We start from the raw sequence: 42275 nt of genomic DNA, 5'->3' as shown, positions 1-42275 counted from the left end.
TCTGTTGGTCGGAAAAACGCTTCTTCATGGGGATGTCCTCATGTGGCTTATGAAGACATTACTAACATCGGGGTGTACTAATCAACTGGGAGCAGGTCAGCCGCCATTGCCGCGCTAGGCAGAGAGGAATTAAGCCCATTCTTACAGCCAACACGGCTCAGGGGATGAGATAGTCTCGCCCGCCTGCTTTCTAACGGCTTGGACACGCGAGACTGGTTAGACGGTGAGCGCGTGTGAGTGTCTGTTACGGAGTGAAGGGCAAGCAGAGTGGGGGACATTGTCGCTATGTGGTCGGAGGAGTATAATGCCCTCCGTTTTTAATACAATACACAATAATACTTTTGGGAGGACAACAAAATGGGCCAGCGTAAGCACCTGACGCAGAGCGAAGTAGAAAGTTTACTGGAAATGGCGCTACAGGGCCGTCACCCTGAACGGGATTACTGTTTGGTATATATGAGTTTCATTCATGGCTTTCGGGTCAGTGAGGTGCGTTATCTGCAGTTGTCAGATATGGATTTGAAAGAAGGAATGTTGCATGTAAGGCGGATGAAGAGCGGATTCAGTACTAACCACCCCCTGTTACGAAATGAGATTAAGGCAATAAAAAAATGGTTAAAGATACGAGCCAGCTTTCCGGGTGCGGAAAGTGACTGGTTGTTTTTGTCGAATAACGGAACACCGCTGACCCGGCAGCGTATCTACCAAATTATTAGCCGATTGGGAGTAAAAGCCAATATTTCTGTAGTTTCGCATCCGCACATGTTGCGCCATGCGTGTGGATTTGCTCTTGCTGACCGTGGGGTTGATACCCGGTTGATACAGGACTACCTGGGACACCGCAATATCCGTCACACGGTGCGGTATACAGCGAGTAATGCAGAGCGATTTAAGGATGTCTGGCGGTCAAAAAATAAACGCAAAGTGTTACATTTAGGACCAAACTGTCAACAAGTGTAAGCCATGCTGGAATTTTTGCCACATTAGCTTGTCAAAAATACGCACAAACTTGTATCTAACTGTAAATAAAGTAAATAAACCCCAGCTAGAAATAATAAAAATCCTTTTACTTCAGTTGTTTGATAGTTACTTTATGTAATTATTATCTTTTTCAAATCATGCCCTCACCACCTCTTTTGTTTCCGAAAGCATATTTCTCTGCCAAAATTAACATTGTTGGTGCTCTTATCTTTTAATATGTATTAAAAAGCATAAACACCCAGCATGTAACAAACATTGTCAAAATGGTCCTAAATGACAACCTGAACGATGGTCGTTACCTGTGTTTTGGACGCGATGTTGCGCAGTGGAATTTAGGGTTTTCTATGGCAAAACTTGAGAGAAACTCAATGAATAAAAATATGCGTATTTTACTGCTCGCCACCGCTCTGAGCGGAGCAGCATCCGGCATGGCCTTTGCCGATGATACAAATGGACTGTCCGGGACCATGAAGTTCGATGCAATGCTGACGGGAGGAAGTTGTGTGTTGTCCGGCAATAACATTAATCATGATTTTGGTACGCTGTCAAAAGCGCAGCCGACTGTTACTACTACCTCTAGCGGTAACTTCAAAGCGTACAAAGTCTACACTGATACAATTAGTGTGACTGATTGCCCGCCAGAGATAACTGAGGTCTCAATGACTCCGCATTTTTATACGACTGGTAATGCAGCTAATATTGTTAGAAACACCTCGGGCAGTGCAACTAAAACTAACGCGTTGATGTTGATTGGCGGCGCAGATGGAATTACTAATCTGTACTCTACAGATGTAGAACAGAAGTTTCCGATTTCAGGAGAGACTGCCGGTACAGACATTAAACTTGTCTCACAAATAGCACAGGATATGAAGCTGCAAGCAACACCTGGGGATGGTGAATATAATGTCACCCTCACTTTCAACTATGATTAATTTTTGATTGAGAGATTTATATGATGAATTTTAATAAAGCAATTGCTGTTTCAGTACTGATGGTAGGAATTATAAATGTGCCTGTTTATGCAGCGGTCGATAATACGTCGGGCAGTTTACATGTGACGGGGTCCTTTGTAGATTCCAGCTGCCTGATTACACAGGATCAATTGACAAAAACGATACAATTCGCCGACATTTCCAAGACTACACTAACTGCTGTTGCTCAGGATGCGGTTGTGATTAGCCAGCCACTGACATTTAATATCACCAATTGTCCGGCAGACACAAATAGTGTTGGGATCAAGTTTGATTTTGATAAGGTGGATTTTGGGCAAAATTACATCAAAAATACAGGTATGGGAAAGGGGGCGGCATTTGGTGTTTCCTCTGATTTAAATACAAATCCGATTGCACCAGGTGGTAAAGTAGATACAACAGCTTTCAATGAACAGGCTGCAACGATAAATGCACAGGTTAATATTTACCGTACGGCAGAGAATTATACGGAAGGTGGTTTGGAGTCTACGGCAAATGTAACGCTGGTTTATAACTAATAAATATGCTCCCTCTGATGGTTTCAGGGGGGGTGTTTTTTACTGGGGATTTGAAATGTCTGGAAAGAAATACATTTATTTTGTTTTTTGCTTTTTCTTTTTTGTTACGCAAAACACTGCCCGTGCCGAAGGGGGGTTTAGTTTGGGCGCGAGTCGGGTGATATATCCTGGGGATAAAAAGGAGGTGTTAATCAGCGTGTACAATACGGCCGATAATTTCCCTTTTTTGGCCCAGTCTTGGGTGAGCCTAAGTTCGGCAACCGCAGGGAATAATGACAAGACGCCTTTTATTGTCACGCCGCCACTGTATTTGCAAGAAAAGGGCAGTAATGTTCTGCATATTATTCGCAAGGATCCTATTGCTATTTCGGACCGCGAATCAATTTATTGGCTGAACGTGAAAGCTATTCCGTCGTCAAGTAAAAAGTCGTCTGAAACAGGCGGGAGTCTGCAGTTTTCCTATTTAATGAAGCTAAAGCTTTTCTATCGCCCTGTTGGGTTGATGGGGGCTGCCGCAACGGCCTATACCCAGTTGGGCTTCTCCCAAAAGGGTAATGTCTTGACGGTTAATAACCCCACGCCGTATTACATGACATTCAGCAAGCTATTCGTTGGGGGGAGAGAAATAAAGAAACACACTGAGATGATTCCACCATTTAACAGCCAAAATTACACCCTCCCTGCGGGAGTGAAGGGTAATGTTGAATACTCGGTGTTGAATGATGTGGGTGGTGCAACACCGAAAAAGTCCGTTGCACTCTGAAAATAATGACTATTCCTGATGCAAGGGCGAAATATGAAGGCTTGCAATAAATTTAAAAATAAAAAATTTAGCAAGGCTCTTTTATATAAAGTGCTCATAGGCAGCATTTTTACTCAGAATGTAATGGCAAGCGAACCTCAGGCTGAATATTACTTTAACCCTCGCTTATTATCGCTTGGCGGTGGGGCCGCGGATGTCGGGAATGTCGATCTCTCCCGGTTTGAAAATGGCAGCCAGCTACCGGGAACTTACCGGGTAGACATTTACCTCAATGGTCAGTTCATGACCTCGCGGGATGTTAGTTTTGTGGCCAGCCAGGGGAAGACACTGGAGCCATCATTAACCCTGAAAGAGTACCGCAGTCTGGGACTGAATGATAAAGCCATCCCAGGGCTGAAAGACACGGCACCACACACTGCGCTGGTGCCTTTAAGTCAGTACGCGGCGTCTGCCAGCACCCAGTTCGACTTTTCACAGCAGCGACTTAATATCACCATTCCGCAGGCCATGATGCAGAGCCGAGCGCGGGGCTATGTTGATCCGGACAGCTGGGATGAGGGCGTACCGGCCGCCATCCTGGATTATAACATTACCGGCAACCACACCAGTTACCGAGGGGACAATACCTCGGCGGGAAACAGCGACGGACAATATGTAAACCTGCGCAGCGGCCTGAACCTCTTGGGCTGGCGGCTGCGAAATTATTCATCCTGGACTCGTAACAGCAACGGGCAGGACACGCAGTCACATTTCAACAGCATCAACAGTTATATTGCCCACGACGTAAAATCCTTGCAGGGGGAGTTTCTGGCGGGGGAGTACGCAACGCCGGGTGATGTTTTTGATAGCGTGCCGTTCCGCGGCGTACAACTGGTCTCTGACCAGAGCATGTTACCCGATAGCATGCGTGGATTTGCCCCGATCATTCGTGGGGTGGCAAATTCGAATGCGCAGGTCACTATTCGTCAGAACGGCAACGTGATTTACCAGACGTATGTCCCGCCGGGTCCATTTGAAATCAAGGACCTGTACCCTGCATCTGACAGTGGTGACCTGGTGGTGGCAGTGAAGGAGAAAGATGGCAGTGAACGCCGCTTCACCCAGGCGTATTCATCGGTAGCTATTATGCAGCGTGAAGGCCAGATGATGTATGCGATGACTGCGGGTGAACTGCGGGACAGTGGAGGGAATAACCTGCGAGAATCGAAGTTTGCCCAGGCCACGCTGATTTACGGGATGCCGTATAACGTGACCCCTTATGTCGGCTTGCTGGCGGCGCAAAAATACTGGGCCGCGACGGGCGGTGTCGGGGTCGGTCTGGGGGAGTGGGGCGCGATGTCCGTGGATGCGACGCAGTCTCATGCCACCTTGACCACCGGCGAAAGCTCACAGGGGCAGTCTTACCGGGTGCGTTACTCCAAGAGCATGCTGGACACCGGTACCACGGTGACTCTGGCCGCCTACCGTTATTCTACGCAAGGTTATTACGGTTTCCAGGATGCCAATACCTATCGGCAGCGTACAGACGACAATAACGATAACTTTAATTGGTCATCCTACCGTCCGCGCAGTGAGTTCCAGGTGTCGCTGAACCAGTCGCTGGATAATTTTGGCTCGGTGTATCTCTCGGGAACCCAGCGTGATTACTGGGGACGTAACGGCACCCAGCGCACCTACACCGCTGGCTACAACACCACGCTTTACGGGGTGAGTTATGGCGTGAACGTCAGCCAGAGTAAAAACAGCGACAGCAATAACAACGATAAAACGGACAAGAGGTTGAACTTCAACGTTTCCGTGCCGTTGAGTCGTTTCCTGTCCGGTAAGGACGGCTATGGCAGTTCTAACATGAGCATGAACTATGCCCTCAACACCGACCAGGACCACAATACCAGTCAGCAAGTGGGGGTCAGCGGCTCGGCCATGTCGGATAATCAATTGAACTATAACCTGAGTCAGAGTACCGGCAATCATGGTCAGGGGTATGGCGGCAGCCTGTCTGGCAGCTATAACGGCAGTGTCGGGTCCGTGACCGGGGGGTACAACTACAGCAAAGATCAGGCACAACTTACTTATGGCCTGAGTGGCGGGGTGGTGGCGCACCAGCACGGTATTACGCTGGGCCAGGAGCCGGGAGAGACCATTGCCATTGTCCGTGCCCCGGGTGCCTCGGGTGTCAAAGTCAGTAATCAGAGTGGGGTAAAAACGGACTGGCGTGGCTACGCGATAGTGCCGTATTTGACACCATACCGTAGTACCGAGGTGACGCTGGATCCCGTTGATATGGGGAGTGATGTCGCGATGGAGCTGACGTCAGCTCGGGTGGTGCCAACGCGCGGTGCAGTGGTGATGGCGAATTATCGAACGCAGGTGGGGCGCCAAGCAATGTTGATGCTCACACATAACGGTAAGCCAGTGCCATTTGGTGCGATAGCTGCGCTGGATTCGACAAATCTGGAGGAGGGGCAGCAGGCAGCGAGTGGCATTGTCGGCGGCGATGGTCAGCTGTTCATGACGGGGCTGCCGGATGAGGGACGCATTAACCTGAAGTGGGGAGAGGGGGAAGGCGCCCGTTGTAGCGTTCCGTTCAGGTTGCCGACAGAACGTAAAGATGGTGTACCGGTTAGTGTCACTGCTGTATGTCAATAAAAGGGCAAACATGAAGAGCATTCGATGGTCTGGCGCAGTCGCGGGGATAGTTATCGTTACGGCGGGACTGGCAAGTTTTATGGCGATGGCACTCCCCCTGGAGAATAACCCCGGAGGAGTAGGGACGGAGCGAACGCGATACATTTACAACGAAGGCGTTCGTCAAGTAGGGGTGTCCCTGAGCAACAAAACGCGTGAAACCTATTTGGTGCAAGCCTGGGTGAGGGGAATTGATCCAAAAACCGGCGAGGTGAAAAATGAGGAAGGGCCATTTTTCCTGAAACAACCCCTGGTGAAAGCTTTGCCGGACGGGCGTTATGGCTACCAGGTGATACAAACAAGGCCGGTGATGGTCAACGATCGTGAAAGTTTGTACCTATTGTCTTTCAAGCTGATTCCGTCTGAAGAGAAGGGCGGCGAGGCTTCGTATAACCGGGCAAATGTTGTGCTGACCTATAACGTCAAGCTGTTTTATCGCCCGACGGCATTGAAAAATGGGAAAGTGGTTGAAGCGGCTAAATCCATGACATTTAGCCGGCAAGATAACGAGGTTCAGATAAATAATCCGACACCGTACTGGATAACGTTTTATTCCCTGAATATCGGGGGAATGGCATTGCCGGAAGTTACGCTGCGGCAGATGGTACCGCCTTTTTCTATGGCAACGTATGCTCTCCCGGCGGCAATTAACGCCAGCACGCTAAAATGGCAGATCATTGACGAAAACGGTGATATTACAAAAGAAGTAACGTCACCGTTATAAAATAGAAACGTCGGGTTATTACTAATATTTCTGGTTTAGCCGGCAACGCAATAATACTGAACAGTGGAGTTGGAGTGAAATATGCATTCATTCTTATGTTTACCTGCTAGAGAAGCCCTGATGTGTAAAATGCGGTTAAATTGTTGTCTTCGGAGCATCAGCTTGGGTATGGCGGGGATCGTTGCCTGTGTTGCATTTCCGGTTCAGGCAGACAGCGTATCCGTTCCTACTCCTCAACCAGGACAGACTTCCAGTGCGTCAGTGAACTGGGTATTATCCGGCCCAAGTGGGAATAACGATCTTACTGATAGCAAGAGCATTCAATTGGTGGCAAGGTATCTGGGAGCCGGGGTGAATCATGTAAGTCCGGACGGAACACGTTTTCGCGCCCCTTTCCCGACGTCGAACAGTACCCTGAGTATGGGTTTTTATGCGGGAAATTCTGTAGGCTCAGGCATCGGCAACGTTTTAATTACATTGCCAGCTTTAGATTGTAATATTTCAAATGCTCTGTTTAAACGTCGGATACCCACCGAGTTGCTTGAGCCCGATCTGATGGCCTTGACTAGCCGAATGTATATAACCCAAGATTCGCTCGGACCGTATGACTGGTCATCAATTGGCCTAAGCGGTTTAGAGGTGAGAAGTGGAATCCAATCAGTACATGATCTTGAACTTCCCGCGAATCTTACAACGGTGACAACTTCTTTGATTGGGAACGGGCAGTCGACTGTTAAGGTAGGGGCCGGCGCAAAGCCTGGCAAATACAGCATAACTTTACCTGTGCAGTGTGAGTCCTACCATGCGGCTACTTCGGGTGGCGCTATGCAATCTTTGTATTTAGTGAACGGCACTGCAGCCGTTTCAGTGGAAGTGACTCCCCGCCCACATTCTTGTTTTGTGCAGCCGCCACCACCGGTGACCTTTTCTCCCGGGCTAGTCACCAAGTCTAAAGTTCAGCTGGATATGAGAGGAATTGATATTAAGTCGAGTTGTGATGTTAGTCTCGGCTCACCGGATATAAATAAAGGCATGTATTTGACCTTTGCTGCCGGAAGCTATGATCTTTATAATAATGATGTTAAAAAACTGGGCACCTCACTCGGGGGATATTATATCACGGGAGGAACAGAGGGGCCGGGTGGGATAAATCCTGTTGCGACTTGCTCGAACTCTAACATGCAATTTGATGGTGTGCCACACCCTGAATTTAGATTAAAAACGCTTGAGGCGGATGATCCACTGCCTGTGGTAAATACACACCTGTATTTCTCACTGTGTCGTGATACATCAAAACCACTGGTGACAGGTGAATTGCATTCTGATGCGAAAGTGAATGTGGTTGTGCAATAAATTAACGTAGCTAAAAATGTCATGATTGTTTTTCCGGTGCTATCTAGTGCTACAGATAGCGCAAACCTGCTCCTTGATTTTATAAATTGACCCGTTCTTATTTGTTGTCTAGTGGGTTTATAGGTTTTTTAATATATTCCCATTGATTCTGATAATTGAGTATTTGTTTTTAATTCGCCGCCAGGGCGTCGTTTTTTATTTTCATTTTTACTCATTGGCGTCGGCAAAGTCCTGCCGATAATAACGTGGAGAAATAGCTATGAATTTAAAATATGAGCAAACAAGCCGTGGCGACGATAACACGCCATCCACACAGCATACGGACAGAACATCGGCCAATGCCAGGCTTGCACCGATGCAGGGCATCATACAGGGGCGACAATCTAACCACGGTGACTATTGTCTGCCCTCCTCAGTATCGCAGCTTAATGCAATACCTCTGTACCTGGCGGTGGCGCATTGGGCGTGTTTATTAGGTACGCCGGTCGGACGCGAAGATATCAGCCGGGCTTTTCGTATTTCCGAGCGCCGTGCTGCTGATGTTATGTCCTACATCATGCATGCGCGTACGGATCTGGTGTCCTGTATTCGCCACCTCCACCGTAGCACAGGTGGTGTACGTACTCTACGAATGGAAGTGACAGCGGTGACGGATACGGCCCCGGTCATACGTACGTCTCAACCTAAACCTAAAAAACGACGAGCGAATGCGGAAAAATCCAAAACGGTTCAGACGATGAAAACCTGGTTTTTGACCGGGGTGAATCGATCGCTGTCGGAGGTCTGACAACCCGTAGTGCAATGTGTTGTTCCGTGGCTCGATACCGGAGGAGGACAAATGATGAAACCGTTCACGCTATGTCTGTCGTTGCATCTGGTAACCGGTACGGGAAGGGAGCGCCGGCGTGTGTTCTGATTTTTACAGGTAAAAATAGCAAGAGGTATACCCCGAACCCCACAAAAAGGATGAAAGATGTCAACGATATACGCCATCCCGTGGTTGGTTCAAACCCTGGATACGATACATGAGACCCGAGTGTGGCTGCCATCGGCTGGCGTGGGACTGCTCATAGTCTGGGGCGGGGTACTGCTCAACGTGGTTGTCAATCGTCAACCCTGGCCGATGCGACTATGCCGCTGGGTGCAGGAGTGGACGCTCCCGGTGGTGTTTATCGTGAGTGGCACGCTATTGCTGGTTTCCGGCGGGGAGTGGTGGATACCGGCTGTGGATACGGCCGATATCCTTTTCCGACGGTGGATATTCGACCTTCAGGAGAATGCGCTTACGTGGGGGAACCTTGGGCCCGTGGAGGAGGTTGCACGACCGGTGTATGTCGTGGGCGATATGTGCACGCAATCCGGCCTGGTGGTTCGCGGATGCCCGCCGTAATCGCCCCGATATTTGGATTATTGGTTCTTTCGGTTTGCGCAGTCTTCGGGCTTGCAGGTGTTCTCTATCTGGTCGTGCAGGGCTCCCCGGGGCAGCGTCATCGCGTGTTATTTGGTCGCCGGCCGGGGGGGCTACGCCGGTATCTGGGCGGCGAAATGTCGGTCAGCCAAACGTTGTGGGTCGGGGGGCCTCTGGCTCTGTTTCTGGCTTGGTGGGGGTACGCCATGGGATATGTCCCCCCGCGCTGCTGGGTACAAGGGGCAGTCGTGCTCTGGAGTGGAGGGGAGGCGTTGGCTCTGGTGAATGCAGCGCGGAAGTCCCAATTAACCACCGGCCTATGTTTTATGGTCTGCCTCATTGCCGCGGGACTTTTGTTGGCTATGGGGGCTGTCCTGCTGCGGGTAAGCGGATCCAGGTTGGATTTTTGGCTTTGACCCAGCGGCTGTAATGCGGGTGCGCGTGGACCCCCTAGCGGTGACGTGCGCGCCAAGAAAAATGAAAGGCAGTATGCCCGGTGGTACTGACCGGTTTGAACCACGCCCCACCCTATGTTGATGGGGTGTATACATCAAAAATACCTGTTACGAGGCGATGAAAGTAATGATGAAAAAACTGATGGCTGAAGCGGTAGGCACATTTTGGCTGGTGCTGGGCGGATGCGGGAGTGCGGTGCTGGCTGCCGGTTTTCCGGAGTTGGGGATCGGCTTCGCGGGGGTCGCACTGGCCTTTGGCCTGACGGTGGTGACCATGGCGTATGCCCTTGGGCACATCTCCGGCGGCCACTTCAACCCTGCGGTGACCTTGGGGCTGTGGGCGGGTGGGCGTATTGGTGCCAACCTGGTCATGCCCTACATCATTGCACAGGTCGTTGGGGGGATGTTGGGGGCCGGCGTACTGTATTTCATTGCGACTGGCGCTCCTGGCTTTGATGTCCATGCCGGTTTCGCCAGTAACGGCTATGGCGCCCTGTCTCCGGCGGGCTTCAGCCTGCGGGCTGTGTTTATCTCCGAAGTCATTTTGACGTGTGGTTTTGTGCTGGTGATTATGGGAGTAACAGACGTGCGTGCGCCGGCAGGGTTCGCGCCGTTGGCCATTGGTTTGTGCCTGACACTGATACACCTGCTCAGCATACCGGTGGATAACACGTCGGTGAATCCGGCACGCAGTACCGCGGTTGCGGTGTTTGCCGGGGGGGAGTGGATGGTTCAGTTGTGGGTGTTCTGGGTAGCGCCGTTGGTCGGCGGGGGGCTAGGTGGCGTGTTGTACCGCGTCTTGCTGTCCGATAATGCGCCGAAAACGGTATCGTGATGGCGACGCGTGTTGCCGGGCGGCCTAAGTCTGTGGTGAACCCCTCACGTTCCATCATCCTGACGCGCAGTGCCCCTGCGTCCAATGGCTATGGCCTGGGGGGCAGTGAAACGATGGCGGACAGCGCGGAGTGCCTAACCTCGCGGCAGCCCTCAGGTCATGGACCCTATTCCTGCGTCATTAATGGATGCGCCTATGCGCGAAGGGCATTGGTGACGCTGGCAGAGCAGCAACTGGGGGGGGAGATTGTTTCCTTGGGCTCGCCGTGGGAGCAACTTAGGTGGCCACGCGAGGCGATAATGGTGCCAGTGCGGATGTTGGTGTATCGCCTGCCTGAGGCATTGGGTGTGGCGCTCGATGGCATGATGTTCCTGAGACATTTCTTGCGATGTCACACGGGGCGATATGGGCCACGCTCCCAAATTCTGTTGATAACCGACCTGCCTGCATTTTGGCTGTTTGCCACCTTGCGCAACCTGCTAGGGGAGGAGATTGACCTGAACACCATCACCGTCTTGCCAGCCCGTAGTTCGCCGGTCCATGTCGCGACCGCCTTTGCCAGTGGGGGGGCGGGAATGCAGTTGGCAATGCTGGCTGCCCGCACGCCGGCATCACAGCGTTGCAGCCTGACTGCCCGGGAGGCGGAAGTCTTGCATGACTTATTGTATCACGGTCGTTCGATTGCCATGCAGGCAAAACTCAAGTGCACCGTAACAAAAACCTTATATAACCAACAGCGCTCAGCGATGAAAAAACTGGGTGTACGGACCCTGTGTGGCGTGATGCGGTGGCGAGGAGATGTTCGATGAAAAATCACAGCGGTCAGGGCGTGATACACGTGGATGGCGCAGGGCATGCCCTGTCCTCTCCAGAGGATGCCCATTCGATGTATCAGCTCCTTGCATGCACTGCGGCGGCGCTGGAGCGGAGTGGCGATTACGGTCAGGCGGCGGAAGCATGGGGCATTTGCCTGACGTTGGCACCGGACGTGCGCAACCGCTTCTGGTGCGAGGTACGACAGGCCCGCTGTCAGAAACAAGTGATTGTGCCTGCTTCGTGGCGTAGTCGAAAGGCTGGCGGGTGATGATGTCATGGATAGCCTGATGCAATGGGGAATGGCGGGAATGGATGGGGTGAGGGAGGTGCTGTATGCCTACCCCAACCTGACGGTACTGGGTTTGTCCGCCCTCGTATTGTGGGTGCTCTCCCGGACCCATTGACGGGGCGTTGTCCCTGGGTGGGGCATCCCCAGATATGGCGTGACGTGCACCAATACGCCATGACTGCTTTGTGGGCAAGGTCAAAATGCAGCGTATTGCGGTGATGAGTCGCTCATTGAGGTAAGCCTGTCTACCGATAACAGACCAACCTTGTCCCGCAGTGAGTGTCGGTGGCGAGCGATTGTTGTACTGGTGCTCATTCCCGCGTTTTGTGTCGGGATCTGAGCCCTGGCCGTACTGAAGCCCTGAGGCGGAGGGGCGCAGTGCCGAATCGTGCCGTCCAGGCATAAGCAATCATCCCCTTATGAGGTGGGTATGGGACAAACGCAAAAAAACCGCTTCGTTGAGGGAGGGAATGACCGCGTGCGGTGTGCACGTTGCCTATGTGGGGATGTACCTCCAGGGCTCCGGCGCGGGTCGGTCGGTGTGAAGGTGATGTTGCGCTGCTGGCAGTGGGTCATAGCGGTTTTCTGGCTCATCTTACTGAGTCTGGTGTTTTGCGCGTACGGACATGCGTTGTGCCTGGGGGGCAATAAACCTGTGGACCTGGTCACGCCTTACCATTTTTCCGCGCCGGTTGTCCGGGTCGCGATGGGGCTACCGCTGGGCACGGTGATTGCCACTGCGGTCATCCCGGAGGGTAGCGTGATTGCTCGTTGCGGTGGGGATGTTCAGGAAGGAATTTGGGGAGTCAGGGGGGCGCTTCAGCGTTTTGTTACGGTGCGCACAAACTTGCCAGGGGTGGGCGTCAGGGTGGTATCGGAGAAGCAGGCCCAGGCGGGTATCCCCGAGGTCGTTCCAGCGTGGCGATGGAATAGTCGCGCGCGTCAACACCCGATCACCCAGGGTGGCGTTCGTATTGAGTTGATTAAGACGGGGTCCATTCAGCCCGGCGTACTGACATCGGTGTCGGGAGAGGTTCAGTACCGCATGTATGACAGAACAGCTTCCCCGCGGCGTTTAGTGATGCGTGAACGTCTGCGTTATGTGGGGCAGTTGAGGATTGAGGTGTCAGAGGCCGGTCCGTTACAGGGTTACCAGCGTTTGTCGTGAATGTACTCGGTGATGTATTCACCAGCCGGAAAGGCGTGTGCAAACCGTATTAACAGGAGGCAACATGAAGTCACAATCTTTTTCACGCGCCAGCCGTATTGGCGCTGCTTTGACGGGCGCGGCGCTGCTGTCGGTCAGTCTGGTGCCGGTGGTACAGGCCTGTACTCGAGTCCTGTGGAATGACGATCCGTCAGGTTCCGCGGGGGTGCTGGTAGGACGCACCATGGACTGGCCGACCAGCACCAGCCCGGTTCTGACCTTTTTCCCGCGCGGTAGTGCGCACAATGGAGGCCAATTGGGGGCGCTCACGGTGGTCAGGCACAACCCACTCGAATGGCGGGCGAAGTATGCCAGTCTGGTGACCACTATCTATGGCGTTGGGGCGGCGGACGGGGTGAACGAAAAAGGGCTGGCAGCCCATCTGCTGTACCTGAATGAAACGGACCTGGGACCGCGGGATCCGTCTCGCCCTGGGCTGCAGGTCGGGTTGTGGGCCCAGTACGTGCTGGATAATGCCGCGACGGTGGAGGAGGCTCTGGCGACGCTGGACAAGGTGCAAGTGGTGATGGCCACGGTCACCGGCCCAAATGGGCGACAAATCAAGGGGGCTGTGCACCTGGTTATGGAGGATGCGACAGGTGACTCGGCACTGATTGAATATATCGGCGGTAAGAAAATTGTGCATCACGGCCGGGATGTCCGGGTCGTCACCAATGATCCGCCGTACGACCAGCAGATGGCCACGCTGAAAACGACGATCAGTAGCATGGAGGCACGGGGGGAGAGTGTTGCACACCCAAACAGTTCTACCGCACTGCCGGGGAACGTGTCCCCTCTGGACCGCCTGGTCCGTGCCAGTTATTTCCTGCACCTGTTGCCTCCGCCGAAAACTGAACGGGAAGGGATTGCGGATATGTTGGCCATTACGCGCAATGTGTCGGTGCCGTTTGGGGCCCCGTACAAGCCGGCAGCCGGCATGGCGGTATACAACACCGAATATCGCACCGCCATCAGTCTCAAGTCGGGCGCACCGAGATATTTCTTTGAGTTGACCACCCAGCCGAACCTGGTGTGGGCCGAATTGAGCAGGATTACTGTACCGGCGTTGGGGCAAGTCATGCAGTTTGACCCGTACCGTGCGGGCAACAGTGATGCTGCTGGGGATATCTCTGCGCACTTCCTCCCAGGGAAAGCGCCGTACTGAATGCCACATCCCGGGTCTGTTATCCCGGGATGACTGCCATCTGGCACACCGGCAGGGCGGAACAGACAGTGCCTTGTCGCCATTTACCCTTGATACATGGAAAGAAAGACTATGCAACATAGACTCACTCGCGGCCGCTTGTTGAGCGTGGTCAGCCTGCTGACGCTGGCTCAGGTACCGGCTCAGGCCGCCGAGGTGGTTGCCGGCAAGACAGCGGTGGCCACTGCGGCATCTCTCCCGATGGACGACACAGATTGGCACGTCACGCTCAGCCCGTATCTGTGGATGCCATCCCTGCGGGGTAATGGCGCCGTGGACGGTCATACTGGCCGCTTCAAGGCCCCTTTCCATAAACTGGTGCGAGACTTGGACTTTGTCACCATGGGAAATATCGCGGTCAACAAGGGTCGTTATGGGATGTTTTTTGACGGACAGTATTTTGACTTGTCCAAACACCTCTCGTTCCGTGCGCCGGGTGTTTCGGCCGATACCTCGATACGCGCCACCCAGTTGAGTCTGGGGAGCTTCTATGAAGTCTACCGGCGTGATCTCGGGGGAAGTACGGTATTCGGGGCGCCCCGTGAACGGACGCTGGCACCGACGATGGGGGTGCACTGGACGCGGATGCAGGCGCGGGCATGGGGCGAGGGGATGTCGTTGGAACAGACTCACACCTGGGCGGTGCCGTTTGTCGGGGTACGCGGTAGCTACGACCTGAGTGAGCGCTGGAATCTGTCATCACAGTGGGATGTGGGGGCCTGGGGGAGGCAATACAATCTGCAGGGGCAGACCTACCTGGGTTACCGGTTGGGGATTTTGGGCAAGGAAAGCATGCTGCGCGTGGGGGCTCACATCCTGCATCAGGACTATCAGGATGGCGGTTTCCACTGGAACGTTAGTCAATACGGACCAGTGGCCGGGTTGTCGATGAAGTTCTGAGCATGATGAGTGACGAGTCCCGTATCTGCTTTTAGCGTTTGATGGGCAGGGCAGATATCTGTTCGTGAGCGCGTCTACGGGGATGGCGCGCTCATTTCTAGATTGAAGGCGAGGACGTGAATATGCGGCATTTGAACCTTTTATCAAAGCGAGATGTGTGGCGTAGTATGTTTTTGTTTTGCATCGGTTTTTGGAGTGGCGTATTTTACCTTGTGTTTTGCGTATGATGCCACTTGCGGGTGACGTCGTGAAGGGGCGGGTCGTAGCAAAGACATTGGGATTCGGGTTGGTGCTTTGTTCACCGGCCGGAGGCTGACGGAAAGTGAAGGATTTTTATCGGGGCGTAACAGCATGAAGAAAACAGATAATAATGACATGAAGAACAATAAGGTGGCGATTACCCGTCGGTTAATGCAGTGTGCTGGGGTGCTGGCGGGGATGGTGTGCCTGGCAGGCTGCACACTGCCCATTAAGAAAAATGTCAGCGATGTGAAGAATACTGCGACGTCATCGGCATCCGTGACGGTACCGGTCAGGCCGGTGATGTCGGCCCCGGTGTCTGCGGACCCCCGTGGTGGGGCGTTGATGACCTTACCTGCCGGAATGCAGCGGCAGTTGGAAACCTGCCTGTTTGAGGCTAAGCAGCTTGCTCAGCTAGGGGGGGGAGCCTATCGGCAACAAGTGGCGGAATTGTATCGTCACCTGCAGGCAGCCAAATATTACGCTTCCATAGCAGGAGAATTGGCAGGCAGCACCACCGATACCATTACGCCTTTGTACCAGTACAAGGTCAATGATGCCTGTAATGGCATATCGCAATCGCTGTTGGTTGAGTTGAAAAAAGGCATCATGCCAGGACGGAGCATTAATCCATGAGGAGGGCCTTCAGGCTGCGACCACTGGCGTTATGGGGGTTGTCGCTATATTGCAGTGCGGCCCTGGCTGCTCCCTTGCAGTCCGGTCAGCGAGAGGGGGATTTTTTATCGGCTGTTCAGGGGGTTCAGGTACCCACATTGCCCCCGGTACGACAAGGGGGGGCAGTGTCAGCGTCGCTGAGGGATGCGGCAAAACTGAAAACGCTGACGACAGACAAGGAGCATCTGCAACAGCAGGTTGCACAATTGCAGTCCCGGTTGCAGGTTCATAAGCGCCAGAACGATTCGCCGGGTCCGGCTGAGGCGACAGATACAGCGCTTCGCACATTGCGCCAGGAAAAGGCCGAACTGACCCGAAAATTGGCACAGGCCAATGCCTCCCTGCAAGTTTCAGAGCAGCGTGCGACGCAGGGGACGTCTTCCAGGCAATCCTCCGCTGAGCGTACGCACATGGCGACGCTACAAAAAGAGAATGTAGCGCTCACTACCCAGTTACGCGCGTTACGCGAGCAGCTCAGCGCGGTGCAATCACAGGCACAAATGCAGCCTCCGCATCGTGACAGTCAGGATAAAAGCGAGAGCATGGAGGTGCTGACACGGGCGACGAACCAGCTAAAAACGCAATTGGTGCAGGTGACGGCGGACCGGAAAGCGCAACAAGAGGCACGGAGCGTGCTGGTGACAGAGCTTGCCCGTTTGCAGGCGCAATCACAAACGCAGACTGTCACTCAGGACGGAGAGCGTCGGGTATTGCAGCGTGCAATCACCGCCCTGCAAGCACGACTGGACATGGTATTGAAACAATCGGTCACCGACAGGGCGCAGCAGATCACCTCTGAGGGGGCTGTTCGTGTGTTGACAGAGAAACTCACTGCCACGCAGGCGTCGCTGACGAAGCAAATTGCCCGTAACGGCGAACTGATAAGTCAGGTCACGGCTCTGCAAAACGACGTAAAGAAAAATGTGGAGCAGGGGACGCAGGCTGAAGTAATGCTGGCTCGTCTCACCGCAAGCACAAAAAACAACGCTGACCTGAAAACCCAATTGGCGACTGTACAGGCTGGCAAGACACAGGCCGATAAAGCGCAGGCGGACCGCATGGCTGCGTTGCAGGCACAACTGGCGGAGACAGTGAAAACCGCTGCCGACCTGAAAACGCAGCTTGTCGCCATGCAGGCAGACAAGGTGCAGGGCGCTAAAGTGCAGTCTGGGGCTGTGGCAGCATTGCAAACCCACCTCGATGGCGTGATGAAAGATAACGTTGGCCTCAGGGGGCAGGTTACAGCATTAACGTTGGCTCAGGATGCGGCGAAAAAGTCGGCTGATGAGGCCAGAACGGCACTGTCTGCCGCGCAAAATGTGGCGCAGTCAAATCAGGCGCAGGCCGATAAAGCGCAGGCGGACCGCATGGCTGCGTTGCAGGCACAACTGGCGGAGACAGTGAAAACCGCTGCCGACCTGAAAACGCAGCTTGTCGCCATGCAGGCAGACAAGGTGCAGGGCGCTAAAGTGCAGTCTGGGGCTGTGGCAGCATTGCAAACCCACCTCGATGGCGTGATGAAAGATAACGTTGGCCTCAGGGGGCAGGTTACAGCATTAACGTTGGCTCAGGATGCGGCGAAAAAGTCGGCTGATGAGGCCAGAACGGCACTGTCTGCCGCGCAAAATGTGGTGCAGTCAAATCAGGCGCAGGCCGATAAAGCGCAGGCGGACCGCATGGCTGTGTTGCAGGCACAACTGGCGGAGACAGCGGAAACCAATGCTGATCTGAACAAACAACTGGCAGCGCACCCGGGCTCGGACCGTCCGGCAGCGCCCTCCCTGGACCTGAAAACACCGCAGGCACAGCAGGCCTACGCCAGCGGCGTTATGATGTCTGAGCTGCTGCGTCGTACCTTGGCACTGCAGTCAGATTTGGGGGAGCAGCCGGATACACCGATGCTGTTGGCCGGTGTGAAGGATGGGGTTACGGGAACGTTGCAACTGGATAAGACCGTGTTGAATGCCCAGTCAGAAGCGGTGATAGCACGCCTGTCCGCGAAAGAGAAAGCGAGGTATGACACTGGGGTGAAACGTATTGAGATCCTCACGGCGAAAAAGATTCTGCTCAAACGTAACGGGACGATGTTTTTTGTGCAAGTACGTAAGGGTAGCCGTCCACTGAAAGACGGGGAGTCACTGAACATCATCTTGCGGGAGAGCACGCTGGACGGGCGGATATTGCGAGAGGGCAAGTCTACTCGGGGCATTTACAGTGAGCGACTGCCTTATCCGGTTCAGCAAGCACTGATGCTGGGGGGGCTGGGGGAAGTGTGGACATCTATTGTTTTGCATCGGATATTTATCCACCGAGTAGCGTACCGGAAGGGACTTTTGCCTACACGCTGATGAAGTACACTGTAAGTTCTCGTCCATAAATGAACCTGGGGGCCTGGGCTCTGTCGGGAGACTTTTAAAGGACCGTGGTCGAACTAAACTGAAATCTCCGTCGAGATGGTCGTGACGAAAGGGTATCAAAGATTATGCCATACCCGGCGGGACGGAATATATCATGTGGCCTATTCTCACGCGGCGAGTGAACTAAAAAGGAGATTAATATAGTACGCAGCACGCCTAATGCGTGCATATGTTCACCTGTGCATCAGAATTCCACCGAAATATTCTGTGTCGACGTAGTGGGATATTTGAAAAATAAAAGTTGTTCGCTTTATTCCGCCGTTTGGGTCGAGGAAGCCATTTTCCCCGTGTTGTATTTTTGGGGGAGTATTACCTGCAGGGTTCGACGAGGCAATGGTCAGGATACACATACGTAATCAGGAATAGATGGTCTTGGGCCTAGAACCAGCCGTTCTGGGTGGCTCCAGATTTTCAGTTCCTTCGAGGCGCTCCTCTAGCAGTCCGGCTTTGCCGGGGAAGATACTGAGTATTTATTCGTCGGGTGTTCCATACAGAGGATATAAGGAGAAGAGACGATAAATGCGGGGGAGTTGATGTGCTCTCATGCTCACTATCGCCTAATGCTATCTGTAAGGAAAAGTGAGCCGCAGCATGGTGCCGCTTATTAATGCTTGATTAATGAAGAGTAAAGTAAACTCAAGTCATCATGGGTAGTCAGCAACCTCTGGACTGGGTCTCTTATACGGATAATACCTTGATAACTGTCTGAGTGATTTGTCGATGATCAAGACATTCAAGTCGGGCGTATTACACGTCGCAGTCTGTGGCGTGAAACAATGAAATAGCCCGGGCGATGTATTATCCGATGCTGCGGGTCAACTGAGACAGGACATACAACCTTTGATGGATAAAATCCATCATGTGCAGGTGCAAATGAGGGAGGTAAGGTTATGCGGGGGGCGTACGCTCTATTAGTCTCGGTCATTTTTACCGTCTTTTTGGGGGCACTAGGCTGGTGGTTTGGTTCTTCTGACTTTAGGTCGTTGAGTGCTCTCCCGGAAGATACGCCGTATGAAACGAGTGCGCCGATGCTGCTACGGGATTTTCGAGAAAATGCAGACTCACTTGAGACCCGGATTGGCCACCGTTTGGTTCGGGTGTCTGGGCAGGTACGGTTTATTTATTTGGACAGTGTGCCTACCCCTGTGATGTGGCTGGACACCGGAGATGTGGTCTTACCGGCGGAGATGACATTACTGGCAAGGCAACCGCAGGTATATCAGGTTAGGCCGGGAGACACGGTTTGGTTACAATGCGATACCATCGGTTTTGATGCGGAGATAGTGACTGGCAGTGACTGCGTGTTGGAGTAAGCGGAGATATTTTAAGCCAGCCGGGAAGGACGGCAACATGGAGCGCCTACATTGAAGACCCTGTATACGACTCTGTGTAAATGCTTTTTCTCAGAAGTGACCGCCCAGGCGGTCACTGAACTCGATAATAAAGCGGCTCATTGCCCTACGCCAGTCCCCCGTTCCGTGGCTGCATCAACAGTCCCAGACGCCAGCACTCCTAGCAAAATGTCCAGGCATACGAAGAGCAATGTCGTTTTAACTGCTCTTATAGGTCTACTTGTCCTGCTCTGTTCACTCCCCCGTCTTATGCGATTTTCTTGTAACGTTAAGCGTTACGGCAAAATTTAAAAGGGCAGTATATTTCTCCTCATCCCTTACGTTTTATCTTGACATCAAAAGACAAGTTCACATCACAATTTGTCTCGTTATCACTTCTGACTCGATGAGTTAACGAAAACGCCGGGATCAGCACTTGCGCTTCTCCTCCCCAACGCAATTGTTTCACCACGTGCCGTAATTGTGAACATAGCCGCAGCACCTCTATTTCCTGCGGGATTCTCAGCGCGCCACGAGGTTCAAAACAACTCCCATCCGCCAGTCTGCCCGTCAGGTACAATGCCACCGTATCACAGTCCTGAATCCGCGGGCCATATCCCGGTTCTGTCACCACGTATAACATACCATCCTTGCCATAGCGCATCCCGGTACGCTGCAAGAAATGCTCATACATTACCCGGTTCTTCCACGCAAAATCGTGTTCCGACGCCGATTGTTGCATCACGCGGGCAACGCGCTCATTCACCCGAGCAGTAATCTCCTCCAGCTCACACGATGACAACTGCACACGTTGACGAAAGGTATCTACCATACCGGCCAAAACGACATCCTGTTCAAGACGCACGCCACGATACGCATGTTGTTCCAGCAATAATAATGCTCGTCTACCCAGATCGACCCCGCTGACATACGCCTCCTGCCGTACGGGCGTATCCAATGCTGGATGCAGCACGTCTTTTCCCTCTTCACAGGTGAACATCAAATTTCGCAATTCCGATACCGCCGAAAACAGCGACTCTAGCACACGATCCATTTCTGGTGACACAAACACTTCCCCTTATCCAATTTTGTCAATAGGGTGAGCCGCACGCCTCACCCTGAATTCCAACGACGATTAGAACCGATAACCGGAGCCCAAAATCCAAGTACCGCACTTGTCATTAAGAATCTTGGTATACTCATTACTCTGCATCGGTGACCCAGTTTGCTCTCGGGTTAAAGTGCCAGCCAACCACCGTCACGATATTACGATGGTGCAGGGAGCCGTAATATCGTTGACTGAGATCTTCGTTTTATCAATCGCATCCCCCACTAAAGCGTAGATACTGAATTGATCGTCAATCCGGTAGGTCGGCCCGATCGCAAAACTGTTATATTCCAGTTTGCCGTTCTTTCCGCTCCCCCCATCTCTGGGGATGTTGAGAGTGTGTAAATGAAGCTATAAAACCTCAGCCCTCAGTTATTTCATCACGATACATCAGATTAATGCAGCGTCCCGTATTGCCAAAATATGCCCCATACCTATCCGCGTTGAAGTGGGTCTGGGCATAGCCACTAGTAAAGGAGTGCTCATCAGCTGCTCGAGCAATAGTTATCACCGCAATCTGTGACAGAGCTAACGTAAGAGTAACCAGCGTTAGTTTGCTTGTTTTCATCATTACTCTCTCATTACACGTTATTGAGAATCAAAAACTACGCACGGCAGCAGATAATATTCAAGCATCGTATCAGAAAATTTCTGGCGGCCGACAAATAACCCGTATGTACCGACGCAATAAGCAGACATGTTTTATTTGAACTGGAGTAGAGCGTAATATGAATTTCTATCAAGTGATATAGGAATATGCTTTGCCGAATGTTAATGCGATCTTCCTTCGGCCTATCGGCGTTAAGGCTGTCCACCGTGGCCTTGTTGACCCCAATTTGTCGAGGGTGACAACCTCTAGTTGCCCGTACTGATAAATAGCTGTTCTAAAAAACGTAGCGCCGTTGCAGTTGGGGGGAGCAAAAGTCAACGGTATTGCTGACCGAGTCCACCGCAAGGTACAGATAACACCACTGTCCATTGAACTCGATATAGATTTCATTCGCCAGCGACGCCGGTAATGTTTGACAAGCAACGGAATCAGGCGATGGACCCGACGCGATACGTTGACGTGGTCGACTTCAATACCGCATTCGGCCATCATATCTTCTAGATTGTGCAGACTTAGGGCGAAGGCCAGGTCCCAGCGAACATTTTTTGGCGATAATATCGGCGGGATAATACAGACGTTTGAAGGAATTTTAGATTAGTAGCATGGACAGGTAACACCATAAAACAAACAGCATGTTACCTGACGACGCATTAGTGCGATACAAACTTAAAATAAGGGGTGAGGGTTCCGCGTAAAGGTATTACCCGTATGATAAGGATCTAACTCCATCACCGGTGCTCCTTTATCTAGTCTGAACTTCATTAGGTCCACAGTATGAATTTCAAGCCCGGAGGTCAGTTCAAAGATGTATTTTCTCCGTGTAAGATCCGCGATCGTTCGGTATTCCGTGGTGTAGGTGCCGACTCCCTTGTAGGGCGCGTCATAAGGAACAGATACATTCCGTAAGACCGACAATAATTTTGAAATGGCTGTATCGGATCCGACAGGTGTTTTCAGTAAGTGGCTGAAGTAGGTGGCACGGGCGAAGCGTGCTGTGGGGGACACGTTACCTGGCAGTGGAAGATTACTGTCAGGATGAGTCATATCGATGTTTTTCAGCAGGCTGAGCTGTGTATCATAATCCGGGTCATTAGTGACTACTGTCCAGGCCTTATTGTGATGAATGTGCATTTCTCCATTCAGGTATTCCACAATGGCAGAGTCACCTTCAGCATCTTCCAGTACCAAATGTAGGGCGGCTTTATGACCCCGTGCCGCTATCATGACCACCTGGACATTTTCCAATGCAGTGAGAGCTTCCTCTACCGTTGCAGCATTATCCAGCACATACTGCGCCCAGAGTCCTACCTGCAGCCCTGGGACTGCAGGTGTTCTGGATGGATATTGTGTAGTGTTGAGGTACAACAGATGAGCCCCCAGCCCTTTCTCATTAAATCCGTCAACTGCTCCCACACCATAAATACTGGTGACCAAGCTGGCATATTTTGACGTCCAGATGGCAGGGTTCTCCACTGCGGTATTATTCCCATGTAGACCTCCATAGCGGTGGCGTCCGCGGGGAAATATCAGGAGTATGGGATCTGTGCTTTCTGGCCAGTCCATCGTTCTTCCGACCAATACGCCTGTGCGTCCGCTATTCCAGAGGATACGTGTGCAGGCTTGTACCCTAGAAACCCATCCGCCGGCGATGAAAATGGATAACGTGGTAAGCATTAACCAAAGCAAAAAGCGCACTTTAAGCATATTGAATTCCTTTACGGTCATGTAATTGAAGTTGTTATGCATAGGTTAAATAAAATGCTCATTTAACCTATGCATAACATCAAGCAGGGAGGTTGGAGAATTCAGTGACTTAACTCGCATTTATCATGACTGCGTCTGGAGTGTTGTGTTATAGCATTGTTGTTTTTTTTACGGGACGAAAAGATGACAATACACGGGTTAGCACAGTTTTCGGTGGAAGGGAACGGCAGATATCGATGCGACTCAGTCTTTGTTGGGGATGTTTGAATAGTAGGTTGAATGCTACGCGGATCACCCATCGTTTGAATGCCTGGGGGGCATGAACATATTGCTGCCACATTCTAGACAACTTGTTTCGACAGGCTCCAGACGGTATATATCACGGGCTAGATGTTTAGGAAATGGGAGGCGATGGCGGGACTGACAACGCTGTCAAGGGACGTGTAGGTCATTCACTCGACCGTTGTGATGGTTGCCCTCGTGTTCCTGCTGGATTAGCCGCGTTTCAGCCTCTTTGATCTGGCCCAGATATCGTGAATACGCTGTTAAGCGAGTAAAATTGCTTACAGAGGTGAATAATGGCTCAATCTACAGATGTTAAAAAGGTCTGAAATCGTTACCTCCATGAGTTTCGTGAACATGCTATGGCGTTCTGCCTCAGCGTTGCCAAAGCAGCCAAAGAGCTCAATTTATATTAATCTCAACTTTATACATGGCGTAAAAAATATCAGTATGCGTTGCCCTCTACTGAGAGTAAGTTACATTAACTAATTGAAATTAAAAATATTATTTGCAAATTCACTCGGCAGGTTGAAGCTTTGGCCATTGTTCAAAAGCCGCGACACATTTTGCTGGGCGCTTGTAGTGAAGTACGTTTTTATACAACGACATCAGACCGATGAGCGGTAAAATCTATCTTGTCTGTGTCTTGGGGTATTATGTTTGCCGACATGGGTACAAAAAGCGTGTTACTGCCGGTTAAAAGCGTTCATGGGACTCTGCTATCAGGGATATGTTGATGGCAGATACACCACGCTGCTGACAAAACTGAATCACGGTGATCCGTATGACAGAGGAGAGCCCTTATCATCACCGTGTGCTTGCGTTATAAGTAATACTTGATTGATTATTAATTATTTGATTTTAAATAAATAAATTGAAATTTACCTATCTGGTTTTACGAAAGCTGATTATTGAAGACATGAACGGCCTGTTGGTTGATTAAAAACCTATAATACAAAATAGCTCACTGAAGGTGGGGGGGGCTTTTAAGGTTCATCAGGCGCAGAGCTCATCGGGGTGCGGGCATCCTTGTCCGTAGAGACGCCAGATAAATTTACGCAAACCCAGGGTTAATCAAAAGTCAATGTTGAAAAATAGGGGCCATAGGCTTTGTATTATGAACACTTATTCATTAATTGGTGACGCTATAGTCATAGATGATATACATAAACCAACTCACGATGAGTATCAACACTGTGCACCAACAGATGACTACCCCTAAAATTTTCATAGTTTCCCCTTTACGTGTTGCTGAATACTTAGCAACGGCAGGGAGGGAAAGGCAATAATTTGTTCTTAAGTTTTTCGCTGGTGAAATAATTGGTTAAAAAATGCACTTGATTATTCTGTCCTCTCTGTCTGACATTGCTTATGTTGTAGTGAATCCCACTATGCGTTGGGGTGAAACAGCGGCACATTCAACCAGGAATTTGCTTAAAAGATCACGAGCCATGGTGGCTGGCCAAAGGCTCACTGGGAGGCACCCGGCACTGCAACACCATTTTATACCTTGGTACCCGCTGGTGCTTTTTAATATACAGTCACGATATATGCGGGAGCAAGGTCATTGCTAATATCACGAGTGTGACGATAATGGTTTTCCTGATCATGAGATTATCGGGCTGGACAGTCAAGTGCAGGTTAAATAATTAACGCTTAGGTAAGGGCCGCTTTTCCCAGCTATCCGAGGCGATAAGAACAAACTAGGGTCCTGAGTTTATCGCTGACGCTAATCTGGAGTAAAAGGTGGATCAATATTCAACATGTGGTGATGCAAAACATTGGGTCAGTTCTACCTGTTGCCGACAGTTGGTGATTAATGGTGCTGATTTAGCGATTTGATCTTATCGCCAGCAGGGTAAACGCCGCTAAGTATACGCTAGCACTCATTCATAGCTTTGCTAACGCGTAATCTCTTGAACAGGAAAAGGAAGCTGCTGCTGGTTACCACGTAACTGTTGGTAGCTATAGTCGGAATGGCTGCTTGCTCTGTGGTGTCATTCACCCACGCCAATGGTACAAAGGGTCGAGCACCACCAACGCAGAGGTTCAGTCGAACAACACGGTGATGCTGACGTACCCGAACGAGTCAGCGTGTATTGATACCTATGAAGGAGAAAGTAGGACCTGCGTGAGGAAGTGATATGCAAGACCTGAAGCTAACTATTCTCATACTGCTGAGCCGTATTAATTCGGAGGATGCGCCAGATATTAAATGGCAGGATAAGCCGGAGTAGATCCGATTTTGAAGGGGCTACTTTTCGTCATCATTGCGTTCGTTAAGCTTGAGGGCGAGTAACATGAGAAAAATGGTGATAGACGATGCTATTAACCAAAAGCATGTAATTAGTTCAAAAGACATTGATGTTTCCCTGATAATGACTTCAGAACCAGACCATTTTTACGTGCTTCCCTGCGGCCAAAGCTGCCATTGTTTGGATGATCACACTTAGCCCTGAAATGAAATCGATACACCCACGATCGTATAAACTGGGCATTATCATTGATTGAGTGGTGGGTATCAGCTTACGTAGAACTGCGCGCTAACACATCCAACGAAAATATTGCTGATCCCCACCATTGATAGTTAGTGCAGCATCGGCCAGATACCAACCGATGCTGTACCGTAACTCCCTCGGAGAGCAAGACGAATGTATGGACGGGGGATTGTGTGCGTCAATAGGAAGGTGATTTCATAATGTAACGGCTGGTTGCGATCTATGGCGGTAGTGCCCAGAACGCGGTAAGTTGTTCATAGACGGCTGTAACCTAGAGGTTTCATTCAAGCACTGCCACTCTATGGTGGGGGGCGAGCCAGTCACTGTTCGTCTGTCCGGTGGCTTGATTAAGTGCTCACCGTTGGGGGGAAGTGGTACGATCTGGAAGGAAACCACGCCGTTCCGTGCTTATTTGGGAACAGGTAAAGGGAAAATCACAAAGATAGAAGATTGATGTCAGTACGGAAAGTTAACGTAAGCCGGAGCAATCTCGCAGATAATTGAACGTCAGCTTTGAGTTGGCTAACGAGATGGTCACCAAACCGCGATCTGTCTGTGAAAGCGTCATGGGCGGACGGCCTCGGCACCGCATGACCATAGCCGAAGTATCGAGTGCCAAAGGCATCTATAGGCCAAGACTAAAAAGCAGAAAAACAGACGCGCTTTATTGTTTCATGATAAAAACCCATATTAATATCCATATATATAATATGTATTTAAAATCCGATGGTTCCAGTGCTTACCACGCTTCCGCTAACACTGCTTATTCATTTCATGACACCGGTTTGAGGGCTTCAGCCTGTTCATCGTGTGCTATATGAGCGCATCCCGTTTGCAAGGCGTCTGTGGCTTTGGCATATAGGATATATCGCTAACCGGAAAGGGCTATCGACACTCTGCGCCATGGTGGGAGTGAGACCCAGCTCCTCTCCCTGCATTTTTATCGTAGCCTACCATTTAGGCTGGGTTAAAAAAATCGCATGGCTGCATTTGTGATGTTACATCTATGAAAAATTGACATTTTTGTGCAATGGTGAAGCTAAGGTGGTTGACGTCCAATGGTGATCAACCATACATATTTTATGGATTTTATTAGGCGGTAACCATTCCCTGCTACGCTTTCCCCTGCACTACAAAAAAACTCAATCACATAGAAGTCACTTTTGAGGTTTTACACATGGGAAAAAGAAAATATCTCACCGGAGCGGAGGTATCCGCTTTACTGCATGCCATTTCAGAAAAGAAGAGCACCAGGCGCGATTGGTGCATGGTGTACATGGCTTTCATCCATGGATTGAGGGTCAGCGAACTTACGGGACTCACGTTGTCAGATTATGACCAACTGTCCCAGAAGCTACACATCCGACGATTGAAAGGGGGCTTCAGCACAACTCACCCAGTATTGCCCGAAGGACAACACGCACTCAGGTTATGGTTACAAGAACGTAGTCGCTCACCTGGCTATCAGTTGCCATGGTTGTTTCTTTCTAGTAAGGGAGGGCGTTTGTCACGCCAGCGCATTTATACCCTCATTCGAGAATATAGTGTTATGGCTGGTCTTTCCGTTGAAGCTCACCCACATATGCTACGCCACGCCTGTGGATATGGCTTGGCGGAACTCGGGAATGATACCCGGCTGATTCAGGACTATTTGGGGCATAGAAATATTCGACACACCGTGCTCTACACCGCAAGCAATGCGGAGCGTTTTAATGGTGCATGGGTGCAAATACCTATGCCACCACCCGAGCGATATTTTGACTTAGATCCTGCCAATTCACCTGTCCTAATCCCCAAATAATCCTCTCGCTCAAGAGGCGCAGCCAGCGCCTCTAACCTGCTGTAACTGCTCTTGGAGCGTGCTCATTGTGGTCTGTCCTTGTCTGTCAAAAGGGTTCGTCATACTGGGGTGTTTGGTCTATGTCGTCGGCTGTTGGTAAACACCCAACCACCGGGCCTTACCATTTTGGCGCTCACTATCGAATCACGCGACCATCGTACCCACTGATAGTGTCGCTATCCTGTGTTATTAGTAGCGTTATATCCCCAATAGCCAGCATTTAATATTCGTTGATATACAGCCGTTTAGTTTCGCTCTCTTATTTAAGCATCAAGTAACCAATACTGTGACAAACCTCTACTTGTGAATGATTCACTGTAGAAAACACTACCCTGCCTGTTATTTACTTCACTTTCATTCTGTAAGGAGGGGTTATGTTAGGGAAATATCACGGTAGACATCTGGTTACGCTCACGCTCTTTATCCTCGTGTCGCTTACTTGGGGAACTACCTGGCTGGCCATGAAAATGGCAGTGGCAACTATCCCCCCATTTTTGCCACAGGCTTAAGATTCTTACTGGCCTCGCCCGTGTTGATTATTATTGCGAAATTATCCAAGAAGCCATTGTTGTTTCCTGAGGGGAAGCGTGGGTTCCAGGTAGCGCTGACTGTATTTTATTTTGCGATTCCCTTCACTCTTATGATTTATGGTGAACAAAGTGTTTCATCAGGAATGGCCTCCATACTGTTTTCAACAATGCCGGCTGCCATTGTGATCTCATCGTACTTTTTCCTTAAACAGAGAATAACGTTGTTGCAGTCAACAGGAGTTGTTATCGCAACATTAGCATTAGGGTTCATCATTTATAATGAGTCAGGTACGGTAGAAATTGAGAGTTGGCGAGGGGTGTTAGCAATACTGATTGCCGTGGCTATGCATGCAATAATATACGTAAAATGCAAGAGGCAGTGTTCGGAAGTTTCTATTCTTACCTATAATGCCTTACCCTGTCTGGGAGCGTCTCTGCTGCTTCTTTCTTGTGCAGTATTTAGTGAGCGTATCGATTTTCACGTCATCAATGTAGACTCATTTTTGTCTGTTGCCTATCTCGGCATTGTTTCCGGCGTACTGGGAATTATGGCGTATTTTCAATTACAACAAAGAGCAACCCCATTCTATGCGTCATTGGTCTATTTTATTTTCCCCTTAATCGCCGTGTCACTAGAAGATATTGTTAGAAAACACAGAATATCTACCTCATCTTTATGGATGATAATGCCTTTATTGCTGGGGATTTTCTTTGTTTTGTTCCCGCTATGGCGTTCGTCGTTAAAAAAGTCTCAGCTATCCACCTCAAATGATTAGTCATTGCCGAAAAACAAGTGCTTCCATGGTGCTGCCTTTGAGTAGTGGCTTCACCCATTTTCGAGACTGATATTTTGCAGCAATTGGGCCACTGACGGCATCGTCATTGCCTGGACGGCATAACACACCCCGACTCGCCGCGTGAGCGAGTGGCCGGGTAACGGTTTGATAATTAACCCCACATGCTCACGAGCCAAAGACTCTGGCACAATCGTAATGCCAATACCTGCGACAGCCAAATTTAACGCCAGGCTAAAGGTGCTGGCGTTAGCGGCTGGCGAATGGGCTGTCGCACCATAAATGGGCAACAGACGCTGATGCGAGGCATGCTGCGGACACATGATCCAACACAGGTCATGTAAATCCTCAGCGATGAGTGACACTCTGCCAGCCAAGGCGTGAGTTGAAGGAATGGCTAACACAAACTGCTCGTCAAATAACGGCAAAAACAATTCATCTTCGCACCGTAGTTCCTCGCAGCCAAAACGAACGTCTCCCACACACCCCGACTCCAGCGTTAACAACAAATTTAATTCCCGGTCTTGAGCCCGTTTAACAAAGTGCGCTATCTGGTGGGCAGCGATGTCTTGTTCAACACCAATCAGGATAGGTTGCCGGTCCCGCTCTTTTTTAAAACTGCGGGTTAGTGCGTCAATTTCAGCCACCATGCGCCGCGCGTGCGGGTATAAAATACGCGCGTCCCCGGTCACCTCAAAGGCAGTAGCACTGCAAACCAGTCTTTGTCCTGATAAATGCGACAGAAGTCACTGAATTCCGACTCCTCCCTGTTCCATGCTGCAAATGTTAAGTAAATGTTTAATTTTTGCGGGTGAATAACAGCATCCTTGACATAGGCGTAAGGGAATTCAATATGCAAACAGTGCGTTTTTTGCTTTTAATGCTAGCCACGTTATGCATTTTCATCGTCAGAGGATGGGCTTCGGGAGTACACGCGTGCACTCGTATCCTCTGGAATAGTGGCAGGACAGGCATATTGGTCGGAAGAACAATAGACTGGACAGAAAGTACAGATCCCATACTCCTGATATTTCCCCGCGGACGCCACCGCTATGGAGGTCTACATGGGAATAATACCGCAGTGGAGAACCCTGCCATCTGGACGTCAAAATATGCCAGCTTGGTCACCAGTATTTATGGTGTTGGCGCTATTGACGGATTTAATGAGAAAGGGCTAGGGGCGCACCTGTTGTACCTCAACGCCACGCAATATCCCTTCCGAACTCCAGCTGTACCAGGACTACAGGTAGGGCTCTGGGCACAATATGTACTTGATAATGCTGCAACGGTAGAGGAAGCTCTCACTGCATTGGAAAATGTCCAGGTGGTCATGATAGCGGCACAGGGTCATAAAGCCGCCCTACATTTGGTACTGGAAGATGCTCAAGGTGATTCAGCCATTGTGGAATATCTGAACGGCAAAATGTATGTCCATCATAGTAAAACTTGGACGGTCGTCACCAATGACCCAGATTATGATACGCAACTCAGCCTGCTGAAAAATATCGATATGACCCACCCTGACAGTGCTCTCCCCTTATCGGGTAATGTGTCACCCACAGCACGCTTCACCCGTGCCACCTACTTTAGTCACTTGCTGAAAACACCGGCTTATTCGAATATGGCTATTTCAAAATTATTGTCAGTCTTACGGAATGTTTCCGTTCCTTACGATGCCCCTTATAAGGGCGTCGGCACCTACGCCACTGAATACCGGACGATTATAGATCTTACACAGAGAAAATATATCTTTGAGCTGACCTCTGGGCTTGAGATTCATAACATGGATCTCATGATATTCCGGCTCGGAAAAGGATCACCAGTAATGGATTTAGACCCGCGTAAATCAGGGAATACCTTTACGCAGACCTCCCACCGCTATTTTTAATAAAGAGGAATATTAAATGGAAAAAATATTTTTGATGATTGTGCTACTGGGGTTATCGACATCAACGTTTGCAGCAGCAGTATTTTCCCCAAATAAAGGTGTTGTGTGCGATAAAGTTTCCAATTTTTGTGTAGATAATCAAGGTATTTCTATGGGATTAACAACCAAATACTTGGGCCGCCAAGCACAAAAGAAACTAACAATGATTATCGGTGACAGTATCAATGTCAATTTGTGGGAGTATACGTTGAGCAATGGTGTACATTGTGATTCTCATAAAAAACAGTGTTATAGTGACCGTTATTATCCACGAACCAAGGATAAGAACGAGTCAACATGGACTCCCCAAATTTTCGGTAATACCCGCTAGCGCTTTTGTCCTTAATTAACATTGGCTCAGCGGCTCCCCTGACTCACCGGAAGTTTAGTCATATCTAAGTAAGGCAATCGTTATTATGCAAACGATATACTTTTTTCACGGTTGGCGATTCGCCATTGCGATTGCTTTTATGCAATCCATAATGGTGTCGGCACCAGTAGAGGCGACGACTGCACCGAACAATGATGTTATATGTCGGGTTACCCAGTTCAATACTCATTTTGATGACAGAGGAGGGGAGTTCGATGGTATGTCACAAAGTGGCACTCTATTAATATTACGTAACATTGGTGTTCGAGCCTGTCAGGTTAATGCATTTCCAGCATTAGAGTTTGAAGAGGGGAGCGGCTCATTGTTAACTGCTGAGCGTCGATTGCCACGCGGGATGCATCCAGGGCCTGTATTCTTGCCGCTCATGGTTGCGCCCGGCGCGGAGGTTGTCATACAGCTACGCTGGGTATCGAGTGATGTATACGACGGAAATAATTGTGTGACACCTGACACTGCGGTACTGACTTTTCCGGATGGCGCATTGCGTTTACCGTTCGGGCGAACGATGTGTGCAGCGGCTGGGAAGACTGAATTTTTCGAACAGGCCCCGCTGGTGTCTGTTGTCAAAAGAGGGAAATGAGGGTTTCGTCGTATTAAAAGGCATCGTCAGATAACAGCCTCTTATAATGATTGGGACTAAAACTCACATTAAGAAGATGGCATGTTTAGCTACATCATCTCATTGAGTAAATGATCCAAAACCTAATGTGATCCAGTTTGAAAGATGAAGGATGTATTTATAGCGTCTTAATTCTGTTAAAAATTATTATTGTATAAGTAACCATAAGGAATTACTTTCTCATGAATATAAATAAAGATACAGCCCAAGGTGTTGTAAGGATATTTACTAGTTACCGTGATGCTAATGGAACAATAAAAAAAATATATTGCATGGCCTGCTGATAGCCAGGCGGATGCATATCAGATAAAAGCAAACTCACTCGCCTACGACAGCCCTATAACAATTGACGTTAATAAAGAAAGAACCTTTACTGATCTTTCAGGATTGCCGAATGATGTGACTAATATTTTAATTTACTCGTTAAAAGATAAAGTGATAGTTAAAGAATCATCAGCAGTGCTTTATCCTGATAATAATTACCCTGACAATAGCGAAATATCACCAGAACCTTACTGGTATCATACCTTACCATATGAATTAAAAGAAAGAATAAATGTTAATCATTTTTACACTAATTATTTAAAAACAACCATGAATTTATATGTCAATGTGGGTTTTGTCTTTGATGACAATAAGGGTAGATCTGTTATTTTTAGGAAGGATAATAATGACAGGATACTTTTTCATGGTGACGAAGAAAACCGTCCACCATATCTTGCATCAACCGATAATGAAAATCCAGGACCAGAGCTTATTTTTGGTGGTGGAGGAACTCCTCCTGAAGTTGCTGGCTCATTGTATATGTCTCCTGGATATGATCTTGGGGCATTTGAAAGCTACTCTTACTCACTCCCGGTAGCCAATGGTTATGATACTCTGTCAAGCCCTACTTATCTACCTAGTGCATTTCCTGAAAATTCACATTTTGTTTATTTAAGCAATGCCCCTGGCGGAATTGAGGTGAGTAAAAATCTTGAAGGAACAAATCCAAGCGAGGCTGAGGTTGCATTCCCTGGTGGTGTTAGATCAAAATGGATAATAGGTGTTTTTATCACCTCACCAGAAAATAGTTTTATTGACTACATTGTTAATCCTCACGCCAATACCGAGATTGGCTGTGCGCCAACTGGTTTTGTTGACGTTATAATATCTACTGACAACCCTGACTGGTTCATGCTTTTCGAAGCTGTAGATACAGGTTCTGATTTCATTTTAGGTGAGCCATATAAAAGAATCCAAAAAAAAGGAAAATACATCTTATATATTATTAATGATGTAGGTGAGAAAATAATTAAAAATGAAAATAGTCAAATTTACTTTAACGAAAAACTGATTACTCACGACACTAGCACGACAATAGATTTCTCTAATATTAATGATATAAAAAATGTTTTTGTTATTTCTTACACAGAACTTTAATTCGATGTCATAAATTAAACAATTCAAGGGTGAAATTAAATGAAAAAATATTTCGATTGGTCTATAAATTCAGATGTAATCTTTGATGATTCTTATGAAAGCCAAGGGGTTGTTGGTGGATATACAGGATTTAATAAAGGGAATGATTCTTCTTTTATAATGAATTCGCCCGGAAATACACTTGTTCTAAGAGCGGAAGTCACTTATCTAAAACAACCATTCGCATTACAATGGCCGGAAACTTATTATAAAGATGGCATTGATTTAATTACAATAGAAAATGGTAAGCTTTTCTTCATTATAAATACGCATGAAGGTTCACATATTCCTGATGTAACAATTGGTAATAGCTCAACTAATATCAACCCGTCTATAATAAGAAACTCGACGTATAATACGGTAAATATTAAAATTTATGATGAATTTTGCATAATGGGACATGCCAACATCAGCATGGAGAATATTAAATTCAATCTATTTTCTGCCTGTAATTTAAACATAACACCAACAGGGAAGTTAAATTTTTTAGGTAATGTTGACTTAGACTTAAAAGAAAATTCGAATTTGCACATCAATATCATTGATACATTTAATATAAAAAACAATAATAATAAGATTTGTCTTTCAGAACAATCAATTTCCAACATGCAAGCAAACACGGTTTTATTTTCTGAGGATGTATGTGAAAGCCTTTTAATATATGCAAAAGACAATTCACACTTTAATTTTAAAAGCAGGGACACACTATTTAATGGGTTGTTAGCAGTTGCGGAAGATGCTGCGGTAATTTCATTTTATGCTGATTCTTACGATATTATTCAAATAACGAATACTGTATTTTCTATTTCTAATGGGAGAGCGGAAATACACTTCTCACCACGAAGTGAAGGGCAATCATTTTTTGATTTTTCAGACTCGTCAATTGCATACTCTGAAGGAATGATTGACTTTATTACTATAAATGGAATAAATAATGGTGTATTTATAATAGATAATATAGGTAATGATATACAGTTTAATGCAGCATTGTCGAAAGGATTAATTACAATTAATGGAGTTCCTGCGAAAAAAGAGCAACTCGTAAACCGATACATTGATAATAATCTGTCCATATCCTTGGCTGATGACAATATTGTGGCAAATATTAAATTAGTATCATCTTTATGTTCAGCTACAACAAAAATAAGCTACAGGTGTGATACAGTGTTGAACTTAACAAATAGTAAAGGAAAACCATTGTATAATCAACAAGTTGACTTAAGTATTGTAGGGTCCTTGCATATTACAAGCAACAACCCTGTATTTTCCGATAACAATGGAAATGTAAACATAGTCACAACTGGAACTCGTAATCCAGGCAATGGCATAACACCTTCCGGAACATTAAGAGCAAGTGTTGGTGGTTATATTAATAAAGATATTCGACTACAATAAATAAGTCATATAATTACGCTACGTACACAGCCGTGCCTGATCTTCTCCCTGAAAACAGTGCCAGGCTAAAGTGAAGTATCCGGTCTTTCTTTCATCTCACTGGGAGGCATATCAACCATGAAAAAGACCCATTATACCGAAGAACAGACAGCCTTTGTCCTTAAACAGGCCGAAACCGGCACTCGGGTGGAGGAAGTGCGCAGAAAGATGGGGATTTCTGAGGTCACGTTTTACAACAGGAAGTAGAAGTTTGGCAGCATGGGCGTGACAGAACTGCGTCGGCTGCGCCAGTCGGCGGAAGAGAATCACCGCCTCAAACGGCTGGTCGCCGATCTCAGTCTGGACAAGGAAATGCTGCAGGACGTCATCCGAAAAAAGTTCGGAGGCTGGTGTAGAAACGCGAGGCGGTCGAATACCTGCTGACGGCGTACCGCATCGGGGTTCGCAGGGGGGGCCGGTTGATGATGCAGAGCTGAGCTGTCTACAACTACTGCAGCTGCCGCGATGACCGGGCCCTCACGCAGCGGATACGGGAGATTGCAGAAACCCGCATTCGCTATGGTGTGCAGCGGATCCATATCATGCTGCGTCGCGAGGGCTGGCTGGTTAACCACAAGAAAACACATCGGATTTACTGTCTGGAATGGCTGAACCTGCGGTCAAAACGCCCGAGGCGTCACGTGACAGCCAGGCACTGACGTATCCGCCCGGCTGTGACCGCTGTGGATCAGTGCTGGAGCATGGATTTGGTTGCTGATAATCTGTTCAACGGACGCCGGACCCGGGCTCTGACTGTAGTCGATAATTTTAGTCGTGAATGCGTGGCGATCGTGGTAGGCCAGGGACTTCGCGGTGCGATCGCCGTGATGGAACGGATCAGGCAGACACAGCAGCTTGTACCACAGTGGCTACAGACGGACAACGGCAGTGAATTTATCTCGAAAACGCTGGAGATCGCTGGGCATATGAAAACCGTATAACGATGGACTTCTCACGCCCCAGGAAGCCCACAGATAACGCCCTGGTTGAGTCATTTAATGGCAGCCTGCGTGATGAATATCTGAACGTGCACGGATTCCTGCCAATGGAAGATGCTCAGGAGAAAATCGAGCACTGGCGGAAGGAATATAACCAGTACCAGCCACATTCCTCGTTAAATAACCAGACTCCAGCAGAATTTATCCGAAGCCTGCAAACAGACCCGGATCTCTGATTTATCTTGGCACCGATATTGGGAAGTGATCAGAAAGACGGCGATTTCCAGTTTAGCGCTGAACTCATGTTGGGCCAGGGTCAAGTTCATCAATAATTTCCCGCGACACATTACTGACCAGTTTTGAACCGTCATCTGCCTCAACCCCCTAAAATTTTAATTTCCTTGCTCTGTTATCGCGATAACAGTTTATTTTTATAACTCATTAATCCAATGAAATAAATGAAATATCTTTAAATATTTGATTATAAATGGAGTTTTGCTGATCAATATTTTTGGCGGTAGAAGACATACCAGATAAAATAGAGAACTGTCCTGTTAAGGTGTTATTCGAATTTAAAGATGAATTCATATTTTGCTGCTGTACAGCTACCTTCCATTTATTCTCAGTTGTATCATACCACTCGACACTCACCGTGCCATTATTTTCAGGAAGTAAACCAATACGCCATCGAGACCAAGTATTTTTAGGCCAGCCAGCAAGAAGATTCGCACCAGTATAAGAGGTGCTGAATATTGGGGTGTTTTTATAGATCCCATCGAATGGCGTTTCATTAAAATTAATACTTTTAATACTAAGTGGAACTGATAAATTCCAAATGCTCAAATAAGGAGTTGCCTCAGATAAAGTTTTCCCTACAGATATATTTGGAGGCATATATTGTGGTTTACCGTTATATGCAGCACTTAATTGAATTGCAATGTATCCGTAACCAATAGAGCAATACGTGGTTCCGGATGATACTTGTGCTCTTGCACAAATAGTGATTTCAGGGCATGGGGAACAGAACAAATCCATTTCAAAATAGCCATATTTACCATCGGTCGCACTCGTAGTGGCCATTGCCATACAGTTACCAGGAGAACCGCCAGATAAAGCAACTGCTTTAAATGTTTTTTTCCCATTATCTTCAGTAACTTTCCATGCATTTGTAAAACCGAGTGAGTCAAAAAATATCAAACCACTTTGAGTGTTACCCGAATCCAGCCAAATACCAGACGAGGAGCGATTAGGGTACCATTCGGTAGCAGAGCAACATGATTCATAAACTCGGTTGTTTAGCCAATACTGGTCTATTCTATAGGGAACGGTGGATAAAGGAACACCTTTATAGCCTGAATAAATTCGCTCCCATTCTAACTCGGCAAACCATTTTTGAGTTGTCGCATTGTAATGAACATTATCAGGTCCAAATATACCAAAGTTTGGTGCAACACCATTATAGTGATCAGCATTACGAGGGTCTATGAATTCCCGACGAGTAGGGTCTGTCGCTACAATAGATTCCAGTGATTGAATAACCATATTAGTATTTTCTGTATTATAGATTTCCGATAACGGATAGAAAAAACGCCAGAAGATATCGTTATTCCCTAAAGCATCATTAATACCAGCTACTATTCTATTAAAATTCATGGTACTTGCCATTGCTGCCGGTGCATTCAGTGTTTCTGATTCCCATTGATTCCACTGTATGGCAATTATCCTGGGGTTTTTTCCCAAGGTCCGCAATGAATCCATTGCCATTCGTAATGTTCTTAATGCCCGAGGATAAAGTGACTCAACATCCAATTTATTTCTGTCAGGTGACCATCTGTTATCGCCCGTTGTTCCCTGATACATTCCCTGAGAACCCCATCCCATTAAAATAACATAAAGGTCAGGCAAAGACAGGGCATTTCCGGTAGTCATGTGATTTTGCCACAAAGCAGCAAGGCTGTTAGCAGCATTAACTGGATTATTTTGATTTCCCAGACTAGAGCCTGCTGGCGTACCTATATTTGCGTCACCTAAAGTTGTTAATCTCTCCCAGCGAATTGAGGGAAAATTAATACTATAAACATCATATTGGGATAGTGTAAAGACATTAGTTAATCCTGGGGGGGGATCTGTTCACTGGCTGATAATAAAGTGTTATGTCCATAGCTATTTGATTGCCCTAAAACAATAAAAACCGGAGCATCATTAGGACCCCATGCTGCATTTCCATTAATATCCATGAATTTTATCCTATATAATTAAGGCGAATTTAATATAAATAAATTCTAACAGTTTTCTGTTGTAGTCTATACCATGAACAGACAACGTGTTCTTGGCAACATTAATTTAGGTTTTAGCAATGGTCATAATGTTTCACTCTATAATGAAATTATTGAGTACATGACCAAAAAGCTAAGCCACCTATCTTATCCATGCAAATACCACAGTTGATTAACCTATCTCTCCAGGGGCTGGATTAGCTGCTCTGTTCACTGGAGGTGCTAACTTCTGCCTACAATACTATTCGAACAATGGTTGTTACTCGCGTCAATGTTTTTTTTCAAAATTAGGAGTTTGGATAAGTTTTTATTAAATTTCCCATGCTGATTATATGTCTGTTTAGCACGGTATTCCCTTTACAAGGAAACCTAAAAAACACCGATTAATTGACCTCTGAATGTAACGCGAACAACTTTTTTCAACATAACCAAAAAGTTAGTACAGAATCCCCGTAAACAACACACGGTTGAATTCGTCAACGAAGCTTGCGGAACGTATCGGTGTTGCTGCCGTTACCCGGGAACTTATCCTGTACGAATCATAGAAAAATCGCTTTGGTGGGAGTTTCTGCTTCAGGGGAGGGGGCGAATTAATGCGATATTGTAACGAGTCATTAATTAGAGGTTGCCAGCAATAATTTCACGTTCGTACCATTCATTTTATCACAGGCCCTTTAGCTCAGTTGGTCAGAGCGAGCGACTCATAATCGCCAGGTCGCTGGTTCAAGTCCAGCAAGGGCCAGCAAGGGCCAGCAAGGGCCAGCAAGGGCCAGCAAGGGCCAGCAAGGGCCAGCAAGGGCCAGCAAGGGCCAGCAAGGGCCAGCAAGGGCCAGCAAGTCGCCATTAGCTTAATGGGAAGTACGTGCATTTAAGCAGGCTCGGGGTTCAAAGCATCGATGGCGGACCAAAGCCGACTTAACTACAGCAGGTAGAGCAACTGACTTGTAATCAGGAGGTCACAAGTTTGCTTCCGGTAGTCGGCACCAGAAATGCGGTCATCGTATAATGGCTATTACCTCAGCCTTCCAAGCTGATGATGTGGGTTCGATTCCCACTGGCCGCTCCAAACATAGCTTTTCAGTCTGTGAAGATGACCCTGACCCCGAATATGATCCAGTCATAATCAGGAATAACCGGCTTCATGTTGGTTGTGTATTCTGGCAACCGGCAGACTTCTCAGCAAATTCTGACGGGGTCATCCAGCCCAGCGCAGAATGGGGACGCCTCTGATTATAGTGTATGCGCCAGGCCTCGATTTTGCACCGTGCATCCTCCAAAGACATAAACCAGTTCTCGTTCAGACATTCTTGCCGTAACCTGCCGTTGAAGGACTCCACCGTCGCATTGTCCGTCGGTGTTCCCGGGCGTGAGAAGTCGATTCTGATGCCTCTTTCGTACACCCATCTGTCCAGCATTTTCCCTGCAAATTCAGAACCATTATCGGTTTTCAGCAACTGAGGTAAAGGGCGTCTGAGCGCTATGCTGTTCAGCATTTCTGCCACTTCTGTTGAACGCAAATTCTGTCCCACGCAGGTCCCCAGGCATTCGCGGGTGTACAGGTCGATAACCGTCAGCAGGCGCAGTCGTCGCCCGTCAAACAACGCATCAGAGACAAAATCCATACCCCAGACGTGATTCGGATACAGACCCTGAGGCTGCGGTTGTCGGCGCTGGGTCGATTGAGGCGCAGCGACAGACCCTGATCACAGTAGAGGTGGTAGATTCTTTTGTGGTTATCGCGCCAGCCTTCCCGCCTGAGCATCACGTGTACCCGGCGGTACCCGTAATGAACCCGGGTTTCGGTTATCTCACGGATGCGTAGCCGCAGTGCGCTGTCGTCGGCGGCCACAGAACGATATCGAAACGAGCTGCGGCAGACCTGCAGCGCAAAACAGACCTGTCTCTCACTGGCACCGTAGCGGACTGCAAATCCCTGACCCATTCGCGCAGGCGTGCCAGCGTCAGCTCTTTTTTGCCAGCACGTCCTGCAGCATCGCCTTGTCGAGGCTCAGATCGGCAACCAGCCTCTTCAGCCGCAGATTTTCCTCTTCCAGTTGCCGCATATGCTTCAGCTCCGAAGGAGAAATGCCGCCGTATTTTTTACGCCACGTATAGAAAGTGGCATCCGAAATGCCCAGCTTGCGACAGACGTCCGGCACTGACGTACCCAGTTCAGCCTGCTTCAGGGCAAAAACAATCTGCTCTTCGGTGAATCGTGACTTTTTCATCGGCACATCCTCCGTTCAGGGGAGTCATTATCATGCCGGAATTCTGTTTCTGAATGGAGCAGGATTTTGGGTCAGGGTCAGCGTACTGCTGAGCCGGGTTGATACCGATCGCCGGATATTCGTGGCCGGATAAACCGGAGTAGGTCAGGGCTTGCATGAACGATAATAACCAACACAAATTGCGATGATGGCTATAGTGTTAAAACCTAGCCAGCAGAAGAGAGTGATTTTCCAAAACATATGTGCCAACCAAGAAAATAGCGTTAGAAACGTGACTCTCCAGCGCTTGAGTTGCTAATGCCAGTAGTCTGAACGCTATGAAGTGATGAGACAGACATGCCATTATCATCAGTACGAAGCATAATTTAATTTGTGATGCGCTGAAGTAAGAATCCGCGTCAAAATTGTTACTTGTGCTTGATGTTAAGTTTTCTTTTTTTTGATTGCTTGTGATGATTGTAAAGTGAGCATATGGAAATAAATAAAAGAATGAGTGCTGCATATAACATTGTTTTGTCGTTCATTTTATTTTTCTTAATCAATGGGAAAGTTTAAGGCTATGGATGGGAGGGAAAGGGTGTCAATTGAGACACTGTTTCTGCATGTAAGGGGTAGTTGGGGGCTTTGGTTGCAACCTTCAGCCCACGAGAAGTGCCAACACCCGTTAGCTGGTTAAGCTGAAGATCACCATTGTTGGTGGCTGGTAGGTATCCGCACGTCGGTAAAAAAGGAAAGATACCCCGTACCCTCTGATGAAATGAGCAGCCATTGGGTGGTGCGGGACCGTCTACGGCATAAGCCTATCCCGCACCATGCTTTTGCAAGCAGCAGGAAAGTAAAAATGGGGGATGTTCTTTGTCAATAGAGGGCCGTAGCACCAAGAATACAGTAAGATACTCGACTGATTACTGTAGCCCGGAAGGTTATCCAGATGCTGGTATTGATGGGGTAGGCAACGTCTGGGCTGCAGGAACTAGTTGGAGCGCGACGGATAAGAACCCAGTAATTTGCCCAGACGTCACCATTGGTAGGGGGGGGGCAGCACTTGGTTGCTTTTATATCTGAACTCCGCGAAGAGTTACGTTAACCTAGATACCGCCATTATTTGGCAGCAGCACACTGAATGTTTTCACTGATTCTTCGGACGACCGTAAGGGGTCGTCATGTGTGTGCCTCCATTGGGTGGTAGCGCTCAGTGCACACAGGCCCTGCGGCACAGCGTTAGAACTGCATGAACTCACTAAGCGCTGCCGTTGGGAGGCAACCAAAGTCCTTATAGTGAACGCCTGCGGGACGGACAGTATTATTGACTTTGGTCACCATTGGGTGACGCGACCAGGAAAATTGGGAAGGAAACCAAGTCGCGCCGTGCTTTGGTGTAAGCAACCGGAGCATCACAATGGGGGATATATATTGTCAATAGTTGAGGAAAGGTCGGCGTGATTCTCTGGTATCGGTGGGGTTTGTTGTGGCCGCGGTTGTCCTATGTAATTCGGTGAAGTGGTGAGGAGTGGCTGGCTAAAGCAAAGCTTGCCATTCTCATGAAAAAAATAGTTCAATGCTCCCACAATCTATTGGTTGTGTTTTAGTCAAGATTTTAATTAGTACATCAACTAGAACTAGTACATAAATTAATGATGTTGTAAAACTGTTGATGTAACCAACTGGAAATAAAGCAGATAGACATAAAGCAACTGATCTATCTGTGCAACACCAGCATATGCCCGTCACCTTCCCGTGCAAGCAGCGGACTGAATAGACCCGGGTTTTATAGACACTTTTTTGCCTCATAATAGAGGCTTAATGAAGGAGTGTTTATGTCAGCCAAAAATTTCACTGAAGAATTCAAAATTGAAGCCG

The 42275-nt window shown here is 48.6% G+C and carries 29 protein-coding genes, 2 tRNA genes and 3 pseudogenes; 27 read left to right on the top strand and 7 right to left on the bottom strand.

The features are described from left to right. Positions 1-357 precede the first annotated feature (357 nt). The 16 genes from OCH02_RS24750 to OCH02_RS24675 all read left to right on the top strand — a co-directional run bounded on the left by OCH02_RS24750 (position 358) and on the right by OCH02_RS24675 (position 18375). The gene (locus OCH02_RS24750) at positions 358-960 is read left to right on the top strand and encodes a tyrosine-type DNA invertase (protein ID WP_198642404.1); all 603 of its coding nucleotides are present in this window, start codon (positions 358-360) and stop codon (positions 958-960) included. A gap of 365 nt (positions 961-1325) precedes the next feature. After that, positions 1326-1913, top strand: a complete 588-nt coding sequence (locus OCH02_RS24745; protein ID WP_261433449.1) for a hypothetical protein — start codon at positions 1326-1328, stop codon at positions 1911-1913. Between the two features lie 20 nt (positions 1914-1933). Next, positions 1934-2470, top strand: a complete 537-nt coding sequence (locus OCH02_RS24740) for a fimbrial protein (protein ID WP_261433447.1) — start codon at positions 1934-1936, stop codon at positions 2468-2470. Positions 2471-2525: 55 nt separating this feature from the next. Then, entirely contained in the window at positions 2526-3233 is a 708-nt protein-coding gene (locus OCH02_RS24735; protein ID WP_261433444.1) for a molecular chaperone, read from the top strand. A 123-nt stretch (positions 3234-3356) separates the two neighbouring features. Beyond that, positions 3357-5882: a fimbria/pilus outer membrane usher protein gene (locus OCH02_RS24730; protein ID WP_261433443.1), complete on the top strand. Its 2526-nt coding sequence runs from the start codon at positions 3357-3359 to the stop codon at positions 5880-5882. Positions 5883-5892: 10 nt separating this feature from the next. Next, positions 5893-6645, top strand: coding sequence for a molecular chaperone (locus OCH02_RS24725; protein ID WP_261433441.1), 753 nt, complete (start codon positions 5893-5895; stop codon positions 6643-6645). Between the two features lie 81 nt (positions 6646-6726). Continuing rightward, positions 6727-7998, top strand: a complete 1272-nt coding sequence (locus tag OCH02_RS24720; protein ID WP_261433440.1) for a hypothetical protein — start codon at positions 6727-6729, stop codon at positions 7996-7998. 259 nt (positions 7999-8257) lie between these two features. Next, complete coding sequence (locus OCH02_RS24715; RefSeq protein WP_261433439.1) at positions 8258-8785, top strand: CaiF/GrlA family transcriptional regulator; 528 nt, start codon at positions 8258-8260, stop codon at positions 8783-8785. 1206 nt (positions 8786-9991) lie between these two features. Beyond that, a complete protein-coding gene (gene aqpZ, locus OCH02_RS24710; protein ID WP_261283515.1) occupies positions 9992-10696 on the top strand; it encodes an aquaporin Z in 705 nt (234 codons plus the stop codon). Positions 10697-10728: 32 nt separating this feature from the next. Next, entirely contained in the window at positions 10729-11505 is a 777-nt protein-coding gene (locus OCH02_RS24705; protein ID WP_261433438.1) for a hypothetical protein, read from the top strand. Continuing rightward, complete coding sequence (locus OCH02_RS24700; protein ID WP_261433437.1) at positions 11502-11780, top strand: ANR family transcriptional regulator; 279 nt, start codon at positions 11502-11504, stop codon at positions 11778-11780. The genes OCH02_RS24705 and OCH02_RS24700 overlap by 4 nt, the downstream gene beginning before the upstream one ends. A gap of 562 nt (positions 11781-12342) precedes the next feature. Then, positions 12343-12969 (top strand): hypothetical protein, encoded by a 627-nt coding sequence (locus OCH02_RS24695; protein ID WP_198642394.1) that lies wholly within the window; start codon positions 12343-12345, stop codon positions 12967-12969. A gap of 64 nt (positions 12970-13033) precedes the next feature. Beyond that, positions 13034-14173 carry a linear amide C-N hydrolase gene (locus OCH02_RS24690; RefSeq protein WP_198642393.1) on the top strand — a complete coding sequence of 380 codons (1140 nt, stop codon included), beginning with the start codon at positions 13034-13036 and terminating at the stop codon, positions 14171-14173. 111 nt (positions 14174-14284) lie between these two features. Then, positions 14285-15112: a hypothetical protein gene (locus tag OCH02_RS24685; protein WP_261433436.1), complete on the top strand. Its 828-nt coding sequence runs from the start codon at positions 14285-14287 to the stop codon at positions 15110-15112. A 351-nt stretch (positions 15113-15463) separates the two neighbouring features. Further along, entirely contained in the window at positions 15464-15988 is a 525-nt protein-coding gene (locus tag OCH02_RS24680; protein ID WP_232811051.1) for a hypothetical protein, read from the top strand. 164 nt (positions 15989-16152) lie between these two features. Then, entirely contained in the window at positions 16153-18375 is a 2223-nt protein-coding gene (locus tag OCH02_RS24675; protein ID WP_261433435.1) for a hypothetical protein, read from the top strand. Positions 18376-20106: 1731 nt separating this feature from the next. On the opposite strand, the gene OCH02_RS24670 is transcribed toward OCH02_RS24675, so the two are convergent. From OCH02_RS24670 to OCH02_RS24665, 3 genes are all read right to left on the bottom strand, one after another. Further along, the gene (locus OCH02_RS24670) at positions 20107-20841 is read right to left on the bottom strand and encodes a hypothetical protein (RefSeq protein WP_261433434.1); all 735 of its coding nucleotides are present in this window, start codon (positions 20839-20841) and stop codon (positions 20107-20109) included. A 926-nt stretch (positions 20842-21767) separates the two neighbouring features. Further along, a complete protein-coding gene (locus OCH02_RS25510) occupies positions 21768-21878 on the bottom strand; it encodes a DDE-type integrase/transposase/recombinase (protein ID WP_410001279.1) in 111 nt (36 codons plus the stop codon). 281 nt (positions 21879-22159) lie between these two features. Further along, positions 22160-23197: a linear amide C-N hydrolase gene (locus tag OCH02_RS24665; protein ID WP_198642389.1), complete on the bottom strand. Its 1038-nt coding sequence runs from the start codon at positions 23195-23197 to the stop codon at positions 22160-22162. Positions 23198-27154: 3957 nt separating this feature from the next. On the opposite strand from OCH02_RS24665, the gene OCH02_RS24655 reads away from it, so the two are divergent. Then, positions 27155-27778 carry a tyrosine-type DNA invertase gene (locus OCH02_RS24655; protein ID WP_261433433.1) on the top strand — a complete coding sequence of 208 codons (624 nt, stop codon included), beginning with the start codon at positions 27155-27157 and terminating at the stop codon, positions 27776-27778. A gap of 478 nt (positions 27779-28256) precedes the next feature. Then, a complete protein-coding gene (locus OCH02_RS24650) occupies positions 28257-29123 on the top strand; it encodes a DMT family transporter (RefSeq protein WP_261433431.1) in 867 nt (288 codons plus the stop codon). 50 nt (positions 29124-29173) lie between these two features. Here the strand turns inward: OCH02_RS24650 and OCH02_RS24645 are convergent, their stop codons facing one another. Continuing rightward, complete coding sequence (locus tag OCH02_RS24645) at positions 29174-29791, bottom strand: LysR family transcriptional regulator substrate-binding protein (protein ID WP_261433429.1); 618 nt, start codon at positions 29789-29791, stop codon at positions 29174-29176. Between the two features lie 203 nt (positions 29792-29994). Here OCH02_RS24645 and OCH02_RS24640 point away from each other — a divergent pair, with 203 nt between their 5' ends. From OCH02_RS24640 to OCH02_RS24615, 6 genes and pseudogenes are all read left to right on the top strand, one after another. Next, positions 29995-31029 carry a linear amide C-N hydrolase gene (locus tag OCH02_RS24640; RefSeq protein ID WP_315899248.1) on the top strand — a complete coding sequence of 345 codons (1035 nt, stop codon included), beginning with the start codon at positions 29995-29997 and terminating at the stop codon, positions 31027-31029. A 16-nt stretch (positions 31030-31045) separates the two neighbouring features. Continuing rightward, entirely contained in the window at positions 31046-31399 is a 354-nt protein-coding gene (locus tag OCH02_RS24635) for a YcgJ family protein (protein WP_261433428.1), read from the top strand. An 85-nt stretch (positions 31400-31484) separates the two neighbouring features. Beyond that, positions 31485-32039, top strand: coding sequence for a DUF4232 domain-containing protein (locus OCH02_RS24630; protein ID WP_261433427.1), 555 nt, complete (start codon positions 31485-31487; stop codon positions 32037-32039). Positions 32040-32477: 438 nt separating this feature from the next. Further along, on the top strand, positions 32478-33500 hold the full coding sequence (locus tag OCH02_RS24625) for a hypothetical protein (RefSeq protein WP_261433426.1): 1023 nt from the start codon (positions 32478-32480) through the stop codon (positions 33498-33500). A gap of 39 nt (positions 33501-33539) precedes the next feature. Further along, positions 33540-34934 (top strand): hypothetical protein, encoded by a 1395-nt coding sequence (locus OCH02_RS24620; RefSeq protein WP_261433425.1) that lies wholly within the window; start codon positions 33540-33542, stop codon positions 34932-34934. A 117-nt stretch (positions 34935-35051) separates the two neighbouring features. Then, positions 35052-36147: pseudogene (locus OCH02_RS24615) on the top strand (IS3 family transposase). 205 nt (positions 36148-36352) lie between these two features. On the opposite strand, the gene OCH02_RS24610 reads toward OCH02_RS24615, so the two are convergent. Beyond that, complete coding sequence (locus tag OCH02_RS24610) at positions 36353-37840, bottom strand: hypothetical protein (RefSeq protein ID WP_261433424.1); 1488 nt, start codon at positions 37838-37840, stop codon at positions 36353-36355. A 179-nt stretch (positions 37841-38019) separates the two neighbouring features. Continuing rightward, on the bottom strand, positions 38020-38148 hold the full coding sequence (locus OCH02_RS24605; protein ID WP_261433423.1) for a hypothetical protein: 129 nt from the start codon (positions 38146-38148) through the stop codon (positions 38020-38022). A gap of 463 nt (positions 38149-38611) precedes the next feature. Between OCH02_RS24605 and OCH02_RS24600 the strand changes: the two are divergent. From OCH02_RS24600 to OCH02_RS24590, 3 genes and pseudogenes are all read left to right on the top strand, one after another. Further along, positions 38612-38729, top strand: a pseudogene (locus OCH02_RS24600) (IS3 family transposase); the annotation flags it as partial. Between the two features lie 126 nt (positions 38730-38855). Next, a tRNA-Ile gene (locus tag OCH02_RS24595) sits at positions 38856-38929 on the top strand. A 249-nt stretch (positions 38930-39178) separates the two neighbouring features. Further along, positions 39179-39253, top strand: a tRNA-Gly gene (locus OCH02_RS24590). Between the two features lie 73 nt (positions 39254-39326). Here the strand turns inward: OCH02_RS24590 and OCH02_RS24585 are convergent. After that, positions 39327-40415 (bottom strand): annotated as a pseudogene (locus OCH02_RS24585) (IS3 family transposase). Positions 40416-42275: the final 1860 nt, after the last annotated feature.

The organism is Serratia quinivorans (assembly GCF_946227985.1).
GTDB classification, from domain to species: domain Bacteria; phylum Pseudomonadota; class Gammaproteobacteria; order Enterobacterales; family Enterobacteriaceae; genus Serratia; species Serratia quinivorans_A.
The sequence above is the reverse complement of the archived record's forward strand: the minus strand, read 5'-3'. Positions and strand labels throughout refer to the sequence as shown.

What these genes read in the sequence shown, in the direction of transcription:
- OCH02_RS24750 (WP_198642404.1), top strand. Translation starts at nt 358, where the DNA reads ATGGGCCAGCGTAAGCACCTGACGCAGAGCGAAGTAGAAAGTTTACTG.
- OCH02_RS24745 (WP_261433449.1), top strand. Translation starts at nt 1,326, where the DNA reads ATGGCAAAACTTGAGAGAAACTCAATGAATAAAAATATGCGTATTTTA.
- OCH02_RS24740 (WP_261433447.1), top strand. Translation starts at nt 1,934, where the DNA reads ATGATGAATTTTAATAAAGCAATTGCTGTTTCAGTACTGATGGTAGGA.
- OCH02_RS24735 (WP_261433444.1), top strand. Translation starts at nt 2,526, where the DNA reads ATGTCTGGAAAGAAATACATTTATTTTGTTTTTTGCTTTTTCTTTTTT.
- OCH02_RS24730 (WP_261433443.1), top strand. Translation starts at nt 3,357, where the DNA reads ATGGCAAGCGAACCTCAGGCTGAATATTACTTTAACCCTCGCTTATTA.
- OCH02_RS24725 (WP_261433441.1), top strand. Translation starts at nt 5,893, where the DNA reads ATGAAGAGCATTCGATGGTCTGGCGCAGTCGCGGGGATAGTTATCGTT.
- OCH02_RS24720 (WP_261433440.1), top strand. Translation starts at nt 6,727, where the DNA reads ATGCATTCATTCTTATGTTTACCTGCTAGAGAAGCCCTGATGTGTAAA.
- OCH02_RS24715 (WP_261433439.1), top strand. Translation starts at nt 8,258, where the DNA reads ATGAATTTAAAATATGAGCAAACAAGCCGTGGCGACGATAACACGCCA.
- aqpZ (WP_261283515.1), top strand. Translation starts at nt 9,992, where the DNA reads ATGAAAAAACTGATGGCTGAAGCGGTAGGCACATTTTGGCTGGTGCTG.
- OCH02_RS24700 (WP_261433437.1), top strand. Translation starts at nt 11,502, where the DNA reads ATGAAAAATCACAGCGGTCAGGGCGTGATACACGTGGATGGCGCAGGG.
- OCH02_RS24690 (WP_198642393.1), top strand. Translation starts at nt 13,034, where the DNA reads ATGAAGTCACAATCTTTTTCACGCGCCAGCCGTATTGGCGCTGCTTTG.
- OCH02_RS24685 (WP_261433436.1), top strand. Translation starts at nt 14,285, where the DNA reads ATGCAACATAGACTCACTCGCGGCCGCTTGTTGAGCGTGGTCAGCCTG.
- OCH02_RS24680 (WP_232811051.1), top strand. Translation starts at nt 15,464, where the DNA reads ATGAAGAAAACAGATAATAATGACATGAAGAACAATAAGGTGGCGATT.
- OCH02_RS24665 (WP_198642389.1), bottom strand. Translation starts at nt 23,197, where the DNA reads ATGCTTAAAGTGCGCTTTTTGCTTTGGTTAATGCTTACCACGTTATCC.
- OCH02_RS24655 (WP_261433433.1), top strand. Translation starts at nt 27,155, where the DNA reads ATGGGAAAAAGAAAATATCTCACCGGAGCGGAGGTATCCGCTTTACTG.
- OCH02_RS24645 (WP_261433429.1), bottom strand. Translation starts at nt 29,791, where the DNA reads ATGGTGGCTGAAATTGACGCACTAACCCGCAGTTTTAAAAAAGAGCGG.
- OCH02_RS24640 (WP_315899248.1), top strand. Translation starts at nt 29,995, where the DNA reads ATGCAAACAGTGCGTTTTTTGCTTTTAATGCTAGCCACGTTATGCATT.
- OCH02_RS24635 (WP_261433428.1), top strand. Translation starts at nt 31,046, where the DNA reads ATGGAAAAAATATTTTTGATGATTGTGCTACTGGGGTTATCGACATCA.
- OCH02_RS24630 (WP_261433427.1), top strand. Translation starts at nt 31,485, where the DNA reads ATGCAAACGATATACTTTTTTCACGGTTGGCGATTCGCCATTGCGATT.
- OCH02_RS24620 (WP_261433425.1), top strand. Translation starts at nt 33,540, where the DNA reads ATGAAAAAATATTTCGATTGGTCTATAAATTCAGATGTAATCTTTGAT.
- OCH02_RS24610 (WP_261433424.1), bottom strand. Translation starts at nt 37,840, where the DNA reads ATGACTACCGGAAATGCCCTGTCTTTGCCTGACCTTTATGTTATTTTA.
- OCH02_RS24605 (WP_261433423.1), bottom strand. Translation starts at nt 38,148, where the DNA reads ATGGATATTAATGGAAATGCAGCATGGGGTCCTAATGATGCTCCGGTT.